This window comes from Akkermansia muciniphila, from assembly GCF_030848305.1.
Classification (GTDB): domain Bacteria; phylum Verrucomicrobiota; class Verrucomicrobiia; order Verrucomicrobiales; family Akkermansiaceae; genus Akkermansia; species Akkermansia muciniphila_A.
Map to the genome: position 1 here is coordinate 979818 of NZ_CP114598.1, position 57671 is coordinate 1037488.

Annotated in this window: 40 protein-coding genes, 2 tRNA genes, 3 rRNA genes and 1 riboswitch (2 of these 46 cut by a window edge); of the genes, 21 read left to right on the forward strand and 24 right to left on the reverse strand. The window is 56.5% G+C overall.

All coding sequences use genetic code 11. From position 1 onward, the window contains the following. A protein-coding gene (locus O4G22_RS04335; protein ID WP_290489323.1) for a LysM peptidoglycan-binding domain-containing protein crosses the window boundary here: on the reverse strand, positions 1-146 show its beginning. It extends 328 nt beyond the left edge of the window; 146 of the gene's 474 nt are visible here — the first part of the coding sequence; it begins with the start codon at positions 144-146; its stop codon lies off the left edge, out of view. Positions 147-216: 70 nt separating this feature from the next. Continuing rightward, positions 217-1032 (reverse strand): TatD family hydrolase, encoded by an 816-nt coding sequence (locus tag O4G22_RS04340; RefSeq protein ID WP_306702256.1) that lies wholly within the window; start codon positions 1030-1032, stop codon positions 217-219. Positions 1033-1155: 123 nt separating this feature from the next. Here O4G22_RS04340 and O4G22_RS04345 point away from each other — a divergent pair, with 123 nt between their 5' ends. Both O4G22_RS04345 and O4G22_RS04350 read left to right on the forward strand, forming a co-directional pair. Beyond that, on the forward strand, positions 1156-2217 hold the full coding sequence (locus tag O4G22_RS04345; RefSeq protein ID WP_179218429.1) for a lipid A deacylase LpxR family protein: 1062 nt from the start codon (positions 1156-1158) through the stop codon (positions 2215-2217). Between the two features lie 136 nt (positions 2218-2353). After that, positions 2354-6148 carry a glycoside hydrolase family 2 TIM barrel-domain containing protein gene (locus tag O4G22_RS04350; RefSeq protein ID WP_306702257.1) on the forward strand — a complete coding sequence of 1265 codons (3795 nt, stop codon included), beginning with the start codon at positions 2354-2356 and terminating at the stop codon, positions 6146-6148. A gap of 188 nt (positions 6149-6336) precedes the next feature. Here O4G22_RS04350 and O4G22_RS04355 read toward each other — a convergent pair whose 3' ends face one another. Next, positions 6337-7023, reverse strand: a complete 687-nt coding sequence (locus O4G22_RS04355) for a PEP-CTERM sorting domain-containing protein (protein WP_306702258.1) — start codon at positions 7021-7023, stop codon at positions 6337-6339. Positions 7024-7029: 6 nt separating this feature from the next. Then, on the reverse strand, positions 7030-8010 hold the full coding sequence (locus O4G22_RS04360) for a hypothetical protein (RefSeq protein ID WP_306702259.1): 981 nt from the start codon (positions 8008-8010) through the stop codon (positions 7030-7032). Between the two features lie 717 nt (positions 8011-8727). On the opposite strand from O4G22_RS04360, the gene clpB reads away from it, so the two are divergent. The 10 genes from clpB to O4G22_RS04410 all read left to right on the forward strand — a co-directional run bounded on the left by clpB (position 8728) and on the right by O4G22_RS04410 (position 21520). Further along, complete coding sequence (clpB, locus tag O4G22_RS04365) at positions 8728-11310, forward strand: ATP-dependent chaperone ClpB (RefSeq protein ID WP_297404496.1); 2583 nt, start codon at positions 8728-8730, stop codon at positions 11308-11310. Between the two features lie 778 nt (positions 11311-12088). Beyond that, positions 12089-13600 (forward strand): 16S ribosomal RNA (locus O4G22_RS04370). 168 nt (positions 13601-13768) lie between these two features. Then, a tRNA-Ala gene (locus O4G22_RS04375) sits at positions 13769-13844 on the forward strand. 24 nt (positions 13845-13868) lie between these two features. Further along, positions 13869-13945, forward strand: a tRNA-Ile gene (locus O4G22_RS04380). A gap of 209 nt (positions 13946-14154) precedes the next feature. Beyond that, positions 14155-16990, forward strand: a 23S ribosomal RNA gene (locus O4G22_RS04385). Between the two features lie 225 nt (positions 16991-17215). Then, positions 17216-17331, forward strand: a 5S ribosomal RNA gene (gene rrf, locus O4G22_RS04390). Together the 16S, 23S and 5S rRNA genes with 2 tRNA genes alongside form the textbook arrangement of a ribosomal RNA operon. 406 nt (positions 17332-17737) lie before the next feature. Then, the gene (locus O4G22_RS04395) at positions 17738-18409 is read left to right on the forward strand and encodes a PEP-CTERM sorting domain-containing protein (protein ID WP_306702261.1); all 672 of its coding nucleotides are present in this window, start codon (positions 17738-17740) and stop codon (positions 18407-18409) included. 330 nt (positions 18410-18739) lie between these two features. Beyond that, positions 18740-20233: a sialate O-acetylesterase gene (locus tag O4G22_RS04400; protein ID WP_306702262.1), complete on the forward strand. Its 1494-nt coding sequence runs from the start codon at positions 18740-18742 to the stop codon at positions 20231-20233. A gap of 254 nt (positions 20234-20487) precedes the next feature. Then, positions 20488-20979: a transcriptional regulator NrdR gene (gene nrdR / locus O4G22_RS04405; RefSeq protein ID WP_012419886.1), complete on the forward strand. Its 492-nt coding sequence runs from the start codon at positions 20488-20490 to the stop codon at positions 20977-20979. Between the two features lie 13 nt (positions 20980-20992). Further along, positions 20993-21520, forward strand: coding sequence for a hypothetical protein (locus tag O4G22_RS04410; RefSeq protein ID WP_094136557.1), 528 nt, complete (start codon positions 20993-20995; stop codon positions 21518-21520). A gap of 281 nt (positions 21521-21801) precedes the next feature. Here the strand turns inward: O4G22_RS04410 and O4G22_RS04415 are convergent, their stop codons facing one another. Both O4G22_RS04415 and argH read right to left on the reverse strand, forming a co-directional pair. Continuing rightward, positions 21802-23481 (reverse strand): SulP family inorganic anion transporter, encoded by a 1680-nt coding sequence (locus O4G22_RS04415; RefSeq protein WP_300771049.1) that lies wholly within the window; start codon positions 23479-23481, stop codon positions 21802-21804. Between the two features lie 136 nt (positions 23482-23617). Beyond that, positions 23618-24985, reverse strand: coding sequence for an argininosuccinate lyase (argH, locus tag O4G22_RS04420; RefSeq protein WP_306702263.1), 1368 nt, complete (start codon positions 24983-24985; stop codon positions 23618-23620). Between argH and O4G22_RS04425 the strand changes: the two genes are divergently transcribed. Together O4G22_RS04425 and O4G22_RS04430 are read left to right on the forward strand one after the other, a co-directional pair. Next, the gene (locus O4G22_RS04425; RefSeq protein ID WP_179218406.1) at positions 24984-25151 is read left to right on the forward strand and encodes a hypothetical protein; all 168 of its coding nucleotides are present in this window, start codon (positions 24984-24986) and stop codon (positions 25149-25151) included. The genes argH and O4G22_RS04425 overlap by 2 nt on opposite strands. Positions 25152-25175: 24 nt before the next feature. Beyond that, on the forward strand, positions 25176-25865 hold the full coding sequence (locus O4G22_RS04430; protein ID WP_306702264.1) for an SWIM zinc finger family protein: 690 nt from the start codon (positions 25176-25178) through the stop codon (positions 25863-25865). On the opposite strand, the gene O4G22_RS04435 is transcribed toward O4G22_RS04430, so the two are convergent. Together O4G22_RS04435 and O4G22_RS04440 are read right to left on the reverse strand one after the other, a co-directional pair. Further along, complete coding sequence (locus O4G22_RS04435) at positions 25866-27365, reverse strand: hypothetical protein (protein ID WP_306702265.1); 1500 nt, start codon at positions 27363-27365, stop codon at positions 25866-25868. It abuts the gene before it with no gap. 232 nt (positions 27366-27597) lie between these two features. Further along, a complete protein-coding gene (locus O4G22_RS04440) occupies positions 27598-28431 on the reverse strand; it encodes a deoxyribonuclease IV (RefSeq protein ID WP_290488137.1) in 834 nt (277 codons plus the stop codon). 272 nt (positions 28432-28703) lie between these two features. Here O4G22_RS04440 and O4G22_RS04445 point away from each other — a divergent pair, with 272 nt between their 5' ends. Beyond that, positions 28704-29768 (forward strand): 3'-5' exoribonuclease YhaM family protein, encoded by a 1065-nt coding sequence (locus O4G22_RS04445; protein WP_306702266.1) that lies wholly within the window; start codon positions 28704-28706, stop codon positions 29766-29768. Between the two features lie 114 nt (positions 29769-29882). After that, positions 29883-31892 carry a ComEC/Rec2 family competence protein gene (locus O4G22_RS04450; protein WP_306702267.1) on the forward strand — a complete coding sequence of 670 codons (2010 nt, stop codon included), beginning with the start codon at positions 29883-29885 and terminating at the stop codon, positions 31890-31892. Here the strand turns inward: O4G22_RS04450 and miaB are convergent. From miaB to O4G22_RS04465, 3 genes are read right to left on the reverse strand one after another with little or no spacing between them, the layout of a single operon-like run. Then, positions 31855-33231: a tRNA (N6-isopentenyl adenosine(37)-C2)-methylthiotransferase MiaB gene (miaB, locus tag O4G22_RS04455; protein WP_306702268.1), complete on the reverse strand. Its 1377-nt coding sequence runs from the start codon at positions 33229-33231 to the stop codon at positions 31855-31857. The two genes, O4G22_RS04450 and miaB, sit on opposite strands and share 38 nt — an antisense overlap. An 8-nt stretch (positions 33232-33239) precedes the next feature. Continuing rightward, positions 33240-34463, reverse strand: a complete 1224-nt coding sequence (locus tag O4G22_RS04460) for a class I SAM-dependent RNA methyltransferase (protein ID WP_306702269.1) — start codon at positions 34461-34463, stop codon at positions 33240-33242. A 15-nt stretch (positions 34464-34478) separates the two neighbouring features. Further along, positions 34479-34802, reverse strand: a complete 324-nt coding sequence (locus O4G22_RS04465) for a hypothetical protein (RefSeq protein WP_094136547.1) — start codon at positions 34800-34802, stop codon at positions 34479-34481. A gap of 144 nt (positions 34803-34946) precedes the next feature. Here O4G22_RS04465 and O4G22_RS04470 point away from each other — a divergent pair, with 144 nt between their 5' ends. Beyond that, positions 34947-35519, forward strand: coding sequence for a thioredoxin family protein (locus O4G22_RS04470; protein ID WP_290488143.1), 573 nt, complete (start codon positions 34947-34949; stop codon positions 35517-35519). A gap of 169 nt (positions 35520-35688) precedes the next feature. Here O4G22_RS04470 and O4G22_RS04475 read toward each other — a convergent pair whose 3' ends face one another. Continuing rightward, complete coding sequence (locus tag O4G22_RS04475; RefSeq protein ID WP_306702270.1) at positions 35689-37158, reverse strand: hypothetical protein; 1470 nt, start codon at positions 37156-37158, stop codon at positions 35689-35691. A 154-nt stretch (positions 37159-37312) separates the two neighbouring features. On the opposite strand from O4G22_RS04475, the gene O4G22_RS04480 reads away from it, so the two are divergent. Then, on the forward strand, positions 37313-37585 hold the full coding sequence (locus O4G22_RS04480; RefSeq protein ID WP_306702271.1) for an HU family DNA-binding protein: 273 nt from the start codon (positions 37313-37315) through the stop codon (positions 37583-37585). 129 nt (positions 37586-37714) lie between these two features. Further along, positions 37715-39865, forward strand: a complete 2151-nt coding sequence (locus O4G22_RS04485) for an alpha-galactosidase (protein WP_306702272.1) — start codon at positions 37715-37717, stop codon at positions 39863-39865. A 323-nt stretch (positions 39866-40188) separates the two neighbouring features. Here the strand turns inward: O4G22_RS04485 and O4G22_RS04490 are convergent, their stop codons facing one another. From O4G22_RS04490 to O4G22_RS04530, 9 genes are all read right to left on the reverse strand, one after another. Next, positions 40189-41802 (reverse strand): aspartate:alanine exchanger family transporter, encoded by a 1614-nt coding sequence (locus O4G22_RS04490; protein ID WP_290488147.1) that lies wholly within the window; start codon positions 41800-41802, stop codon positions 40189-40191. 113 nt (positions 41803-41915) lie between these two features. Beyond that, entirely contained in the window at positions 41916-42395 is a 480-nt protein-coding gene (locus O4G22_RS04495) for a response regulator (RefSeq protein ID WP_094136538.1), read from the reverse strand. After that, positions 42382-43824, reverse strand: a complete 1443-nt coding sequence (locus tag O4G22_RS04500; RefSeq protein ID WP_297405457.1) for an ATP-binding protein — start codon at positions 43822-43824, stop codon at positions 42382-42384. The genes O4G22_RS04495 and O4G22_RS04500 overlap by 14 nt, the downstream gene beginning before the upstream one ends. 67 nt (positions 43825-43891) lie before the next feature. Then, positions 43892-45631: an SLC13 family permease gene (locus O4G22_RS04505; RefSeq protein ID WP_297668499.1), complete on the reverse strand. Its 1740-nt coding sequence runs from the start codon at positions 45629-45631 to the stop codon at positions 43892-43894. Between the two features lie 77 nt (positions 45632-45708). Next, a complete protein-coding gene (locus O4G22_RS04510) occupies positions 45709-46461 on the reverse strand; it encodes an anaerobic ribonucleoside-triphosphate reductase activating protein (RefSeq protein WP_306702273.1) in 753 nt (250 codons plus the stop codon). Between the two features lie 26 nt (positions 46462-46487). Further along, positions 46488-46682 carry an anaerobic ribonucleoside-triphosphate reductase gene (gene nrdD / locus O4G22_RS04515; RefSeq protein ID WP_012419909.1) on the reverse strand — a complete coding sequence of 65 codons (195 nt, stop codon included), beginning with the start codon at positions 46680-46682 and terminating at the stop codon, positions 46488-46490. Positions 46683-46737: 55 nt separating this feature from the next. Continuing rightward, a complete protein-coding gene (locus tag O4G22_RS04520) occupies positions 46738-48834 on the reverse strand; it encodes a ribonucleoside triphosphate reductase (RefSeq protein WP_297668501.1) in 2097 nt (698 codons plus the stop codon). Positions 48835-48989: 155 nt separating this feature from the next. Continuing rightward, a riboswitch (cobalamin riboswitch) is annotated at positions 48990-49174 on the reverse strand. Between the two features lie 339 nt (positions 49175-49513). Beyond that, a complete protein-coding gene (locus tag O4G22_RS04525; protein WP_306702274.1) occupies positions 49514-51238 on the reverse strand; it encodes a phosphoethanolamine transferase in 1725 nt (574 codons plus the stop codon). A 224-nt stretch (positions 51239-51462) separates the two neighbouring features. After that, a complete protein-coding gene (locus O4G22_RS04530) occupies positions 51463-52011 on the reverse strand; it encodes a rubrerythrin family protein (protein WP_290488150.1) in 549 nt (182 codons plus the stop codon). A gap of 201 nt (positions 52012-52212) precedes the next feature. Here O4G22_RS04530 and O4G22_RS04535 point away from each other — a divergent pair, with 201 nt between their 5' ends. Then, on the forward strand, positions 52213-52716 hold the full coding sequence (locus tag O4G22_RS04535; RefSeq protein WP_306713951.1) for a hypothetical protein: 504 nt from the start codon (positions 52213-52215) through the stop codon (positions 52714-52716). A gap of 226 nt (positions 52717-52942) precedes the next feature. Here the strand turns inward: O4G22_RS04535 and O4G22_RS04540 are convergent, their stop codons facing one another. Together O4G22_RS04540 and O4G22_RS04545 are read right to left on the reverse strand one after the other, a co-directional pair. Beyond that, positions 52943-54070, reverse strand: a complete 1128-nt coding sequence (locus tag O4G22_RS04540) for a M42 family metallopeptidase (protein WP_290488152.1) — start codon at positions 54068-54070, stop codon at positions 52943-52945. A gap of 90 nt (positions 54071-54160) precedes the next feature. Next, positions 54161-55717, reverse strand: a complete 1557-nt coding sequence (locus O4G22_RS04545; RefSeq protein ID WP_306702276.1) for a beta-N-acetylhexosaminidase — start codon at positions 55715-55717, stop codon at positions 54161-54163. 222 nt (positions 55718-55939) lie between these two features. Between O4G22_RS04545 and O4G22_RS04550 the strand changes: the two genes are divergently transcribed. After that, positions 55940-57130: an MFS transporter gene (locus O4G22_RS04550; protein ID WP_306702277.1), complete on the forward strand. Its 1191-nt coding sequence runs from the start codon at positions 55940-55942 to the stop codon at positions 57128-57130. 8 nt (positions 57131-57138) lie between these two features. On the opposite strand, the gene O4G22_RS04555 is transcribed toward O4G22_RS04550, so the two are convergent. Then, positions 57139-57671: the end of an alkaline phosphatase gene (locus tag O4G22_RS04555; protein WP_306702278.1), read on the reverse strand. It continues 613 nt past the right edge of the window; 533 of the gene's 1146 nt are visible here — the last part of the coding sequence; the start codon falls outside the window, past its right edge; the stop codon is at positions 57139-57141.

Consider the following 57671-nt stretch of genomic DNA (forward strand, 5'->3'; position numbering starts at 1 on the left):
TCAGAGCTTTCCGCGATCCACGGCGGGATTTCGCCGCTGGCCGGTTCTGCGGTGTCATAGCCGGCCGTGGAGGAATTCTGGGTGGAGCAGGAAGAGAAGGGTAATACCAGCGCAACAGCGCAGGTTAAAATAAATGGCGTTTTCATGTGTGCCCTGTTCATACTAATTTATGATTTCGGATTCAAGGCGGCAGCGCGGATTGTCGGGATTTTTTTTTCAGACCTTGCCCAGATTATAAAAGGTTTCCGCATTTCGGGTCGTCACATGGGCCAGGTCTTCCAGGTTCATGCCTCTGGCAGCGGCGATGAACCGGGCTGTATGAATGAGATGGGCGGGTTCATTCATGCGGCCCCGGAGGGGTTCCGGACTGAGGTAGGGGGAATCCGTTTCCAGCATGATACGGTTTTCCGGGCACCAGCTTGCGGTTTCCGCCACTGCGGAGGCGTTTTTAAAAGTAGCCACTCCGGTGAAGGAGACCATGCCGTCCAGTTCGTCAAAGATTCGCGTGGCCTGAGCGGCATTTCCGATGAAGCAATGAAAGACGGGACGCACGCGGCCCGCGTAGTTCCGGGCAATCGCCAGGGCGTCCTCAAAGCTCGCGGAGCCTTTCCGGTCCCGCGTATGCAGGACGATATTGAGGCCCAGGCGCGCCGCCAGGTCAAAATGCTGTTCCAGCATATTCTGCTGAAGGCGGCGGAAATTTTCCTGCTCCCAGCCCGGGGGGGGGACATGGAAATAGTCCAGCCCCGTTTCCCCAATGGCGGCCAGGGGAATGTCCTGCGCTATCTGGAAAAGACGGTCCGTCCAGCCTTCCGGCGCTTCATGGGCATCATCCGGATGGATGCCCAGCGCGCAGAAGACTACGCCCGGGAACTGGCGTGCCCATGCTATATTCATCTCCCAATCATTCGGCCGTGCCCCCAGCGTAATCATGCGGTCAGTGTTTGCCTGGAGGGCATGCTGAACGTAGGTTTCCCTGCGGGACTGGTCGAATTGGGAGGAGGCCAGATGGCAATGCGTGTCAATGATCATGGCATAGAAACCCCGGAAGGGCAGGGGAAGTTTGTGGATATTTGCCGGCTTTGAAAAGAGCAAACGCAGAGCATGCCTGATTTTTCCTTGCCACACGGAAGTGAAACGCACAAACTGCCCTGCATGAAATGTACGGCTTTGTGCATGTGCGCCGCCCTGTTGCCGGTGGCTTCCCTTCAGGCAGGAACCCAGCAGATGGAAGCTCCGCAGGAGGGCCCCGTTATCAGTTTTCATCTGGAAAACGATATGTTCGTGGGAGATGATGACAATTATACCAACGGCGTCCGGTTTGCCTGGATGTCCGGCACCACATCCCGAAGCCAGACTTTTTCCGGCATGCTGGGGACGGTTCTGGGGGGTACGAATGCTTCAGGTTCCTGGCGCCGGTTCATGGGAATGGACGGTTCTCCCAATTTGCGCCAGCAGTGGGGACTTGACTTGACTCAGCTTATGTATACTCCGGAGCAGAAAGCCACCTATCCCCTGTACAACCAGCATCCCTATGTGGGAAGCCTGACGTTGGGGCTTACTTCTCTGGTTAAGAATGAAGACAGGGCCAATTCCCTGGAATTGCAGCTGGGTACCACGGGCACGAATTCCCTGGCGAAAGGCTCCCAGCATTTTATTCATAAACTGTGGGGTATGGAGCAATGGCCCGGCTGGGCCAACCAGCTCCCCGGAGAGATGACCGCCAATTTGTTTTTCAAGCGTTATTACCGCCTGCGCGGACTGGAAAAGCGCTACGGCTCTGGTTTTGAAACGGACGCTCTGGCTTACTGGCACGCAGACGCCGGCACAGTAATGGTGCAAGCGGGGGGCGGCATGTCTTTCCGCTTCGGCTATAATCTGGGCAATACTTCTCCGGAGAACAGCATTCGCGGCGCGACCAGCGCCGCGCCTCCCTTCGTTTACAACAGGACGTCCGTTTCCAACTGGGGGTACTACGGTTATCTTCACGCCGCCGTGCGGGCCGTGGCCCATGACCTGTATCTGGATGGCACGGTGTTTCGTTCCTCCCCCAAGTATGTGAACAAGTATCCTGTGGTGGGAGAATGGGGCTATGGCTTCGGCCTCCGGTACAAGCGCTCAGAGTTGCTTTTCGGCCTGCATTACATGACCAAGGAGTACACCCAGCAGGAATCCATGCAGTGTGTGGGCGTTCTCCAGCTCCGGCATACTTTTTAACGGCTGCGTTTGCAGGCCGCGCATAAACGTGACAGCAGCTTGCAAAGGGCAAGTTTGCTGTTAGAATTAGAATTGCGGATTCGTATGTAACTGGACAATCCGTTTGTGCATATCAACTCCGACACATATTGATTTCATGAGAACGACCAGATCCTGGCTTTTATCCTGTACCGCGCTGGCGGTAGGTTCCGTCATGTGCGGCCTGGGAGCACCGGGCGATTCCGCCACCACGCCAGCCCCTACAGGGCTGGAATGGGAACAGGAACAGAACCTGCATTTGAATAAGGAAGCGCCAACCGCCTTCTTCGCGTCTTTCAGCGATTTGCAGTCCGCCTTGAAAGTGCTGCCGGAAAACAGCAAATGGCGCAGGTCCCTGAACGGTCAGTGGAAGTTTCACTGGGCGAAAAATCCCCAGAGCCGCCCGGCCGATTTCTACAAGCCGGATTACGACGTAAAGGACTGGAAGGAGATTAAGGTGCCTTCCTCCTGGCAGACGCAGGGTTACGGCACCCCCATTTATTCCAATCAGCCGTATCCCTTTGAACGCTCCTGGCCTTATGTAATGAAGGAGCCTTCCAACAAGAATTACACGTCCTACAAGGAACGGAACCCCGTAGGTTCCTACCGCCGCACCTTTGAAGTGCCTGCGGATTGGGACGGTAGGGAAGTGTACATGCAGTTTGACGGCGTGGATTCTTTCTTCTACCTCTGGATCAACGGGCAGTATGTAGGTTTTTCCAAAGATTCCCGAAATCCGGCCCGTTTTGATATCAGCCCCTACCTTAAGAAGGGGGAAAACGTGGTGGCCGCAGAAGTGTACCGCCATTCCGACGGAGCATATCTGGAATGCCAGGACATGTTCCGCCTGTCCGGCCTTTTCCGCAATGTTTCCATTTTCGCGCTGCCCAAAGTTCACATCCGCGACTTTTTCGCGCAGACTAATCCGGTGGACCAAAGGGATTGGGCCCTGAATATTGACCATGCCAAACCGGGCACCGTGAACGGTGATTGGCGCCTTCAGGTGGATGTGGATGTACGCAATCTGTTTCCGGCAACGGAAAAACTGGACGGCTGCACGGTTTCCATGGCCCTGTATGACGCTGCCGGCAAGCTGGTGGAACCTGTCAAGCCCAAGGACGCGCCATATGACGGCGTATTGGAAAAGCGCTTGCGTCTTACCGGCATGAAGGATTTTAAAACCTCCCTGCTTGGCATTTATTCCAAACCCAGGCTATGGTCCGCGGAAGATCCCAACCTGTACACCCTGGTACTGACGTTGAAGCGTGACGGGAAAACGGAAGAAATGGTTTCCGCCCGCGTGGGTTTCCGCAATGTGGTGATTAAGGACAGCGTGTTCCTGGTGAACGGCCAGCCGGTGAAGGTAAAAGGCGTGAACCGCCATGAAAGCCATCCGGAAACAGGGCATTACGTGACTCCGGAGCAGATGGAGGAAGAAGTGCGGATGATGAAACGCGCCAATATCAACCATGTGCGCTGTTCCCATTATCCCGCGGATCCTTATTTCTATTACCTCTGCGACAAGTACGGCATTTACGTGCAGGATGAGGCCAACATCGAGTCCCACGGCTATTACTATGGCAAGGAGTCCATTTCCCATCCCATTGAGTGGATGCCGGCCCACGTGGACCGCATCATGGCGATGGTGGAGCGCAATAAGAACCATCCCTGCGTGATTATGTGGTCCCTGGGGAATGAAGCCGGCCCCGGCCAGAACTTCCGCACTGCGGAAAAGATGGTGAAAGCCAGGGACATGTCCCGCCCCACCCATTACGAACGCAATAATGACATTGTGGATCTGGGGTCCAACCAGTACCCGTCTGTGGACTGGACGCGTTCCATGGCGGGCAACAAGGATTTCCCCAAGCCTTACTATATTTCCGAGTACGCGCACAACATGATGAACGCCATGGGCAACCTGGCGGATTACTGGGAGGCCATTGAGTCTTCCGACCGCATTATGGGCGGCGCTATCTGGGATTGGGTGGACCAGGGCTTGTACAAGACCCTGCCGAATGGAGAAAAGATGCTCTGCTACGGCGGCGATTTCAACGATCATCCCAACAGCGGCCAGTTCGTGTTCAACGGCACCATCCTGTCGGACCGCACGCCGGAACCGGGTTATTTTGAAGTCAAGCATGTCTATCAGAATATTTCCACATCTCTGACGGACGACGGCAGGATTTCCATCTTCAACAAGAATTTCTTTACGGATCTTTCTCCCTATGACATTACCTGGACCCTGACGGAGAACGGAAATGTGGTGGCTGAAGGCAAGCTGGATACGCCTCCGGCCGGACCCAGAGAAAAGATCGTGGTTCCCATTCCGGACATTCCCCAGTTGAAAAACCGGAAACCGGGGGCGGAGTATGCCCTGCGTATAGGCTACAAGCTGAAGAAGGACAAGGAATGGGCCAAAAAGGGGTACGAATTGGCCTTTGACCAGCTTCAGCTTCCCGTACAGGGAGATCTGCCTTTGTTCAAGGCCCCTGCGGGCAAAGTCAGCCTCAGCGCGGACAAACATACCGTTTCCGGCAGGGATTTCTCCGTTCAGTTTGACGCGGCCACCGGAGAACTGGCCCAGTTCACGATGGACGGCAAGCCTCTGTTCAAAACGCCCATGGCGGTGAACGCCCTGCGCGCCGCCTCCAGCAATGAGCCGGGCGTCATGGCCAAGAGCATGGCTAACGGCCTCCGTGAACTGAAGCATGAACTGCTCAGTTACGAAGCCATTGATAACGGCGACAGCGTCACCGTCAAGCAATCCGTCAAGGTGAGCGGCAAACAGGCTGAAAACATCAGCGGCTACGGCGATACCAAGACCACCATCACGGCCAGGAAGCAACCCCTGAACGATACGAACACCCATTTCATCAATAATCTGGAATGGACTATTTACGCTGATGGAACGGTCGTCTGCCAGTCCGTGCTGCTTCCGCGCGGCAATCCCCTGGAGCTGCTGCGCCTGGGATACGAGCTCCAGTTGCCGGCGAATATGGACAACGTAGCCTACTACGGCCGCGGGCCGGAAGAAAACTACGCGGACCGCAAGAGCGGCATGCCTTTGGGCGTGTATAAAACGACGGCCTGGGATTCTTTCTTCCCGTACGGCAGACCGCAGGATTGCGGCAACCATGAGGATACCCGCTGGGTGGCCGTTACGGACGACAAGGGGCGGGGCCTGCTTTTCGGTTCCGTGGGCGCGCCGTTCGCTTTCTCCGCTCTTCCGTATACTACTACGGATTTGATTCAGGCAAACCACCCCGTGGAACTGCCGAAGACGACGGATAAGACCGTGCTGGTTCTTTCTTCCGCCACGCGCGGTCTGGGGGGAGCTTCCTGCGGTCCCGGCCCCATGGGCAGGGACATCATCAAGGCGAACAAGCCTTACCCGATGTCCTTCTTTATGCGGCCCATTACCGCCAAGTCCTACAAAGGTGAAATCCGCGTGCCTGCGGCCCGGCTGGATATGACCATGCTGGCCCGCACGGACAAGTACACGGTTAAAAGCGTAACCAGCCAGGAGCAGGGCGAAGCGGACGCCGAATTCGCCATTGACGGTGATCCCGGCACTTTCTGGCACTCTGAATACAATAAAACCGTGACCAAGCATCCGCATGTGCTGGCCGTGGACCTGGGTAAGGAGCGGGAATTCTCCGGAATTACTTATCTTCCCCGCCAGGATGGCAACAACAATGGCCGCGTGAAAGATTATTCCGTGGAAGTGAGCGCGGACGGAGAGAAATGGCAGCCTGCCGCCAAGGGTTCCTTCCCCGACAGTGCGGACCTCCAGGAAGTGAAATTCCAGGCCCCCGTCAAGGCGCGTTATTTCCGTTTCTCCGCCCTCAGTGAGACGCAGGGGCGGGATTACGCCGCCGTAGCGGAACTGGATATCATTCCCGTTAAGAAATAACTCCCGCGGTTTTCACTGCGTGAACAGACGCCCCGCCGCTTTTTCAAAGCGCGCGGGGCGTTTTATTGCCGGGCACTATGGGTATTCTGGCGGGAAATGCAGAGGGAAATGGAGTACGAATAGTTGACGGCACAAAAAACCTCTGTACAGAAAATACCCGTACAGAGGTTTGACGAAAGAGGAAACTTTTATTTCCGTTTACGGCGTACCATCAGGGCTGCCAAGCCCAGCAAGCTCATGGTGGTTGTTGCGGGTTCCGGAATCAAAAGCTGGATGGTATTGTTTTCCAGATTGATATTTCCCAGGATGCATTCCGTATAGTAGTCAAGATCGTTTATGAGAGCCTGCTCCTTGGTCGTAAGCCACAGATCGAACGGCTCGTTGCCGGATATCTTTATATTATCATAATTAAGCAGACTGTCGCTGGATGCGTTTTTAAAGACAAAAAAAGCTGTTTCTCCATCCTGTCCCGTCACCATTAAATAAACGGGGGATGTCGGGGTATAAGAAGAATAATCTCCAGACAAATTAAAGCTGCCGTCAGTGACGCTGCCATTTTGCTCTTCAGGTATATTTGTCAGCGTGCTGGTGAAATTGTTCTGCATGCTCATCAGATCACTGTATTTCAGTTGATCCTGTGCATACGAATTACCTTGTAAGTTCCATTGCCGGCTGGTCACATCATAACTCCAAGTATTTCTGTTGAAGGCGCCTAAAACAGCATTGCCTGCATTCAGCGGATTTCCGAGGGAATTGGTTAGGGAATACGCGGAGGGATCATCATTGCTGATATTGAAACTGTCCGCCAGGGCAATCCCTCCAGAAAAGAGAGCGCAGGCGGTAAAAGCATTGGTGAAAAGGGAGCGATAGAACATGGCTGGTTATTTATTGGTTTGATGTTTGCTGGACACCGTGATGTAGGAAGGTGTCTTGGAAGATTCATAGTAGATGGAAAAGACTCCATGGAAAGGGACGTTGGAAACATCCTCTCCATTGTCTTGGCGTTTCCAGGAACCGTTGTTGTTGACGACCTTGACCATGGCATTCTTGCCATCTGCGGGAATGTTGATGACGGCGTCATCAGGCAATTGCAGAGCTGTTTCAGCCAGGGTCTGGGAAAGGGGCAGGCGGGTGTGAAGAAGGGAATTGAATGTGGAAACGACCAGCTTCTGGTTCTTCAGGGATACTTCCCCAACGACCACAGCTGTAACATCGGAACCGGCCTTGCGCGTAATAGTCAGGGGTTCATGGCTGAACACCGGCATGCCGCCGATATTTTCCGTAGATCCCCTCCTTCTCCATTCGCTTCCGGAGTAATAAGCGGCAAGCTTGGTGGTTGCAGAATTAAAGATGTTAACGGTGTCCGCAGACATGGCGGAGCCGCTTTTCAGGCCAAACTGGTTGTCCACGCCAAGAATATCATCCAGAGTGCGCGTTTTGCGCAGAGCGTATGAATCGGGGGGAGTTCCCTTTCTTACCAGGTCGGAAAGAAGGCGGTCATCCACTTTAATGGAATGTTCCGTCCAGCAAGATCCCGGTTTTTTCCATCCATCCCGGTTTAAGGGAAGAGCCATGACTTCATTGCCGAAGTGAAGAACCAGCACATAGGCGGAGTTTTCATTCATCAGGTCGTTGAAATTGACGTCCGGATCCGTGATGGTGACTTTATTGCCGGAAATGGCAATGTTGTCTTCTTGGAGGGTGTGCTGTACCAAGGCTTCCGGATGCACTCCTAAACCCAGATAACCCGTTGCTTTGGCGTACAGGGGTATTTGGATATAGCCGCAGGGCGTACTGTAAGCCGTTTCCGCATGCAGGGAGGCGCTTGCTGCCGAAAGCAGCACGCATGTGCAAAGAGACACTGGCAGACAGTGTGCCGGATTGATAAACATTAACCCATTAAAAAGAAAGGAAATCGTTTGTCAATTAGGAAAGGAAGGAACATTTCCGTTCTTCATTTGTTAAACTTTTTCCCGGACAGAGGAAGCCTCCGGTGTGTCCGGGGATACGCCCGGGATTTAAAACATTAGGGAGGATGGTCGCCGTTTTTTTCAATTCCCCCGGAACAGAAGCGGGGGAAACGTAATCAACGTGATGACCTTGAACGCAGCGCTGGATACATTGTTCCCGATGAGTGGGATGTAATTGACCGTCCCGGTCCGGAGAATATCCTGGCGGAAAAATCGTCCGGCATTAGCCGGTGCCTTGGTTCCGCGTCTTTCTCCGGTTATCGGGGCGGTTTTCACACTGGATTTTTGTCGGTTTGGTTTAATCAGTTGAAAGACAGGGACAGCGGATCGGCAGTCGTGCAATATCCTCTCTTTGGTTTTTTAGACTGATATGAAGTTTCTTCAATCCTGAATGAGATTATTTGCAAATAATCTTCCCTTAGCGGCATGAACATATCGGCACCCTCACCGCTTTCCGTCAGCTCAAGGCGGACTTTCCAATAATTCGTTGAGCGTACAGGTGATATTGCGGGGGATCCGAAGGAGTAAAAAATTTTTAGATAACAGGAAAAATCCTATTTTTCCATTCAACGGTTGGAGTTATTCTTATGTCTAAAATACCAACATACCATGCTTAACAATCTAACAACAAAATTTCAGGAAGCGCTGATGCAGGCGCAGCAAACTGCAGGCCGGCTTGGAAAACCGGAAATTTCCTCTCTGGACGTTCTGGTGGCGTTACTGGAGCAGGAAGGCGGAATTCTTTCCCCTATTCTCCGCAAAGCCTCTTGCGATCCGGGGCTGCTTCTCCAGGCAGCCCAAAGGGAGGTTTCCCACGAACCTACTCAAAGCGGCGCTACCACGCAGCCGCAGATGGGGCGTGACCTGGCTACCGTCATGCAGGCTGCGGAAGAGGAACGCAAAAAGCTCAAAGACGACTACCTCAGCGTGGAACACTTCATGCTTGGGGCGTTGGACACGCAAAACAAAGTGCACCAGTTGACGGACACCTTTGGCCTGACCAAGGATAACTATCTGGCCGCCATGAAGGAAGTGCGCGGCAACCAGCGCGTGACGGACGACAACCCGGAAGGCAAATACCAGACACTGGAAAAATATGGGACGGACCTGACGGCCCGCGCCCGTGCCGGTAAAATTGACCCCGTCATCGGCCGCGATACGGAAATCCGCCGCGTTTTGCAGATTCTTTCCCGCAGGACGAAAAACAATCCCGTCCTGATCGGGGAGCCCGGCGTTGGCAAAACCGCCATTGCGGAAGGTCTGGCGCGGCGCATTGTCAACGGCGACGTGCCGGAAAGCATGCGCAACAAGCGCATTGTATCCCTCAACATCGGATCCATGCTTGCCGGAGCCAAATATCGCGGTGAATTTGAAGAACGCTTGAAATCCTTCCTTAAGGAAGTAACGGATTCCAACGGTGAAATCATTCTGTTTATCGATGAACTGCACACCATTGTAGGCGCGGGCGCCAGTGAAGGGGCGGTGGATGCCTCCAACCTGCTCAAGCCCGCCCTGGCCCGCGGGGAACTGCGGACCATCGGCGCGACGACACTGGACGAATACCGCAAATACATTGAAAAAGATGCGGCTCTGGAGCGCCGGTTTCAGCCCGTCATGGTCTCCGAACCCAGCGTGGAAGATACCATCGCCATTCTGCGCGGCTTGAAAGAACGCTATGAAGTCCACCATGGAGTGCGTATTACGGACGCTGCCATCGTAGCGGCGGCCACCCTTTCCGACCGTTATATTTCCGACCGTTTTCTGCCTGACAAGGCAGTAGACCTGGTGGATGAAGCGGCAGCCCGCCTCAAAATTGAGCTGGACTCCATGCCCACGGAAATTGACCAGATTGAACGTGAGGCCATGCAGCTTGAAATGGAGCGGCAGGCGCTGGCGAAGGAAGAAGACGCCGACAGCAAGGCCCGTTTGGAAAAAATCACCAAGGACCTGGCCGACTTGAAGGAAAAATCCGGTTCCATGATTGCCAAATGGAAAAGCGAAAAAGAAGTGCTGGACGCCGTCCGCAGGGAACAGGAAAAAATAGAAACCCTCAAACTGGAAAGCGAAAGGGCCAAACGTATGGGTGACCTGACCCGCGCGTCGGAAATCACCTATGGCGAACTTCCGGAAGCCCAGCGCGCCCTGACGGAAGGCAAGGAAAAGCTCAGCAAAATGCAGAAGGAAGATGGGGGGCTGCTGAAGGAGGAAGTCACGGAAGGAGACATTGCCAAAGTGGTTGCCACCTGGACCGGCATTCCCGCCGCCCGTCTGCAGGAAGGGGAGCGTGTCAAGCTGGTGCACATGGAAGAGCGTCTGGGCGCCCGCGTAATCGGGCAGAAACAGGCCGTTAAGGCCGTATCCGACGCCGTGAGACGCGCCCGCGCCGGGTTGCAGGATGAAAACAGGCCCATCGGCTCTTTCCTGTTCCTGGGACCCACCGGCGTGGGCAAGACGGAACTTAGCAAGGCGCTGGCGGAATTCCTCTTTGACAGTGAAAACGCCATCGTCCGCATTGACATGTCCGAATACATGGAAAAACATTCCGTCGCGCGCCTCATCGGGGCGCCTCCCGGATACGTGGGGTATGAAGAAGGCGGTCAGCTCTCTGAAGCCGTGCGCCGTCGTCCGTACTGCGTGGTTCTCTTCGATGAAATTGAAAAGGCTCACCCGGACGTCTTCAACGTATTGCTCCAGGTGCTGGACGACGGCCGCATTACGGACGGCCAGGGGCGTACGGTTGACTTCCGCAACACGGTCATCATCATGACCTCCAACATCGGCAGCCAGTATATCCTCAATGAGGCCAATGCGGAACAGCGGGAAGCCAAGGCTCTGGAAGCGTTGCGCGGCCACTTCCGTCCGGAATTCCTGAACCGCATTGATGAAATCATCATCTTTGACCGGCTCACGGCGCAGGAACTCAAGGGTATTGTGGACATTCAGCTTCAGCGTGTCCGCAGGCGTCTGGAAGCCAAGGGCCTGTTTTTGCGCATGACTCCGGAAGCTACGGCTCTGGTGGCGGATCACGGTTTTGATCCTGTGTATGGAGCCCGTCCTCTCAAACGAGCCATTCAGCATGATCTTCTGGACCCGCTCAGCCTCAAGCTTCTGGAAGGAGACTTCCCGGAAGGAACGGAAATCGTGGTGAGGGAAAAAGACGGCAAACTGGACTTCACCAAGGAGAAAAAATAACTGAAAAGCATACTTGCCGGTATATTGCCGGGAGCGGACAGGGGCGCGGCATTAGCTGCGCCCCTGTTTATTGTTCGAATGGGAGGGGAGCAGGTTTTGGTGAGAGTAGTGACGCTATGGAGAGGGAATACAGCGTGCTTGGAAAACCAGCCTTCCTTGCAGAGGGGCGGAAGGGGGCTGAATTCCCCTTGGGAGGCGGGGAAGTGGGATGGGGAAAAAGGGAAGCGTTCAAAAAAAAGACGCGACAGGATGGGGGATTATGACAAAACGTCATCTCATTGATTATATGTGTGTTAATGTCTGTGTGGATAGGGGTGGCCTGAATGAGGCGCGGGAAAAAATGAAAAAACATCTCGAAAAAATTGACAAAAAGGGGGAAGTTGATAAAGTTCTCGGCACGCCAACACGGCGACGGGATGAAAAGCCCGGCGGCAGACGGACTCGGAAGAGTAACGGAAGCGGCTGGAGCCGGCCACCCGGAGAGCTCCCTGGAAGCAGGGGCGATAAGAAGATTTCAAGGGAATGACTACCGAAAACCGCCGAGGGTTTTCCGAGGGCGCCGAGAGGTGCCGGAGGAGGAAAAAGCCCGAAGGAGCGACCTGGCTCTGAGAGGGGTGGTTTGGTAGAAGCGAGGGGAAAGAAAAAAGGTCGTGACGCGCGCCGTGCAAGGCAGAGCGAAGAGGCCTTCAAGAGACACAACTTGAAGGAAGAGCCGGCTGAAGCATGGCGCAAATGAAATCGCAAGATTCCATTTGGTCCAGCAATTTCAAAAATTAATTTGATGGAGAGTTTGATTCTGGCTCAGAACGAACGCTGGCGGCGTGGATAAGACATGCAAGTCGAACGAGAGAATTGCTAGCTTGCTAATAATTCTCTAGTGGCGCACGGGTGAGTAACACGTGAGTAACCTGCCTCCGAGAGTGGGATAGCCCTGGGAAACTGGGATTAATACCGCATAGAATCGCAAGATTAAAGCAGCAATGCGCTTGGGGATGGGCTCGCGGCCTATTAGTTAGTTGGTGAGGTAACGGCTCACCAAGGCGATGACGGGTAGCCGGTCTGAGAGGATGTCCGGCCACACTGGAACTGAGACACGGTCCAGACACCTACGGGTGGCAGCAGTCGAGAATCATTCACAATGGGGGAAACCCTGATGGTGCGACGCCGCGTGGGGGAATGAAGGTCTTCGGATTGTAAACCCCTGTCATGTGGGAGCAAATTAAAAAGATAGTACCACAAGAGGAAGAGACGGCTAACTCTGTGCCAGCAGCCGCGGTAATACAGAGGTCTCAAGCGTTGTTCGGAATCACTGGGCGTAAAGCGTGCGTAGGCTGTTTCGTAAGTCGTGTGTGAAAGGCGCGGGCTCAACCCGCGGACGGCACATGATACTGCGAGACTAGAGTAATGGAGGGGGAACCGGAATTCTCGGTGTAGCAGTGAAATGCGTAGATATCGAGAGGAACACTCGTGGCGAAGGCGGGTTCCTGGACATTAACTGACGCTGAGGCACGAAGGCCAGGGGAGCGAAAGGGATTAGATACCCCTGTAGTCCTGGCAGTAAACGGTGCACGCTTGGTGTGCGGGGAATCGACCCCCTGCGTGCCGGAGCTAACGCGTTAAGCGTGCCGCCTGGGGAGTACGGTCGCAAGATTAAAACTCAAAGAAATTGACGGGGACCCGCACAAGCGGTGGAGTATGTGGCTTAATTCGATGCAACGCGAAGAACCTTACCTGGGCTTGACATGTAATGAACAACATGTGAAAGCATGCGACTCTTCGGAGGCGTTACACAGGTGCTGCATGGCCGTCGTCAGCTCGTGTCGTGAGATGTTTGGTTAAGTCCAGCAACGAGCGCAACCCCTGTTGCCAGTTACCAGCACGTGAAGGTGGGGACTCTGGCGAGACTGCCCAGATCAACTGGGAGGAAGGTGGGGACGACGTCAGGTCAGTATGGCCCTTATGCCCAGGGCTGCACACGTACTACAATGCCCAGTACAGAGGGGGCCGAAGCCGCGAGGCGGAGGAAATCCTAAAAACTGGGCCCAGTTCGGACTGTAGGCTGCAACCCGCCTACACGAAGCCGGAATCGCTAGTAATGGCGCATCAGCTACGGCGCCGTGAATACGTTCCCGGGTCTTGTACACACCGCCCGTCACATCATGGAAGCCGGTCGCACCCGAAGTATCTGAAGCCAACCGCAAGGAGGCAGGGTCCTAAGGTGAGACTGGTAACTGGGATGAAGTCGTAACAAGGTAGCCGTAGGGGAACCTGCGGCTGGATCACCTCCTTTCTATGGAGTAAGCGCACACAAGTGCGCAGGTCGGATCTCTTCCCGAGGGAAGAGAAAGCGGAACCCGCGAGGGCCCGCAACGAACCAAAGATGTGTAAACAGCCGGTCGCCTGGAGCAAAACCGGGCACGACGTGCGTGACGACCTTTTTTCACCGAGAACCGCAACTGGGGGTATAGCTCAGTTGGTAGAGCGCCAGCTTTGCAAGCTGGATGTCCGGGGTTCGAGTCCCCGTGCCTCCACCAGTTTCGGAAAAGAGACCCAAAGCCGGGCCTGTAGCTCAGTTGGTTAGAGCACGCGCTTGATAAGCGCGGGGTCACAGGTTCAAGTCCTGTCAGGCCCACCAGCAAAATCGATTATTGAGGGAAAGCGAAAATTGACATCTGCGTGGCAAAGAAAACGGTTGCTGAGAAGCAATCGCTTTCCAACAAAGTGGGTAGTTGAACAACAACAACTACAAAACACAAAAACATGCATACCAAGCAATGAGACAATACAGTAAGTCACGAAAGGGCTTTGTGGTATTGTGGAAGTGGTAACAAGCTTTTGCAATATGATGAAGTAAGTAAGGGCGTACGGTGAATGCCTTGGTGCCAACAGGCGAAGAAGGACGCGGCAAGCTGCGAAAAGCCTCGGGAAGCTGCAAGCAAGCGATGATCCGGGGATATCCGAATGGGGTAACCTGATCGAGGCAATACTCGATCGTTCATACCTGAATACATAGGGTATGAAACGCGAAACCCGCTGAAGTGAAACATCTCAGTAAGCGGAGGAAAAGAAAGAGAAATCGATTCCGTAAGTAGTGGCGAGCGAAAGCGGATGGAGCCCAAACCGAAGGTATTCCTTCGGGGTTGTAGGACCACGACCTATTCGACCATACTGGATAGTAGAACAGCCTGGAAAGGCTGGCCGTAGAAGGTGAAAGCCCTGTAGACGAAATCCAGAGTGGGAATTAGTGGTATCCTGAGTAATACATCACACGTGGAACGATGTATGAAACCGCGCGGACCACCGCGCAAGGCTAAATACTAGTTGGCGACCGATAGTGAACAAGTACCGCGAGGGAAAGGTGAAAAGAACCGCTGTGAGCGGAGTGAAATAGAACCTGAAACCGTATGTCTACAAAGTGTCAGAGCAGAGCAATCTGCGATGGCGTGCCTTTTGTTTAATGAGTCTGCGAGTCAGTGTTTGTGGCAAGACTAAGGGCTTCCGGCCCGGAGTCGCAGCGAAAGCAAGTCCGAACAGGGCGCAATAAGTCGCAGGTACTGGACCCGAAGCGGAGGTGACCTACCCTTGGCCAGGTTGAAGCATGGGTAAAACCATGTGGAGGACCGAACAGGTGAACGTTGAAAAGTTCTCTGATGAGCTGAGGGTAGGAGTGAAAGGCTAATCAAACCCCGTGATAGCTGGTTCTCTTCGAAATGCATTTAGGTGCAGCGTCACGTGCTGATGCGCGGGGGTAGAGCACTGACAAGGCTAGGGGGCACACCCGCTTACCAAACCTTATCAAACTCCGAATACCGTGCAATGGAACGTGGCAGTGAGACAGTGGGGGATAAGCTTCATTGTCGAGAGGGAAACAACCCAGACCAGCAGCTAAGGTGCCTAAATAACGCTCAGTGGAAAGGATGTGGGATTACACAGACAGTGAGGATGTTGGCTTAGAAGCAGCCACCATTTAAAAAATGCGTAATAGCTTACTCATCGAGTGATCCTGCGCCGAAAATGATTGGCGATCAAGCGTTATACCGAAGCTCTGGACTTTGCCGCAAGGCAGAGTGGTAGAAGAGCGTTGCATGCGCGTCGAAGGGTGATGGCGACTGACCCTGGAGCACATGCAAGTGAGTATGCAGACATGAGTAACGTTAAGCCGGGTGAAATCCCCGGCCGCCGTAAACCCGAGGTTTCCAGGGCAACGTGTTTCGTCCCTGGGTTAGCCGGGACCTAAGCCGAGGCCGAGAGGCGTAGGCGATGGACATCAGGTTAATAATCCTGAGCTCGCGACCCTTAAACTGGGGGGACGCATGAGAAAAGATGACTAGGTTATTGAATTCCGAGTTGAGTCTACGGACTCAGCGCATCATTGGATCGAGTGCCAAGAAAAGCCCCAGCGTATGCTAAGCGACCCGTACCGCAAACCGACACAGGTGGGTGGGTAGAATATACCAAGGCGTAAGAGTGAAACCTGGTTAAGGAACTCGGCAAATTAGCCCCGTAACTTCGGAAGAAGGGGTGCCTGCAGCGATGCAGGCCGCAGAGAAATGGCCCAACCGACTGTTTATCAAAAACACAGCACTCTGCAAAGACGCAAGTCGAAGTATAGGGTGTGACACGTGACCAATGCCGAAAGATTAAGGCAAGGGGTTAGCCGCAAGGCGAAGCTCTGAACCCAAGTCCCGGTGAATGTCGGCCGTAACTATAACGGTCCTAAGGTAGCGAAATTCCTTGTCGGGTAAGTTCCGACCTGCACGAATCGTGAAACGAGTTGGGCACTGTCTCAACCAGGCGCTCAGTGAAATTGTAGTGGCGGTGAAGATGCCGCCTACCCGCAGAAGGACGGAAAGACCCTATAGACCTTAACTGTAAGCTGTCATTGTTTCTTCGGTTTTAATGCTCAGAGTAAGTGGGAGACGCTGAAGACGCCCTTTAGGGGGCGTCCGAGTCATCAATGAGACACCACCCTTTGAAACTGGAGGATCTAACCCTGAGCCGTGAATCCGGCCAGAGGACCGTGTCAGCCGGTCAGTTTTACTGGGGCGGTATCCTCCCAAAGAGTAACGGAGGAGCGCGAAGGTGGGCTCAGCCCGGTTGGCAACCGGGTGTCGAGTGCATGGGCATAAGCCCGCCTAACTGTGAGACCAACAAGTCGAGCAGATGCGAAAGCAGGCCCAAGTGATCCGGCGGTAGAAAGTGGAATTGCCGTCGCTCAACGGATAAAAGGTACCTTAGGGATAACAGGCTGATCACGCCCAAGAGTTCATATCGACGGCGTGGTTTGGCACCTCGATGTCGGCTCGTCGCATCCTGGGGCTGGAGAAGGTCCCAAGGGTCCGGCTGTTCGCCGGTTAAAGCGGCACGCGAGCTGGGTTCAGAACGTCGCGAGACAGTTCGGTCCTCTATCCTCTGTGGGCGTTGGAAAATTGAGGGGTTCAGACCTTAGTACGAGAGGACCGGGTCTGACGCACCACTGGTGCATCGGTTGTACTGTCAAGTGCATGGCCGAGTAGCTAAGTGCGGACGGGATAAGCGCTGAAAGCATCTAAGCGCCAAGCCCTTCCCAAGATGAGTTTTCCCTACAGGTTCGTGGAAGACCACCACGTTGATAGGTCGCAGGTGTAAGTGCAGCAATGTATTGAGCCAAGCGATACTAATTACCAATTGACTTCATCATATTACATCACTCCCCGTCGTGAATGAACACTTGCTCTTGTCTCATTCTCCTATGCATGATCTCAACCACCAGCCACGCAGATGTCAGTTTACGCTGAATGCCCCCTTCCCAAAAATCTTCTTAGACTCATACTAACCCATTAAAAAAATCCCACACTCGAAAGCCCCAATGCTGGGCTCCCGGGCAGGCAGGATGAAGATCGATGAAAGTCCCTTCCCCCTGAAGCCCGGTGGCCAGAGCGCAGTGGTCCCACCCGGTCCCGTTCCGAACCCGGAAGTGAAACGCTGCCGCGCCAATGGTAGTCGGACGATAGGTCCCGCAAGAGTAGGTCGCCGCCGGGATTTTTTCCCATCAGGCCCCGCCAGTCTCCAGACTCGCGGGGCCTGTTCGCTTCTTGCTCTCTCTTAATCCTCTCTATCTTTTTTACTGCCAAATTTTCCTCTCTTTGCCTCTTTTCGGTAGGGACTCATGAGGTCGGTTTTTGAATCCGGTTGTTTCTGTTCACAGGATGCAATAGGTAGCGTATAAGAGTTTTCTATTATTCTTTAAGTGCGTTTCACTTCGCAGAAGAACTTCTATTTTCTCTGTCTGAAACTGTTAATATTTCTCTCTTTCAAAAAATTAGCTCGACAGCGGATTCAAAAACCGCTATTCGTCATGCGTCATGACTAGAGTGTTTTTTCTATTCTTGGAACTATAGCTGCTGCCGGAGTTGCGTTAGGCGACACTACCCTTACTTATGATGCATTGTTGCAATCTTCGGATGGATGGGAGTTGTCTGTAGGGAGAAGTGGCCGCAATACGATTCAAATAGCTAATGGAACAGCTTCCTGCCCTTCCTCTAACTGGGGACAGGCCGCTGCCGTCACCACGCTGAGTGAAGGTATCCTGCTGGCAAATGAACAGGATACATTTACATTTTCTTTTGATATTACCACTAATGGAACTACAAATGCTGCCGCCATGGTGTCGTTTGTAGGTTCGGAAACGGCTGTCTGCCTGGGAACGAGCGCCTATAACGGAACAATTGGTTATGGCACGTCAGACAATGTTTCCGCCAGGGCTTACTCTTTCCAAGGCGCATGGGATGCAAACGGCAGTTTTGTATCACCTTCGAGCTCTTTAACCACGATAGGTTCTAATGAAACCGTTACCATTTCCGGAGGCATCTCCTGGAAAGATGGCCAGTTTGTGCTGGATTTGTCAGCAAATGGTGGAACGGGAAGTATAGAGTTGGGTGATAGCGTCTCCATTGATAAAGTGCTTCTCCAATTGGACGGTCCCAACTCTTCTGCCGTGCCTTCTATTTCCAATCTTTCCATGTCTGCGTATCTGGTCCCGGAACCGGCGACGGCTTCCCTGAGCCTGCTGGGCTTGGCGGGACTGGCCATGCGGAGGCGCAGAAGGCAGGAAGCCTGATCCGATAGAGGCGGGAAAAGGGAGCGAGAATGCTACCCATGTGCCTCTGCACCATGATCATTCAGAATATTATTTGACGAACCCTTGGAAGAAAATGATTCTTCCGGGGGTTCTTTTTCTTAATGATTCCTCGGAAACCTTGAATGGGACTTTTAAGATTACTGGTCTTTTCCCTCATCTCTTTATTCATTCTCCTACGGGTGATAGTTGACGGTTGAAAAAGAAAATTCCCGCAGCTATAGTCGCCCTTGGGCAAATGTAACTCAAATGATTCGTTTTCTATCCTTTTTATTCCTTCTGTGCTTTTCTTCTGTATGTTCTGCAAAAGAATTGAAGATTTTTTTGCTGACGGGCCAATCCAATTCCCTGGGAGCGGTGAAGGGCAGTCCTGCCGCTCTGGAGTTGTTAAAAAAGTATGAGCCGAAGGAAACACTGTACTGGCATGAAAATTTTGGGCAAAGGGAAGGCGTGTTTCCCGGCGCTTCCACATCCTGGGAACAGGTAAGGCCTGCTATGCCGCGTTATAACGGCAATTTATGCATGGGGCCGGAATACGGGTTTGCTTTTACTCTGGAGAAGAATGGTTGGTTTAAGGACGCGGACGTTGCGGTCGTAAAAGCTTCCCGGGACGGCGGCGACAATTCCCATTGGCGGAAAAACGGCCAGGCTTACAGAACGCTGGTGCAGGCCGTCAAAAATGCCTGTGCGGGTGTGGACAGGTCCAAGTATTCCAAAGTGGAGTTTGCCGGACTTTTGTATTTGCAGGGGGAAAGCAATGGCGGCGCTTCCGTTCCGGAGAGCGCCTCCCGTTTTCTGGAGCTTCTGGGCAATCTGGCGGCAGATCTGAAACCGTATGGGGATACGTCCGCGCTGGCCGCGCAGAAAGCCGTTGTTGGAGAAAATGCCAATTGGGCCGGAAAGAATGAGTCTGATCCGGAAACGGGCAACCTTACCGGAGGCCTGGAAGGGCGCGACACGGAAGTTCAGGGAAAGACAACCCGGCAGGTGATGAAGGATCTGGCAGAATCCCGCCCATCCCTGGGCTATGCTCCTACCCGCGATCTTCCCAAGCTGACCGCGGGGGATCAGATGGGAGTGCATTACAACGGCCAGTCCCAGATTTGCATAGGAGCCCGTTTTGCTTATGAAGCCGCCCGGTTGGCCGGGAAGGATGCCGGCTCCGTACGCAGCGGCCGTTATGATCTTCCTCTGAGTTCTCCGGACGCGTGGATGAACCGGAAAATGCCGGGGAAGAACGTGTGCGTGTGGAACGTGGCTTCTTCCGTAAAACCCAGTCTGGTGTCGGGAGTGGTGAAATTGTTTGGAATTCGTGTGGAAGATCCGGCCGTCAATACCGTTATTGTCCGGAGCAAGGGAGGGTCCGGAGACCGTTTGGTAATCGGCCCGGGAGGTATTCGTCTGGCGGAAGGAAAAAATTTGCAGTTGAGGGCAAATGTACAACTGGCGGGCCGGCAGTCCTGGAATATTCCGGGCGGTTCTGCCGTGGAGATTAAGCCCTCGCTGGTTCAGGAAAAAACCATGCCTGTCCGTTTGTCCGGCCAGGCGGAGGTGCATGTGGCCCGCGCGGAAGGCGGCGGAGAAACGGCGGAAGCGGCCCGCGTCGTATTGGAACAGGTGCTGCCTTCTGCCCTGAAATGTTCCTGGACATTGTCCGGAAAGGTGGAAATGACTCTGAAGGGTATGGAAGGGAAGGCCGTGAATTTGGGCAAAATCCTCGTCAAGCAGGGCGCTGTACTGAATCTGAATGGCTCCAGACCTGTTGCGGGCAGTGTCGTTAATCAGGGCGGCACGGTGAATCCGTAATTGCGTGCCGGACTTTTTCCAGCGGAGGACGGAGTAAAAAATGCGTTTTTTCTCCGGAGGGTTTGTGTGGGCTTTTTTCTTATTCACAGGGGAGGTTCGGCCGGGAATCCGAGCAGGGGCGTAAACGGCGGCATTTTTGCCCCGGTTTATTCACATGCAATTCTGGTTGGGGAATATTGATCATTAAGTCTACTGTACTATATTTGGCGTACTTTTTCCTTTATGGATGCGTTATGTGGTAGTATGGTCGCGCCATGAGATGCGTTCAGTGCGGTCATTTGGAAGATAAAGTCATTGATTCCCGTATGTCTAAAGACGGGACGACCATCCGCCGCCGCCGCGTCTGCCTGAGGTGCGATTACCGTTATACGACCTATGAGCAGATTGAACGCACGGAGTTGCGCGTAGTCAAAAGGGATAATCTGAGAGAAGCCCTGAATCGTGAAAAGATTTTACGCGGCCTGGTAAAAGCGTGTGAAAAAAGGCCCGTCAGCATGGACCGCCTGGACCGCGCCGTGGAAGAGATCATTTCCGAATTGCACCGTGACCATTTACGCGAAGTTCCTTCCAGCGAAATAGGCAAGAAGGTGATTGAAAAATTGTACGCCATTGATCCCGTGGCGTACATCCGCTATGTGTCCGTGTACCGCCAGTTTTCCAATGTGGAGGAATTTATTCAGGAGATCACGCAGATGCGCCACCAGACGCTCATAGATCCCCTGCAGCGCAAGCTTCCCATTCTTTGAAGTTCCCTGTTCCATGATTGGCTTCCGAAACAACAGACCGCTGCTCAAGCTTGGTGATTGCCTGATTACCGAGTACGGGGAGCAATGGCTGGCGGATGCCCTGGAGCATGCCGCCCGGCGCGCCGGGACAACCCTGCCGTTCAAGGAAGATCTGCTGGCCTCCGTGCGCTATTATCTGGAGCATGAGTGCGATTTGTCCGTCATGAAGGTGTCTGAGCTGTATGCGCGCCTGCGCCGCATGCTCACGGAAGTGGGCCTGGAGCACCTTGCAAGGGAGCTTAGGGAGGAGACGCCGCCCATGACGGTCTGCGTTGCGGAGATTGCCCGCAGCGTGCCGTTCTGGTTGTTTTTCGCCTGCGAGCTGAAAAAGCAGGTGGAGGAATTGCGGGGGCACGGCATTACCAGGTATTGCTTCACAGGCAGGAAGGAATGCGTGATGGCTCTCCGGGGAAGGAAGCGCTGGGACCGTTCCTGCCAGTCTCTGCTGGAAGACCTGGACTTTCTTCTTTCCCGCTATGAGGAGCAGGCGGCGGATTGTTAACGGGACTTATCCGGTCCGTATTGAAGTATTCAGCCGCGCAGCTCAGCAGGTTCCGCTTTCCCGGCTGATGGAGCCGGTTCGGAGCGCTGCGCGTTTCCGCTTTTCATGAGCATGTGAGGCCATTCCACTTTTCTGGAATGGCCCCAATAGGAGTTAACAGGCCGTATTGCGCCGCCGCCTGATCCCGGAGATGAACCGGATGAGGGAATGCAGGAGGCTTTCCCCCATTTTTCCCCAAGATTGTTATTTCTGGCGGTTTGCAACAGGGGCAACCTCACCCGTTACAGGTGTTTGGGCGCGGGGCCGTCAATGATTTTGCGGGCCCGGTTCAGGGCGGCGTCAATATTCTCGCAGATATTATAGCGTTTCAGCTCCCGGTAAAAGGGCGCGTGGCGGATGACGTCCAGAGGCTGGGGCTGCACGCCGCAGACCAGCAGGGTGGAGCCGTGCTCCCGGCACTGGTGGCAAAAGTCGGAAAGGACGTTCAGGCCGGTGGCGTCCAGAGCGGGAACCAGGCGCATGCGCAGGATAACCACCTTGGTATCGTGCTCCAGCGTTTCCAGTACCTGGTCTTTGAATTGCTCCACGGCGCCGAAGAAGAAGGGGCCTTTCACGTCGAAAACTTCCACGCCTTCCGGGATGTCCAGCTTGGAAGCGGAACGGCCTCCGTCATCTTCCTCATCATTTTCCAGCAGTTCGTTTTTGATGGCGGAAACATCGCTGATTTGGGCCATGCGGCCCATGAAGAGCAGGGCGGCCAGCACCACGCCCACTTCCACGGCTACGACGAGGTCCACAAAGACGGTCAGCAGGAAGGTGATCACCAGCACCGCCGCATCCTGCCTGGGCCCTTTCAGCAGACGGCTGAACGTGTGTATTTCACTCATGTTGTAGCACACTACCGTCAGGATGCCCGCCAGGACAGCCAGGGGAATCTGCTGGGCATAGTGGGCGAAGGCCATCAGAATGGCCAGGAGGGTCAGCGCGTGAATCATGCCGGAAACCGGGCTTTTAGCCCCGGCTTTGATGTTGGTGGCGGTGCGGGCAATCGCTCCGGTGGCCGGAATGCCGCCGAACAGGGCGGAGCCGATGTTGCCGATGCCTTGTGCAATCAGCTCCATGTTGGGCTTGTGGCGTCCTCCGGTCATGCCGTCCGCCACGGAGGCGCTTAACAGAGATTCGATGGCCGCCAGCAGCGCGATGGTGAAAGCAGGGGCCGTCAGCGCCCCCAGAGTGCTCCAGTCAATGCTGGGCAGGGAGGGCAGGGGAAGCGTGTTCGGGAGGCTGCCGAAGGCTTGCCCGATGGTTGTCACAGGTAACGAAAACGCCACGGAAACGGCCGTCATGCCCAGCATGCCCACCAGCATGGCCGGTATTCTGGGCCAGAAACGGCGGCTCAGCATGGTAATGATTACGGTGCCGGCGGCCAGCCCCAGCGCGGCCCAGTTGATGGTGTGGAAATAATGGAAGTAACACGCCCATTTTTCAATGAACTCTCCGGGAATTTTTTCCGTGATGGTGAGACCGAAGATGTCTTTAATTTGCGTGGAAAAGATTACCACGGCGATGCCGGAGGTGAACCCTGTGGTGACAGGGAAGGGAATAAAGCGGATGAGCGCCCCCATGCGGCAGAACCCAAAGATGATGAGGAAGAGGCCCGCCATCAATGTGCAGACCAGCAGGCCGGATGCGTGGTATTGCTCCAGGACGCCCATGATGATGATCACGAAGGCGCCGGTGGGGCCGCCTATTTGATATTTGCTTCCGCTGAACAGGGAAATGAGGAACCCGGCCACAATGGCGGTGATGAGACCCTGGGTTGGGGAAAGCCCGCATGCGATGGCAAAGGCCATGGCCAGCGGGATGGCTACTACACCGACGGTCAGCCCCGCAAAAAGGTCCGCCAGAAAGGTTTGTTTGGTATAAGTTTTGAGAGAGGAAAGAAGAGCAGGTTTGAACATGGCTGCCGGGATGGTTGGCCGGCTGCGGTGGATGCCGCCGCCAGCGGGGTTGAAGCGTCCCCTTCCTGCACCCGGAAGCGCGCCGCGGAGACGGACGGCAGGTTCTCTTTGTTCCCGTCCGCCTCCGCAGGCGGCGTTACTTGGAAAGGATGCCTTCCCAGTAGGCGATGCGGCGGCGGGTGTTGTCGGAATTGGGAGCCCCCGGGTTGGTACGCTGGGCGAAGGCTTTTGTCAATTCAAATACGTCGCGCGCGTCTGTTCCGTATGCATCTGAAATGGAAGCGAACTGTTCATCGCTCAGCTTGTTGAGCGGCGTGCCCGTGGAGATGCTCATGGCGACTGCCTTCCCGACCAGCTCATGGGCCTTCCGGAAGGGGACGCCGCGGCGTACCAGATAATCCGCCAGGTCCGTGGCCAGCAGCATGGGATCGGACGCCGCTTCCCGGGCCCGGGCCGTGTTCACCGTCATGGCGGCTATCATTTCCGCATTGACGTCCAGAGCCAGCTTGACCGTGTCAATGGAATCGAACAGGGGTTCCTTGTCTTCCTGAAGGTCGCGATTGTAAGTCAGGGGAAGCCCTTTGACGGCCACCATGACGGCGGTGAGGTTGCCGTACAGCCGCCCCGTCTTTCCGCGGGTGAGTTCCGCGACGTCCGGATTTTTCTTCTGGGGCATCAGGGAGGAACCCGTCGTATGGGCGTCGGACAAGGAAGCGAAGCCGAATTCCGCCGTGCACCACAGGATGACGTCCTCGCTCATGCGGGAGAGATGGGCTCCGACCACGGCCAGGTCAAAAAGGATTTCCATGATGTAATCCCGGTCGGCAATCGCATCCATGGAGTTTTCTGTAACGGCGTCGAACCCCAGTTCCACGGCAATTCCGTGGCGGTCCAGGCAGATGGTGGAGCCTGCGATGGCTCCGGAACCGAGCGGGGAGATGTTCAGGCGCCTGCGGCAGTCCTTGAGGCGGTCCGCATCCCGGTCCAGCATTTCCACGTAAGCCAGCAGGTGATGGCCCATGGTGACGGGCTGGGCGCGTTGCAGGTGAGTATAGCCCGGCATCATGGCATCCGCGTATTCCTTCGCCTTCATGACCAGGGCCCGCTGCAGATGGCGCACTTTTCCAAGGATTTCATCAATTTCCGCCCGGCAGTAAAGCCGCGTGTCCGTAGCCACCTGGTCATTGCGGGAGCGTGCGGTATGCAGCTTGGCGCCCGGAGCGCCGATGCGCCGGGTGAGTTCGCTTTCAATGTTCATGTGCACGTCCTCCAGTTCCCGGCTCCACAAGAAATTGCCTGCTTCAATGTCTTTCAGGATGTCTTTCAGGCCGGATTCAATGGCGTTGAATTCTTCCTGCGAAAGCAGGCCTGCCTTGAGCTGGGCCCGCGCATGGGCGATGGATCCGGCAATGTCCTGGCGGAACAGTCTCCAGTCGTAGGAGACGGATTCGCCGTAGCGTTGAACCAGATCAGCGGTTGGTTTAGAAAATCTGCCTTTCCACATGACCCCCATGTTGTGCCCCAGGAGCTTCCGTTTTGAAAGCCTGAAATGGGTAATAGAAGCAGATTCCGTAGAGCTGGGAAAGATCCGCATGCCTGAAAAACTGGAGTGGAGCCGGGAAAAGAGAAACGGCGCATGGCTGTTTTTTCCCTGTGGTGGACGGGAGTGAATATGTTATTATAGTGCCGTGTGTATGGATGACGAAATGCCTCTGAAGCGGGCGGATTTGCGGAAACGCGCGGAGAAAAAAGCCGCGGAGCTGGCCGCGAAAGGGGTGGAATTGCATCCCGTAACGGCTTCCGGGCGCACTCTGGCGAAAAGTTTCTGGGGGAAAGAATGGATGAAGAGCCTGTCCGCGTGCGAGGTGTACGGGATGCGGCTGGCCCCCGGCAGAACCTACCTGCGCTATGGCTGTGTTCTGGATCTTAAAACGCTCCCCGGCCGCATTGACGCGCTGGTGATGGGTGAACATTTGTATGAGGTTCACATCCAGGCCTGCCCCCCGGATGAAGAGGCGCTTACCCGGCTGCGCGCACGGTGCGCCGGACAGATCGGTTCCTGGATTGATCTGTTGAAAGGGAATTTGTCTTCCGAGCTGCTGGAAATCCTGTGTGCGCCGGAAGGCGGCCTGTTCCCCGCGCCGGAAGAGTGGCGTTTTTCCTGTTCCTGTCCGGATTGGGCGGATTTGTGCAAGCATGCGGCCGCAGCCCTGTACGCTTTCGGCGTGATGCTGGATAAGCAGCCGGAATTGCTGTTTACCCTGCGCGGAATGGACGCCTCCGTTTTGATTCCGAAGGCTCCGGAACCCGTTCCCGGAGGAGAGGACGCACTGGATATGGATGCCGGTTCCCTTTCGGATATATTCGGCATCAGTCTGGACTGATTATTGCCGCCGTGATTGCGGCGTTATTCCGGTTTTGAATAGCCAGGAGGGAAGGGGGTGGCCGTCCTTTTTCATGAACTGGCGGCGCATGGGAGTTTCCGGGCAGCCGGGCATGTCGCCGGACGTCTGCCAATGTTTCTGCATGAGGTCTGCCCGGGTGGAGAATGTTCCCGCTTTTTCCATGGTGCATTGCAGGTTCGGGAGGGCGGAAAAGCCCAGATAGAGAATCAGGAGGGTCCGATATTTCACGCTTCCCCGGCGGAGGGCCCGGAGAAAGAGCAGGGAAAGGAAGGGATAGAGGACGGCCGGAGCTTTAAAGAGAAGTTCATTGTTCATGATGCCCGTGCGGAAAAAGAGGCTGCCTGCCATCATGCCCAGCGTGATGTAGTACAACGGGTTTTTCCGGCATTTGGGGTAGAGGAGCGCCCCCGGCAGCAGAATTCCCAGGGCCAGGGCCAGCAGGAAGCTGGCGTATTTGACGGAACCGGGATGGAGCAGAAGCCGTTGCTGTCCGTAGTGGTAAATTTCCGCATAGTTTGCGTCAAACAGGCAGGAGAACTCTCCTCCCCCGTCCAAATGGGAGTAAAAGACGGCCATGACGGCCGTGCACAGGGCGGCGAGCCAGAAAACCGGCTGGCTCAGAAGGGAACGGAGACGGGAAAGCGGTTGCCGTGCCGGCGGGTAGCGGAACAGGGTTTCATACGCCATATACGGAAGGAGCAGAAGAGCGCCCAGCGGGGAGGACGGCAGCAGAAACGCCCCTGCGAGATAGTATCCGGAGGGAGACAGGGAGCGCGTCAGGACGAATACGGCGCACAATAGCGCCGGAACAGCATGGTTGAATGTGTTGAAGAGCTGGACGGGCATGCCGATCAACAGGACCATCTGGGCATTGTATTCCGTAAACAGGAAGGAGAGGGGAATTCCCAGGCAGTCCGGCGCCGCTGCCGGAGAGCCGAGGCAGAGGAGGATCAGCGCCCAGCGGGCCGTCTTCCGTATTCCCCAGCGGACGGCTGCCGCCAGCAGCGCCAGTTCCAGTCCAAGGAAGGTCCACAGGGCCAGCAGCCAGGGAGCCCATGAGGCCGGGCAGAAAGAAGCCGCCAGCGCCGGAGGCAGCCAATGGCCCAGGTAGTAGATGAAATGATGTCCGTCCTCCGTGACGAGGGGCCAGGAATTTGCTGCAAGGCGTTCATAAACGGCATTGCGGATGATAAAATCCGCGTGTTGCTGGCAGTGGCCCGTGAATCCGCACAACAGCACCAGCATCAGGCAGAAGAAGGAGAGAAGACCCAGCACGGCCAATCCGCGCCCGCTTAACGGAAGCCTTTGCGCCGGAAGATGCCGAGCGCAGGCGTACAGCCCGTATGCCAGTGCGGCGCAAAGCGGCGCGGAAAAGACCGGATGCACCCATCCCTGCAGAAAAAGGAGTAGGGGCAGCGCCAGGTACAACAGTCCCGCGCATAGCGGAAGGCGTGCGGGCAGGAAGAAGCGGGCAGACATGGCGCGGAACGGGAAACTGGTCGGCAGGGAGGAATCCAAAAGGCCAGCATGGCATATTTTGTTCCAAAGAAAAGGATGCAGTTACCTCCGGAGAATGAAAAAGCCCCGCGCCGCTTCGCGGCGGCCGGGGGTTGACGTTGCTTGATACCGGTTCCGGCAAAAGGGTCGGAACAGGCCGAATCCGTTGTCGTAGAATGGAGTTCAATCAGTACGAGAACACCTTGGCGGAGGGTCAGTTGAGGTAATGTTCCTTCAGCCACGTTATTTCTTCGCCGTGCCCGGCGTCGTCCCTGGGCGTTTCCAGGAAAAAGGGCAATTCCCGCAGAACGGGATGGTTGATGATGTTGATGAAGGCCTGTTCTCCCAGGGAACCCTTGCCGATGGTTTCATGGCGGTCCTTAAAGGAGGAGAAGGGCGTCATGCTGTCGTTCAGGTGGATGGCGCGCAGGCGTTCCAGGCCCAGCACGGCGTCGAAGTGTTCCAGTACGGAATCCAGTCTGTTGACGATATCATATCCGGCGGAATAAACATGGCAGGTATCCAGGCATACGCCCAGCTTGTCCTTCAGGTCTACCCGCTCCATAATGGCGGCCAGTTCTTCAAAGGTCCGGCCGACTTCGCTTCCCTTGCCGGACATGGTTTCCAGCAGAACAATGGTCGTTTGTTCCGGAGAAAGCACGCCGTTTAATTGGTCCGCCACCAGTTCAATGCCTTTTTCCGCTCCCTGACCTACATGGCAGCCGGGATGGAAGTTATAAAGATTTCCCGGCAGATGTTCCATGAGTTCCAGATCCTCTTTCAGTACCTGGGCCGCAAAACGGGCGACTCCGGAGTCTGCGGAACAGGGGTTCAGCGTGTAGGGGGCGTGTGCCAGCAGCGTTCCGAATCCGTTGTTCCGAGCTAATTCCAGAAAACGGGCAATATCCTGTTCGTCAATAGCTTTGGCTTTGCTCCCCCGCGGATTGCGGGTGAAGAACTGAAAAGTATTGGCGCCGATGGAGAGGGCAACCCGGCCCATGGCTTCATAACCTTTTGCGGAGGAGAGGTGGCATCCGATGTATGGCATGGCGGTAGGTTCGGAATGGAAAGGAAGTTTAGCAATGCCGCGGAGAGGAAGAGAGACTAAAAGGTCTGCATGACTTGATGGGAAAGAATAAGACCGGCAGGAACGTACGGGGAGTTAAAACGATAGTGATTATGGGTCATGGATGTAACCGGTTGATTACGGCATCCGTATTGCCTTGCCGAGCTGGACGCATTGGGAAAATAAGCGGTTTCCTTTTTTTATTATCGTAGTCCTCCCGCGTTTTCTTGACGGATGGAGGGAAGAGGGGCAAGATGGCACGCATGGAACAAGTCAGCCTCATGGAGTTGGGCAAGCTGGCCGCGGAAGGCCAGGTTGAAGCGGAAGTTTTTGCCCAGATCGCCCAGTGCGCGCAGAAGATGACCAAGGGCAACAAGCCGTATTTGGATGTGTCTTTTGCCGATGCGGAAGGGACCATGGGATTGAAGGTGTGGGAGGATAAACCCTGGTTCCGGACGCTCGCTCCGCTGCCCCTCCGCAGTTTCGTGAGCCTGCGCGGCCAATGGGCCAAGGGTGGGTTCGGCATGGAGGTTTCCGATCTGGACGTGCGGTTGCTGGACGAACAGGAGAAGGAAAGCTTTCTGGCCGGTTCCGGAACCTTGAAGAAAAAACAGGAGGCTGATCTGAAGGAAATCTGCATGTTCATCAAGGGCATGAATGATCCGCGCATACGCGCCCTGTGCATTGAATTCATTGAGCAGTTCGGGGAACGCCTCCAGCGCGCCGCCGCCGCCCGCACCTATCATCACGCCCGCCGCGGCGGGCTGGTGGAGCATGTGGCGGGGATGATGCGCACGGCTTCTGCCGTCTGTCAGGCGAATCCGGGGCTGAACCGTGACCTTCTGCTGGCCGGGTGCCTGTTCCACGACTGCGGGAAGTTGTGGGAAAACTGCTACCCGAAGGAGGATTTTACGATGCCCTATTCGGAGGCCGGGGAACTGCTGGGCCATATTCCGCTGGGCATTGAACTGGTCAACAATTTGTGGAAGCGCATCATGTCCCTTCCGGAGGCGGATTCCTGGAAGACGCTGGACCCTCCTTTACCGGACGTGCGCATGCACCTGCTGCACCTGATTGCTTCCCATCACGGGGAACTTGCCTTTGGCTCCCCCGTGTTCCCCAAAACGCCGGAGGCGGTGGCCCTGCATTACATCGACAATCTGGACGCCAAGCTGGAAATGTTCCGCGGGGCTTATGAGACGAGCGAGGCCCTGGCTCCCAGAGTGCTCCAGCGCAAGGCCCCCCTGCCTGCCAACGTTGTTCTCCCGCTGCCTTCCGTTCTCCCTCTGGAGCCGGATGGCGAAGACGCTCTGCCGTAAGGTTCCCCCTGCATGGAAGAGGTTCGGCGTGTTCTTCGTCCGCGGCCGGAGCGGATGACGGCATCTGCTCCCTTGCTGATTCCGGCTTTATCCCTGCTGTGCGCTTGCGCGGCCATGGGTGTTTCCCTTTGGTTCTGGCTTCCATGTTTCTGTCTGGCGGCGCTGCCGTGTTTTTTACACGCGCCCTCCATGGGGTTGCTTGCCGCTGCCCTGGCGATGTGGGCCGCCATTTATCTTTTCGCGTATGAACGGGAATACGCAGGCGTTCCCGTGGAAGCGGGGAGAGCCATGGTGATGGAAGGCTCCGTTGAGGCTGTTTCCGGAAAATCCGTATTGTTTCGTCCGGATGGTTCCCGGTGGCTGTACGCGGTTTCCTCCCGTGACGGGGCCTGCCCTCTGGAGGCAGGGGAACATTACCGGATTAAAGGAGAGGCGTATCCGCTTCAGGCGCCGTGCGGTCCCGGCATCTTTGACCGGGAGCGGTGGGGTTACCTGCACGGCATCATCGCCGGAATCCGGCTGGATGAGTACTGCCGGAACGGCCCCGGAGACTGGCGCAGCCGTTTCCGGGCTTTTTCCCTGTGGCTCCGGGAAAGGGCCGCCTCCCTGCTCAGGGAAGGCGCGCCTCCGGATGATGAGGCCCGGCAGGTGATGGTTTCCGCCGTGCTTGGGGACAAGACGGACGCGAGGCCGGAAACGATGGCGAAGTTTCTGGAAAGCGGTTGCATGCATGTATTCGCCGTCAGCGGTATGCATGTGGGCGTGGCCGCCATGCTGGTTCTGGGTATGCTGAGGCTCCTGCATGTGCGTCCCCGTGCGGCCCGGCTGTCCTGCATCCTGTTGCTGGCGGCGTACGTGTTCGTGACCGGGATGTCCGCTTCCGCCCTGCGGGCGTTCATCATGGCGTCAGTCTGGCTTCTAGCGTTCGTGCTGCGCAGAAAGGGGCATCCGGCCAATATTCTGGCACTCGCTTTCATCCTTCTCTGCTTGATGAATCCGCTCCAGGTTTTCCAGCCGGGGTTCCAGCTTTCTTTCTGCGTTTTTGCCGTCATTGCCTGCCTGGCGGGATGGCTCAGCCGGGAAAAGCCCCTGTGGTCGCCGGACCCGTTCATTCCTCCCCGGATTTACCATGCGCGGGAAAGATTCCTGGTGCGGCTGGAAAAAGCATGCCGCGGCGTTCTGATTGTCTCCGTGGGGGCGTGGCTGGCCTCCATTCCCCTGACGGCATGGCACTTCGGAACCTGGAACCTGTATGCTCCTTTGACTAATTTGTGCCTGAGCGTGCTTGTCTTTCCCCTGATGGGCGTTTCCCTGTCCGGGCTGATGTTCGCGTGGTGCCCGTGGATGCTGCATGTTTGCAATACGGCCGCTTCCTGGTTGGCGTCCGCCATGCTGGCCGTAGCCGGGGGAGTGGCTTCCCTGCCGTACAGTTATCTTTCTTCCGCACCGCCTTCCGGGGAAAATGAAGCTGTGATCGTTCCCTTGCAGAAGGACGCCTGGTCCGCAGTCATTTCCAATCCCGCATTGGTTGTGGGAAGCGGGACGGAAGATGCGGTGCGGTACACCCTCCTTCCCGTACTGAAGGCGCGCAGTATCCGGCCCTGCGGCATGCTGTGCTGCGGAAATGGCAAGGCGGAACGGGCTGGGGAGAAAGAACTGGAGAAGGAATATCCCGGAATCCGAAACTGGGGCGCGGAGTTCGGGGAATGTACCGTCCGGCAATGGAGGTTACGGCCGGGCAATGAACTTGTGCTGGAAGATTTTCCTGTACCGCTGCGTACGGGAATCCGTCAGGACCGGAGCCGGGTGTTGTCATGGGAATGCCGCGGGCGGCGGTTCCTGATGATAGGGAATGCCGGGTTTTCCTCCCTGGCGCGCGCGGAGGAAACACCGCGGGCGGATGTATTGCTCATCGGGCATCATCCGCGCGATCCGGTGGACAGCGCTGCGTGGATCAGGGCCACAGGCGCCCGCGCAGTCATTTTCGCGACGGAGCATGAATGCCCCGTGCCGGAGGGAACAGCCGTGTACCGTCTCCGGGAAACCGGAACCCTCTATCTGCGGATGGAGGAAAAGGGCGTGCAAATCATCCCCTGGAGGGGCATGGAACTCCGTACAGAGTAAATCCCGTGCTTTCCTCAATGCGGATGGGAAGGAGTTCTCCCGCCAGGTCAGGGGCGGCATCCACCATGACGGGCTTGTTCTGGGAGGTCCGGCCGGAGAGGCGCGCCGCATTCGTTTTGGACGGCCCTTCCAGAAGAACTTCCTGCACGGTGCCTACCAGATCCCGGTTTTTCCGGATGGCTATTTCATTGACTACGGCCAGAAGGTCCTGGTTGCGCGCTTCCTTCACTTCCTCCGGAATCTGATTCTCCATAACGGCGGCGGGCGTGCCGCGGCGCGGGGAATAGCGGAAAATGAACGCGTTGTCAAACTGGACCTGTTCTACGGCCTGCCTGGTCAGCAGGTAATCCTCCTCCGTTTCTCCCGGGAAGCCCACGATGATATCCGTGGTGATGGACAAATCCGGGCGTGCCTGTTTCATCCGGGAGCAAAGGTCCAGATAGGTTTCATTCCTGTACGGCCTGCGCATCATTTTCAGAATGCGGTCGCTGCCGCTCTGCATCGGGAAATGAATATGGCTGCACAACTTGGGAAGATAGGTGAACGCCTGCACCAGATCCTGCCGGAAACCGATGGGATGCGGGGAGACGAAGCGGATGCGCCGGATGCCTTCCACTTCATGCACGGCTTCCAGCAGCTGGACGAAGCCGCCCTTGCCGTCTGCCGTTTCCATCTGCCTGCCGTACCGGTTGACGATCTGGCCCAGCAGCGTGACTTCCTTCACGCCGGCGTCCGCCAGCATCTTCACCTCATCCACCACGTCCCGGATGGGGCGGCTGCGTTCTGCGCCGCGGGTGTAGGGAACGATGCAGTAGGCGCACTTCATTTCGCACCCCTGCATGATGGAGACATACGCCGTGGAGCGCGCGCCGGGATTCAGGTGGTCCCGGATGCAGTTCTGGGAGTCCGCCTCTTCCGCCACATCGCACACATGCGTGCCGGAAAAGGCGGATTGCAACTCATCCATGCGGCGTTCCTGGCGCGCGCGCAGAATGCCGTCCACATGTTCAAACACGCGGTGGTATTTCTGGGTGCCGACCACGAGATCCAGCCGCGGCAGTTCCTTGAACAGTTCCTCTTTTTTACTTTGGGCCATGCAGCCCATCATGCCGTACACTACATGCGGACGGTGCCGCTGCTGCTTGGCCAGAAGCCCCATTTTCCCCAGCGCCTTTTGTTCCGCCTGCTCCCGGATGGAACAGGAATTGAACAGGATGACGTCCGCCTCATCCTCGCGGTCCGTCATGGTGTAGCCCTTCTGCACGAACATGCGGGCCACCTGCTCGGAGTCCCGTTCGTTCATCTGGCAGCCGTAAGTTTTGATGTAAAGCTTGGGCATGGAAAAAATCAGGTATTTTTTTTCAGGGTGACCACGCATTCCAGATGCTTGGTCTGGGGGAACAGGTCAAAGGGCTGGACGGCGGTGACGGCGTACTCGGCTTTGTCGAATTCTGCCAGGTCCCGTATCTGGGTGGCTGGGTTGCAGGAAACGTAAACGACTTTTCCAGGGCCAAAGGCGAACAACTGGGTCAGGAATTCCATGCTGCACCCTTTCCGGGGCGGGTCGATCACCACAGCGGTTTTTTCCGCGGGGAAATCCACCCGGGCAAAAATGGCCCCGGCGTCCGCCGCCAGGAATTCCGCGTGTTCAATTCCGTTGCTGCGCGCGTTGCTGCGCGCCCAGTCCGCAGAAGTCTCACTGACTTCCACGCCCAGCACTTTTTTAAATTTCTTCGCCAGGCTCAGGGCGAACAGGCCGGAACCGCAGTAAGCGTCCACCAGGAATTCCTCCCCGTCCATACTCGCCTGTTGAGCCACGTAATCCGTAAAAAGCGGAAGAATGAAAGGATTATTCTGAAAAAAGTCCCCCGCCAGAAAATGAAACTCCAAATTGCCCACCCGTTCGCACGCCACGGCGTTGTTATTGGTGATGACGGTTCCTTCCGAGGCCCGGAGCAGGATGGTGGCTCCCCGCTTGAACCGGGCTGCGGCCTGGTAAACGCTTTTGCGTGCCAGGGGCAGGGCTTCATTGATGCACTCCATGGCAATCGGGCATTGCGGCACGTCCACCACATCCCTTCTGGAGCCTGCTTTCAGAAAACCGATGGCCGGCTTGCCTCCTTCCTTCGGCTTGTCAAAGTGGGGCGTAATCTTGGAGCGGTAATAGTATTGGCGGGGAGAAGCTATGGCCGGATTGACGGGCAGTTCCAGCCCTGCCTGCAAGCGGAGCAGATCCGCTACCTGCCGGGTTTTCCAGAGAAGCTGGCGGTCATAGGAGAGATGCTGGTACTGGCATCCTCCGCAGGTTCCGAACAGGCGGCATTCCGGTTCCACGCGGTCCGGGCTGGGGTTAATTATTTCCACCAGATCGGCGGAGGAATAGTTTTTGTCATTACGCCAGACGCGGGCTTTGACACGGTCTCCCGGCAGGGCGAAGGGGACGAAAACCACCCATCCGTCCACGCGGCCGATACCGTCTCCCGCATTGGAAAGGGCGTCAATATCCAGTTCAAGCTCCTGGTGGTAGGAAAAAGGTTCGGGGTGGAAGCCTTTGGGAATGGTCGCAGTCATGGTGGTGGGAAAAGATTATGGGGCGGAAGGGGTAATCAGCTTGCCGTCCAGATCATACAACAGGGTTTCCGGCAGCCGGGGGGTGCGCAGTCCGGGACGGAAATCGCCCGGCAAGACAGCCGGCCCCGGAGCGGACTCTTCATTCTCATCCTCTGGAAGAATGTCCTGTTGCGCCGGAGCGGGCGCCCAGGGAGCGGGATGGTCCGCCGGGGCGGTTTGTTCCGGCTGAACGGCTGGAACTGGGGCGGGGTCCTGAGGCGCCGTTTCCTTGTTGGAGGTGCAGGAAGAGGTCCAGGCCAGCCCGGCAATCAGACAGGAGCGGATCAGGAGCTTTCTCATGGCGCGGATTCTTACAGCTTCATTCGGACTTGGCAAGTGAATAGCCCTGCTATGGTTCATGTAAGGGGCATTTCTTTTTTCCTGGAACCCGGAGAACGCTTGCTGTTTGACTATCCCCGGATAGTATTTATAGTAGGAACACGTATGAGGTCTTTCCTTTTTTTATGTTGTTCCGCAGCGGTTTTAGGACTGTTCGCCCCCCAGGCCGGCGTAGCTCAACAGCGTCCTCCAATCTTCGGTTTTGCCAATAAAAACAGGATACCTGAAGTCAATAAATCGGGCAGCCCCATTTTTGATAAACTCCGCAATGGAGCTATTAAGAAAAAGTTGCCGCTGGTGATTTACCTGACCGGTTCTTCATGGTGCTCTCATTGCAATATTTTTACCCGGGAATACATCAAAACAGCGAATTTCAAAAATGCCGCCGGGAAGAAATTTATATTTTGGCTGGTGGACACCAAACAGGTGCCGGGAAATTCCCCGGGGACATTTAATTTCAAAATGGTTCCGGAAGAAGCCGCAAAAATCGTGGGATGTGCGGATTCCCCCCGTGCGCCGTATGTGGTTCTTGGCCCTCCCGCCGTGTTTATCATTGACCCTGTTTCCGGAGAATTGATCAAGAGCCTGTTCACCAAAAGTGAAGTGGACAAGTATGGGAAACCTCTTGCCGGAATTATTGAAGAAGCCTGGAAGGAGTTTTCCCGCAAGGCCAAATAGGAAACGGAATATATGGGGGGATTCCCGGTTGTCCATGACCCAGCCGGTATGAAGAAGAACGACTTTAAAAGTTCTTTTGTTTTATAGGAAGCTAAAAAATCCGTCCGGCTTTTCTCCAGTCTTTTTGGCAGAAGGTGTTGTACGAAATCCTTTTCCGGGGCAGGTTCCGTTAAAAACGGTAAATGCAGCGCAGCCACGGCTGGGGAGTGCCGGAATAGTAGGGATACCACCGGTGTCCGGGGTGGTGCATAGTGCGGCCCCATTCATCCTGACGGCGCGCCTGGGGCGCATAGAAAAGCTGTTTCCATTCCCGGCTGGCGAAGGAAGAAGGCTCTGTTTCCGAAGCCGGAGGCGCCAGAACCGCCTGGAGGGCGCTGGAAGAACAGCAATAATAGGGAATGTTGAACCGGGGCCCCATTCCAAACGCCAGCAGAAGCCATATCCAGACGCGGAGACCGGGATGCCGCGTCCAGGAGGAAGCCAGAAAGGCAAGCAGGCAGGCCATGACCGGAACGCTTCCTTTGCAAAGCAGGTCATTGACGTCTCCGTTCACGTAAAAGAAAGGCAGAATCAGGCCGGTTGCCAGCGTACAGATGAAGAGGGGATTCTTGCGGAAATCCCGCCAGCAGAACAGAGCATACAGCAGGAATGAGGTCGCCATAAGCAGGAAATCCCCCGGACGCGTATAAAAAGGCCGCATGCCCATGTGGGAGGATGGCGCGTTTACCGCCCCATAATAAAGAAGAAAACACGCTCCCAGCAGAACGGCGGCTGAAAAGGAGGGGTGGAGCAGGACATCCCGGAGAGGGAGGACGCCTTTCCATTGGCGGCGCCACTGGCAGGCCGCCAGGGGCAGCCCTCCAAGGGCCGCGAGGGGGGAATAAAAGGCCGTGGCTGCGAACAGAAGAGGCATCCAGTATAGGGGCATGCGTCCTGAAGCCAGGAAGATAAAAAAAAGCAGAACAGGAATGGATGCGTTTGCGCTGCACATGATTTGTTCCGCCGTGCCGAAGTAATGCAGACGAAACAGATCCAGCCCCAGCCAGCACTGGAAATTCAGCAGAGAGCCGAATGCCGCCATCAGCAGGGCGAGCAGCAGGGAGCGGCGTCCGGAGAAAACGCAGAGCCACAGCCAGGAAAGGAACAGGCCCCAGGTTCCCCATAGAACGACAAGCACGCGCGCGGCGTCCAGCCCCGCCAGTTTTCCCGCCAGGGCTGGGACCAGCCAGAACCCCGTGTTGTAAATCAGCACGTTCCCGTCCGGAAAGATGACGGGCCACGGGCTGGCGACCAATTCACGCAGACAGGCATTTCTGACGATATGGTCAGGGTGCTGGTTGACCCACTCCCCCCAGCCGGAAAATATCATCAGGGCGGCAAACGCCGCCAGGACGAAAAATGAAGAGCGGGTGAACAGGGGGAAGGCGGGAAGGGAATTCTTTTTCTGCGGTTCCTTGCGTTTTCGGGGCGCCAGTCCCGCCGCCGTCAGGAGCGTGAGAGGGAGAGCGGCGTACCAGTGCATCCACCCGGCCAGGAACACCAGGACAGGCAGCAGAAGCCAGGCGCAGGTGTGCCATTTCAGCGCAGTTGCGTTGAACGCTTGTTCCGGGCACGGGGCATCAGCGGCTGGGGGAGGCATCTCCCCGGAACCTTAATGGGGCCGGTCCGCGGGGGCAAGGAGGAAACTCGCAGACCGGAATGGAAGGGGGCGTTTGTACGGGTATAGTGGCAGGAATGAGCGCGCGCCGTTGCCTCTTTACCGGAGAAACGGGGCAGGTCATGCTGGGCGGCCTATGAATAAAACACAATTTATCAGGGAGCTCCAGCGTGAGCTGGGGAAGGACGTTACTTCCCGGCAGGCGGAACACGCGTTGAACGCGGTGTTGGATACGATTGCGCGGTCGGTCCGGAGGCGGTCGCTGGTGAAATTCCGGGGTTTTGGCACTTTCCGCGTCAAGCGCCGCTGTGCCCGCATCGTACGCCATCCGGAAAACGGCGGCAGGCTGCTGGTGCATGAATCGAAAACCATGAAATTCCGTCCCTCTTCCCTTCTTTGGAAAGAGTAGGGAAGCCGTTCGGCAGCTCCTGTCATTTTGCCATTGACTTCCCCGTCCGCGGAGGCCCTTAATGTGGATAAGGCAGGAGCGTTTTTGCCTGCCTGAATAAGTAACTGCCCCCTTCCGTGTTTGCCGATCATGATTCCGGATTCCGTTCATCTGCTGACCCGTTCCTCCCAGATGACCCTGTGCAAAGATGAACAGGGCCGTGTGCGCCGCGCCTATTACGGCCCGAGGCTGCATCAGCCGGAGGATGCCCTGGAAAACGCCGCGGATGCTCCTCTCCTGTATTCCTCCTTGGCGGATTCCGTAACAGGGCTTCCCAATGCGTCCGGCGAGTACTGCATTTGCGTGACCCAGGCGGACGGGGCCCTTTCCCTGAGCCTGGAATGCCAGGGTTGGGAAGTGCTGGAACTGGATGACGACCGGGAAGAAGCCGTCTTTTACGGGGAGGACCCTTCCTACCCTGTTCGGGTGGAAGTTCACGTGCGCTCCCACAGGGAATCGGACACCTTTTTGCAGTGGGCGGTTGTTCGGAACGAAGGGAAAGAAGGCATCCGCCTGCACCGCGTTGCGTCCGCACAGCTGGGGCTGCGCGCAGAACGGTACTTCGTCACCAGCTTCCGCGGCACCTGGGGCGGCGAGTCCCTGATGAGTGAGGAAGAAGTGGCCCGGGGGCATGAACTTGCCCTGGTATCCGGAACCGGCACCCGCACCGCCCAGGAGGGAAGCCCCGGATTTATCATTTCTCTGGACGGTCCGGCGCAGGAGGATTCCGGGGAAGTGATTCTGGGGGCGCTGGCATGGCCCGGCAATTACCGGATATGGTTCCGGCACAGCCCGTATCATTACCTTTTTGCCGGGGCGGGGCTGGATGTGGCTCCCGCGTCCTATCTGCTGAACGGCGGCGGCGTGTTTGAAACGCCGCCCCTCATTCTGGCGCACAGTAAAGACGGCAAGGGAGAGGCCTCCCGGCGCATTCACCGCTGGGCGCGCCGCTATGGCTTGCGCGGCGGAGGAACAGAGAGGCCAACCTTGCTGAATTCCTGGGAGGGGGTGTATTTTACCTTCACGGAAAAAGTGCTGCACGGCATGATGAAACGTGCGGCTGACTTGGGCATAGAGCTTTTTGTGCTGGATGACGGCTGGTTCGGCAACCGGTTCCCCCGCAATGACGCCCGCGCGGGATTGGGGGACTGGCAGGTGAACCGCGCTAAATTGCCCCATGGGCTGGAAGGCCTTATCCGCCATGCGGAAGAACTGGGGATACGCTTCGGCATCTGGGTGGAGCCGGAAATGGTGAACCCTCATTCGGAACTTTATCAGGATCATCCGGAGTGGGTCATCGGTCTCCCAAACCGGGAAAACAGACAGGAACGCAGCCAGTATTTGCTGGATTTGAGCAATCCTCATGTATGCAGGTACATTCTTGACGCCATGCGGAAGCTGCTTGGAGAACATCCGGGCATTTCCTACGTTAAATGGGATTGCAACCGCAAAATTTCCGATCCCGGCTCCCCCTGGCTGGACGCCTGCCGCCAGGGGAATCTGCCCATTGACTATGTGCGGGGCTATGAACACGTTCTTGATACGCTGGCGGCGGAATTCCCGGATGTGACATTCCAGGCCTGTTCTTCCGGCGGAGGCCGCGCCGACTATGGAACCATGCGGAGGCATCATGAATTCTGGACGTCCGACAATACGGACGCTTATGAACGCGTGTTCATGCAGTGGGGCATAGGCCACCTGTTCCCGGCTCTTTCCATGGCCGCCCATGTGACAGCCTCCCCCAACCACCAGACGGGCCGCTCCACGCCGCTCAAATTCCGGTTTGACGTGGCCATGTCCGGACGGCTTGGCTTTGAACTCCAGCCGTGCGACATGACGGAGGAGGACATGGCCTTTGCCAAACGTGCTCTGGCGGAATACAAGCGCATCCGTCCCGTAGTCCAGTTCGGGGACTTGTACCGCCTATCGTCCCCGTATGAAAGCCGGGTGGCCTCCCTGATGTATGTATGCGGAAAACGGGCGGTTGTTTTCGCCTGGCTGATGGACAAATGGCTGGCGGATTCCCCGCCGCCCCTGCGCCTGAAAGGCCTGATTCCTGCCGTCAGATATCTGGTGCGGGAAATCAACATGAATGAGGACGGCTCTCTCACGAACGTTCACGAACAGGTGCTGGGCGGCGATTTTCTGATGGACGCCGGCATCCGTATCCGCTGGAAAAAGGCCTTCCAGTCCGTCTGCCTGGAGGTGGCGGAAATGAATCCTGATACGCCGGCTTCATGATCAAAAAGCCGCAGACCTCCCATCTGCAGCCTCATGTTCTTTTTCCCATGGCGAGAACCGGCGTCTGGCTCGGGTTTCATAACCGCTTTATTAATGTTGTGAGTTACGCGGCCGATTTGTCATTCTGATGCCGCTTTCCCATAATGGGTAGATGATAGTAAACGGAACGCCCGTGACGGAATGCGCAATTCCTTTCCGATTTTTCAGCTGAAGCAAGTATTTGGGCAGTTGCGTTCAAGGAAAACTTTAACATAAGGGCGGCAATAAAGAGAATGATTGCCGCCCTTATTCTTTATTAAGTCTCTGTGGATTTGCTGACGGGTCTAGATGCCCACCACGCCGCCGATGGTCTGGATGATGACCTTGGCGACGATAGTCATCAGGATAAGGGCCACAGGATAGGCGGTAGCGTAGCTGACTACGGGGGCCTGGGAGTCCGTCTTGCTGGCAATGGCTCCCAGGGCCGGGGTGGAGGTCATGCCGCCGCAGATGCCGCCCAGGCATTCCAGAATGTTCATCTTGAAGACCTTCATGCCCACGAAGTAGCCGGCGAACATACCGGAGCAGGTGACGATGACGCCCATGATGAAGACGGCGGCGCCGTGGGTGGCTACCGTATCCACCAGATCCGCTCCGCCCTTGATGCCGGCGTCAGCCAGGAAGAAAACCAGCCCCAAATCCTGCAAAAGAAGGCGGGTGGGACGAGGGATGTAGCCGACGATGGGGCCCAGACGTCCGAAGTGGCCGAGCAGCAGAGCGACGATGAGAGGGCCTCCCGCAATGCCCAGGGAAATGCCCGCGCCGTTGCCGAGGCTGAAGTTGACCAGGCCCAGAATGATGCCCAGGGAGAGGCCGAAGCCCAGGGAGAGCAGGTCCGTCTGGTTCATGTCCTGGCTGCGGTGGCCGATTTTGTCCCCGTATTTGGTAAGGTTTTCCGGGGAACCGACCACAGTCAGCACGTCGTTGCGTTCCAACGTGGTTTCCCCCGTGGGGACGAAGGTGAAGCCCAGGCGGGAAATGCGGGAGATAATGACGCCGTCCGTACGCAGGGTTTTCAGGTCGCGGAGCTTGTGCCCGGCATAGTTCTTGTTTGTCAGAATCAGTTTGCGGCGCTCCTTCTGGGAGTCCATGGGGTAGGGATTGTCGCATACCTCCCCCAGGAAGGCGATGTCGTGGCGCATGGTGTCGCTGTTGCCCACAATGAGGACTTCCGTTCCTTCCCGGAACGTGTCTTCCGGCGTCAGGGGCATCAGCCTGTCGTTGCGAACCACGCGGGTGACCATGCAGTGCAGGCCGTCCAGCAGCTTGCAGTCCGCAATGTTCTGGCCTATCAGGTTGGGCTGTGTGACGCGGACAAGGCGGGAAATGATGCTGACCTCCTGTCTGGAATGCATGGCTTTGGCCTCCTTGTTGAGGTCAAAATGCAGCAGGCGCGGCAGAAGCTGGACGAAAAGGACTACGCCCACCACTCCGAACGGATAGGCGATGCCGTAACCGATGCTGACGCCGCTGCCGGAGGCTCCCGGCAGGCTTTCCGTGGCGGCCGCCAGCGCCGGGGTGCTGGTGCATGCGCCGGCAAAGATGCCGGAAGATATTCCCGCGGGAATGTTGAACCAGATGCCGAAGAGGCAGGTGAATAAAGCTGATACTCCCACAATCACCGCAGACATGATGGCCAGCTTGCTGCCCTGCTTGGCAATGGCGGAGAAGAAGCGGTTGCCCGCGCTGAGGCCCACGCAGTATACAAAGAGAGCCAGGCCCAGCTGCCCTACGCCGTCGGGAATGGCCAGGCGGTAGTGGCCGGCGGCCAGCGCCACGAAAAGAACGCCGGAAAGACCCAGGTTCAGTCCGTATATTTTAATGCTGCCGAGAGCGATGCCAAAAAAGATGATTCCAAAGAGAACCAGGGTGTTATGTTGGAGCAGAATATCAAACATGAAGGCGGTTAGCGGTTTTGTTCCCTTCCTTGGCGCAGGGCAGGGGAATGCCCTGCGCGGATGGGGATGCGTGCTTTGAAAAAGCGGATGGGCGGCGTATTTCTTCCGGCCCTTCAATTTCTCCGCAGGTAATCCAGCAGAGTGGCCTGGTCCAGGCAGGACATATAGGGCGTATGGTCGATGCCCTTGTCCATGATAAACCTGGTCAGCAGTTTGCGGGCGGTCGTAAGGAGAACGGCGGGATCCCAGGGCTTTTCCAGATAGTTGTCAATGTGCGCGTCATTGACGGCCTGGATGGTGTCCGCGTGGGTGGCCTGGCCAGTCAGCAGGATTTTGCGCGTCCCGGCAAAACGGTCGTCTTTGGCGATGCCTCCAAGCAATTCTACTCCTGAACCTCCCGGCATGACGTGGTCGGAGATAATCAGTCCCGTCAGTTCTCCATCCTGATCGAATTCTTCCAACAGTTCGCGGCATTCGGATGCGGATTCCACCCCTTCCAGGCGGAAGCAGGAATTCAGCGGACGAAGGTCGCGCAAAACGCTGTCCAGGACTTCCGGCTGGTCGTCCACGCAAATGATGTTAATTTTTTCCATAATTGTTGATGGTTGGTATGATTATCGTAAAAACGGTATGGCCCGGAACGCTCTCCAGGCGGATGCGGCCGCCGTAGCTGTCCACAATGCGCCGGACGATGGTGAGCCCCAGCCCCAGGCCGAAGGAAAGCCCTTTCTTTTTGGTAGTGAAGTTGGGACGGAAAATTTTTTCATGCAGGTCCTTTGGAACGCCGGGGCCGTTGTCCGTGACGGAGACCAGAATTTCGCGGGTGGTATGGGATGTCTGGTCCTTGCTGCTGATTTTTTCCACCCGGCATTCTACATGGATGGAAGGGTTGGGGGTATTTTCTATTTTCAGCGCGTCGCAGGCGTTCTGAAGCAGGTTGATCCAAATTTGAACGAGCTCCGTCATATCCGCGAAGATACCGGGCACGGAGTCTCTGGGAGGCAGGACCATTTCAAAATCAACGCCGCGCAGACTGGACTTGACCAGCGCAACAGCTTCCGTAAGGGAATCCGTCACGTTCACTCCTTCTTCCCGCCTGGTGTTGCCTCCCCCCAGCAGGCGAACGGAGCGGACAATGGCTGTAGCGTGCCGGACAGCCAGTTTCATGTCATGCAGGTCGTGTCCCAATTCCCAATAAGGGAGGTTTTGTTCCAGCTGGCTGAGGAATGGCTTGTCCAGCAGTTCCGGCTGATTCTGTATGTCCGGAATCAGGGCCAGGGCCTTGGCCACGTCCTGGGAAAGCCCGTAATTTTTTTCAAACTGGCGCGCCAGCCTGCGCTGTTCGGAAGTGGACGCGGAGGAAGACCCTTCCAACCCTTTATTGTACAGGGTGTACCGGAAGGCGTTTTCCTGGCGGAACATGTTGTCCAGAGATTCCAGAACAAAGTCCGTTTTACGGGACAGAACTCCCAGGGAATTGTTGAGCTCATGGGCTATTCCGGCGGATAACTGCCCCAGGGTGGCGGCCATTTCAGAACGGTGGAGCATCCGCAGCGCTTCTTCCTTTTCCGCAGTGCGGTCAAAGACGCGGGTATTGCGCGCCGCCAGTTCATGGACAATGGCGGGAACAAACTGTTCCAGAAGCGTTCCGTAGCGTTCCTCGTCCACGGCGGGGGTGGCGGTGTCGATATAGGCCAGTTCCAAATCAGTTTCCGCAATGAGATCGGAGGAGCTGCGGAACCATCCGGAGAAGAAACTTTGCACTCCCAAATAGTCTCCGGGGCCTGCCCGGAACGCCTTATAGATTTTATGGGACGTGGAAGCTGTTTCCGGGTCTTCTTTAACGACGTGGCGGTAGGAGACCACGCTGCCGGATAAAATCAGGTAAAGCCTTTTGTTCTGTTCCCCCTGGCGGACGACGCTGTTTCCCTTGCTGATGGCAATAATGCGGTCCGGATCGGAAAAATACGCCAGATTGATGCGTTTTAATTTTTTCTGGAATTCCTCCTGTTCAATGATCATATGGCGCTTTTCCCGTTGATGTTGACCATGCCGGGGCATGTGGCCCCGGCGTGGAACATTATCTTATTTAAAAAGCATGGCATTGGGCAAGAATCATCATCATGACATAGGTCAAAATCATGCCCAGGATGCCCAGAATGACGCCGGAAACGGCCATCCCCTTGGAACTGACCAGGCCGGTGGCATAGGCCAGGGCGTTGGGGGGAGTGCTGATGGGAAGGCTCATGCCCAGGGAGGAGGCGAACGCCACGGATACCAGCAGGGCGGTAACGCCGCCCATAGGGGCCAGATTGTCGCCCATGTTGACGCCGACGACCGCGATAATCGGAATGAGCAGGGAGGCCGTAGCCGTATGGCTCATGAAGGTGGCCATGAACAGGCAGATGATTCCCGTGCCCACCATGAGCGGGAAGGGGGACCATTCGGCAAAGGGAATGGAGCCGATTAGGTTTTTTGCCAGTCCGGTGTCTTGCAGGGCCAGCCCCAGGGCAAAGCCGCCGGCTACCAGCCAGAGCACGTCCCAGCCCATTTTCTTCAAGTCTTCCCTGGTGATGGTTTCCGTAATGGCAAAGACGGCGATGGGAATCATGGCGATGGTATTGGAGTCCAGCCCGTGCACTCCCTTGCCCGTTACCCACAGCAGAACGGTAACGGCAAAGGTAACGTAAACGATAATGGCCTTGGGGGTTCTCAGGAATTTACCACCCACCTGCAGTTCCAGTTTCTTTTGGGAGATGGGGAACAGCCACAGCAGGAGAAGCCACGCAATCAGAATCATGACGATGACGAAAGGAATGCCGAACATGAGCCATTTGCCGAAGGAAACGTCCAGCCCCATACCCTGCAGCGCCTTCAGCGCGATTGCGTTGGGGGGCGTGCCGATAGGCGTTCCGATGCCGCCGAGGTTGGCGGCGATGGGGATGGCCAGGGCAAAGGCGGCGCGGCCTTTGTCTTCCGGAGTAAACAGGGACAGCACCGGCGTCAGGATGGCGAGCATCATGGCGGCGGTAGCCGTGTTGCTCATAAACATGGAGAAAAGGGCCGTTACGGACATCAGCCCCAGAAGCACAAATTTGGGATTGGTTCCGAAGGGTTTCAAAAGTACTTTGGCCAGGTTCATGTCCAGCCTGTATTTGGTCGCGGCCGCAGCCAGGAAAAAGCCGCCCAGGAAAAGCATGATGATGGGATCCGCAAAGGTGGCCATTGTGGATTTTTGCTGCATGGTGTTGACAAATTGCAGCCCCTGGATGCGTGAGGTTATTTCCTTGCTGTACAGGCGTCCGGCTGCGGTCTTGAGCTGGGCGGCTATGGATTCCTGCCTGGCGGCTTCTTCCGTTTTTCCTTCACGGGACAGTTCCTGCGCGTTCAGATCTATTTTTTCATAAGCGTCCATGAGCTGAAACCCCAGGGTCATCCTCACTTCTTCCGCGTCCAGCTTGGTTTTCTTATTGAGCCGGGTTTCAACATTTTCCTTCAGTTTGCCGACTATCTCCGGATTGATCCCTTTGCCTATGGCGTCATCCAGAATGGAGGATACCGCCGCCTTGTCATAACGCTCCGGCATCAGGAATGAGAGAGAGCCGTTGGAGACGCACAGCAGGGACAGGGTAATGACCATCACGGAGGTGGTCCAGATAGGGATGGGTTCCAGAATCCAGAAAAGCGCCGCCATGACGAACATGGCGATAACGCGGATTTCAATAGGGCTTAATTGGATTCCCCATGAAGCGAAAGGCAGGAAGAAGACGACTCCTGCGGCGGCCAGGCTGATAGCTGCCTTGAGCAGCTTGTTTTGGGTTTCACTCATGAATAATAGTTGGTGATATGGTTGGCGGGCGGAAGGGTACTCCCGATTTTACAAATAGAAACTTTTATTTGAAAAAATTATGTCAGAGGGGGCGGCTGCTGTTTTCCGGAGTTGGAGCCGGGCGTTTTCTCCGTGATGGGGAAGTTGCGCAACCCTATGGGGATGTGCGTATTTAGCAGGGATAAGTCAATCATCCGTTCAGGAGCGCCGATTTGGCCGAGCGTTTCCTCTGTATTAAAAAAGTTCTGGAGGTAGTAGGTCCCTTTATAGCCGCGCGACGTCAGATCCCCGCTGATCTGGTTGATTTCCTTTTCCCCGAGAAGGCCGGAGTGGATTGTTGTCCGCACCTCAAACGGGAAATTTCTGTTGATCAGATAATCCAGCGTTTGAGTGAAGAAGGGAAATAAGTCCGGACGCCCGGTAATGGAGCCGAACAGTTTTTCCGGCGCTTTGTAATCCAGTGCAATATAGTCGCAAAGCCCTTCTTCCACCAGCGTTTTCACCACGCCGGGCCGGGTGCCGTTAGTGTCTATTTTGACTGCGAAGCCAAGCTGCCGTATATTGCGGCAGATAGGGATAAGGTCGGGACACAGCGTGCACTCGCCGCCGGACAGGACTACTCCGTCCAGAAATCCCACCCGATCTCTGAGAAAATCAAGGTAGTCCGTCCGGTCTCCGGCGGGAGAATCCGTTCCCCTGACCAGAGAGACGTTGTAACAGTACTGACAAAACAAATTACAGCCTCTCAGCCAGAAGATGCAAGCCACCTTATTTGGAAAATCCAGCAAGGTGAGCGGCGTGATGTCTGCTATGCCCCGACCCGTTCCCATCGACTTCGCATATGTTGTTGGGAGAATTATCGCGGCTGTTCCGTTTGGGCGGAACAGGAGCAGGGGCGGCCCGGTTCCACGAAGTGGACGCGGTCATGGAACTCGCCCTGTTTGCCGGCATTGAAAGTTTCCACAGGGCGGTGATAGCCCATGACGCGCGTGTAAACGGTGCAGCGGGTCCGGTCCTGTGCGTACTTGCTTAATATTTCCTGTTTGGTCATTGTCGTATTGATGGTTGGGTTTTGAAAGTCGGGCGTCTATTGGGAAAGAGGATTTTTATTCATGCCTGTGGATATGAAGCAGCTCCTCATCGCAGAAGGGGCAGTATTCGTGCTCCCCGCGCAGGTAGCCGTGCTTCTCGCAAACGGAGAAGAGGGGGGTGACGGTGAGGTACGGCATGCGGAAACGGGTCAGCACTTTGCGGACAATGTCCCGGCAGGCTTCCGGGGAGCTGATGGCTTCGTTCATGTACATGTGGAAGACGGTTCCTCCCGTGTAGCAGCATTGAAGTTCATCCTGAAGCTGGAGCGCCCGGAACAGGTCGCTCGTGTGATCCACGGGAAGCTGGGAACTGTTCGTGTAATAACGCTGCCCCACGGGGCCGGCCTGGATGATGTCGGGATAGCGTTTCTGGTCTTCGCGGGCGAAGCGGTGCGTGGTGCCTTCCGCGGGCGTGGCTTCCAGGTTGTACAGGTTGCCGGTTTCTTCCTGGTATTCCTGCATGCGCAAGCGGATGAATTCCAGAATCTCTTCAGCAAAGACCCTGCCTTCTTCAGAGGTGATGTCCATCGTGTCGTTGGAGAAATTGCGCAGCAGCTCGTTCATGCCGTTGACGCCAATGGTGGAGAAATGGTTGCGGAAGGTGGGCAGGTAGCGTTTGGTGTAGGGATACAGGCCGCGGTCATACATTTCCTGAACGAAGGCCCTTTTCTTTTCCAGGCAGGATTTGGCCAGGTCCAGCAGTTCTCCCAGCCTGGCGAACAGGGCCTCCCGGTTTTGTTTGAACAGGTAGCCCAGCCGGGCCAGGTTGATGGTCACCACGCCGATGGAGCCGGTCATTTCCGCGGAGCCGAAAAGGCCGCCGCCGCGTTTAAGCAGTTCCCGCAGGTCCAGCTGGAGGCGGCAGCACATGGAACGCACGGCATCCGGCTTGTAGGCCCGTTCGTCAGGCACGCGTTCCCCGTGTTCATTGACGGTGTACTGGCTGCCGATGAAGTTCTGGAAGTAGGAGGAACCGATTTTGGCGGCGTTTTCAAACAGGAGAGGCACATTTTCCCCTTCCCAGTCAAAGTCTTCCGTGATGTTGACGGTGGGGATGGGGAAGGTAAAGGGCTGTCCGGTGCTGTCCCCTTCCGTGAGAACTTCGTAAAAGGCCTTGTTGATCAGGTTCATTTCCTTTTGGAAATGCTTGTAGGTCAGCTCCGTCAGCTTGTTGGCGCCGCGTTCCCTCGCCAGGGCGAGCAGGTTCGCGTCTTCTATTCCTTCAAAGAGGTGTTCCCCTCCGCTGAAGGGGGCCTGGTCCCGCAGGTCGCGCGGCACAGTCCAGTCAATCGTGACGTTGGTAAAGGGAGACTGTCCCCAGCGTGAGGGCACGTTCAGGTTATAGACGAAACTGCGGATGTCTTTCTTGATGCGGGGAAAGTCTGTCTGGTCCTTGAAAACGTAGGGCGCCAGGAAGGTGTCAAAGGAGCTGAAGGCCTGGGCGCCGGCCCATTCGCTTTGCAGAATGCCCAGAAAGTTCGCCATCTGGCCCAGGGCTTCCCGGAAGTGGCGGGGCGGCCTGCTGTTCACGCGGCTGCGCACGCCGTTGAATCCTTCATTGAGCAGGTTGCGGAGGCTCCATCCGGCGCAGTATCCAGTCAGGCAATCCAGGTCATGGATGTGGTAATCCCCTTCCCGGTGCGCGGCTCCTTCCCGTGCGGAGTAAACCTGGTCCAGCCAATAGTTGGCGATCACTTTGCCCGCCGTGTTGTTGATGAGCCCCGCATTGGAATACGTGGTATTGGAGTTGGCGGCAATGCGCCAGTCGCTTTGGCCGATATATTCCTCTACCGTCTGCTTGCAGTCCACGTAGGTATTGCCGGAATAAAGGCCGCCAAGCTGTTCGCGCTGCATCTTGTGCAGGAAACGGTAGGTGATGAAGGCCTTGGCCGTGTCAAAATATCCGGAGCGGAACAGGGCGCGTTCAATCATGTCCTGAATCTCTTCCACATGCGCGCTGTCCTGATGGCTCAGCTTGGCTTCCACCTCTTCATAGATGGAACGGTTGTAGGCGGTCCCGGAGCTGTGGAAGGCTTTTCTAATGGCCTCTTCAATCTTATAGCCCTGGTATTGTTCCTTTTTCCCGGAACGTTTGATGATGCTTGTTGCCATGGTGGATGTCTCGCTTGGAAAGGGTGGTGACCGCTCATCCGCGAGCCTGGGCAAAAGCCTGGAAAAACCATAGGCAGGGGCCGGCTGCATGCGCGTATCCCCGGAAAGGGGGCATGCTGGAGACCTGTGCGTATGTTCATCCTGTCCGCGGGATGGGGATACGGCAGCATCAGGTCGTCTTCTGGCTTCCGGTGCGACATGTGATGGGGACTTCCCGGCTGCCTGGGCAGCCAGTGTCCGGTCCATCGTCTACCGGTTACAGCGGCGCGTCCGCGACGGATTTTCACCGTCTTCCGTTACCTGCGCTGGAACGCAATGAACCACAGAAAGAGACATCCCGCAAGAAAAATGTATAAATAATGTGTTAAATAATTATTTACATACTATATATAGCATATGAAGGCAGAAAAATGATTGATAACACAGCTTTCTTTTCCGTCATGGCACCATAGATGCCCCGGCATTCCTTTTCTGGTCCGGGGAGAGCGGGAAAGCCGTGAACGGAGAATCTTTTGAGTGGTATGCGGGGCGGTTTGGGACGAGGCTTCTCCCATTCGGTCCGCTGCCGGCTGGGAAGCGGAGGCGCGCCGTGTGCGGGAGTGCCTCGGCTCTTCATTGCAAGTCCGGGTACGGTGGAAGCCTCCGCCTCCTGTTGTTTCTCGCGTGGCGGCCTCCTTTTTTACGGATGCGGTTGCGGCGGCGCGGGAACGGGCAGCCATTCCGCCAGCGTTTCCGGCTGGAGGGGGGCCGGAGTTTCCCGCGCGTCCGGAGAAGCCAGGTTCAGCTCGTTTCTGACGATTTCCGACCGGATGGAAGCCAGGGAAAGAAGGGTATGGAAGATGTGGTCGTGGGAGACGGCTTTCAGCCGGTTGGCTTTCAGGGCGCGAACCATGTCCGGATAGCGTGAGGCGAAAGCGTCCGAATACCAGATGAACATGGCAGGCCGGTAAACGGGCGGCAGAATATGGCCCTGGAACATTTTTCCTTCCTCGCCCAGCGCTACGCCGTGGTCGGAACAGTAAAAATAAATGGCGGGCCTGTTCTTCAACAGTGCAATCATGCGGTGAATGGAGGCATCCAGGTCCACGATGGAATTATCATAAGCATTGACGGTTTCTTCCAGATGGGCCTTGGGGTCGTCCATATTGCAGGATGCCGGGGTAAAACGTTCCGCCTGTGCGGGGTAGCTGAACGCCATATGGCTTCCGTTATTGTAAATGATGTAGAGCTGCCTGTCGCGGCCGTGGCGTTTCAGGGATTTCTCCATGACCAGGGAGGTGCGTTCCTGCATCATTCCGGGCGTCTGGTGCTGGGGCGGCGTCTGTTCCCGTTCGCGGCAGCTCCGTGTCAGGATGCCCAGGGAATAGTCATGAATGGAATCTCCGCTCAAATCCATGATGCGGACAGTATGGAACCCGTGTTTGTTGAACAGGTCAATGAAGGATGAGTGACCGGGGGCGCGGCGGCGCAGTTCCGCGTCCGTAAACATGCCGATAGCTGAAATTCTGGTCACAATGCCGAAGGAGGTGGCGTGGGGGAAGGAGACGACGTTGGACTCTCTGGAAAGCCGGGGCATCGTATTCCGGTGGTACCCGTTCAGGGGAAGATGGTCCGCCCGGACGCTTTCCCCCATGTGGAAAACCACGGCCAGGTCATCCGGGGCTTCGCAGCGGGAAAGGGGTTCCGCGCTGGACGGCAGATTCCGCAATGTGTTGAAGCGTTCCGCATCCTGGGTGATGTATTCGTCCGCCAGTTTGCACGTCATTGTGAAATCCACGAGAGGCCAGCCTTTTGCTTTGTCGGACGTATAATAAAGATAAAGGGGTTCCGAGCTGTAGGAGGCTGCCGGAATGCTCAGCAGCAGAAGGGCCCCGTACAGGCTCCAAATGCATGTCAGTGCGCCCCATGTGGCTTTTTGGCGCAGGGAACGGCGGCTCCAGTAGATGGCCAGGTAGATAAACCCGGTCAGAAGCAGTGTCCCTGCAATGGATGCGGGGGTACAGAAAGCGCAGGCTTCCCGGAAATTGGTCTCCGCCATGCTGGAAAGCACGGAAAGGTTCAGGGTCAATCCGTACCGCATCTGCATCATGTACAGGCCCGCATTAAACAGGATAATGACCGGAAGAAGGACATAGGCGGTGAAGCGGTATTTCAGGCAGAAAAGAATGGTGCCGCAGAGCAGGGACGCGGAGCAGGCGATGCCCAGGCAGCTCATCAACAGGCTCTGGCCGTCGTTGAGCACATAGGGATTAGCCGCCAGAGCCGCCGCAAGTCCGGCCGCCCAGAGGCATCGCATGCGGCGGGGAATGAACGCGGAGCGCAGAGCCTGGCAGATAACGGTCAACAGGCCGTATGTGGACGGATACCGTTCTGCGGAACCGGCGGATGCATGGGGAGGGATCATCGCAAAGAAGGGATAAAATTCTTCCTGCTTAAAGCGGGGAGATATTATAAGGGTTTCAAAATGAATCGCAAGCAGAATATGGGAGAAGCTTTTCCCGGAGTGGCCCGCCTCCGTAGAAAAGAGAAGTTTTCTTTCATGGACTGCTCTGGAAAAACAGAAAACCGCCCGGAATATTCCGGGCGGTTTTCAGGTGCCGTGGATGGCCTCCGGCATTCAAACGGAGTTTATCCGATGACAAGGAATTTTTCAGCCTTGGCGCCGCAGAGGGGGCACGCGTCCACGCCTTCCAGAGATCTGAAGGTATCTCCGCAAACCAGGCATATCCAGTATTGCCTGGGCAGGGAACTGGTGTCTCCGCTTTCCAGGGCTTTCAGGGCGACGGAATAAAAATCGGCATGTTCTTTTTCCGCTTCCGTGGCCCACGTGAAGGAGCGGACGGCGGCTTTCTGCCCTTCCTCTTCCGCCACAGCGATGAATTCCGGATACATGCTCTCGAATTCATGGGTTTCCCCGGCAATGGCGGCTTTCAGGTTTTCCGCGGTGGTCCCTACATGGATCTGGATATCGATGGGTTCCATGGTTGCCCCCAGCTTTTCCAGAACCTTGTTGTGGTTGGCGGCGTGGACGGATTCCGCCTTGGAGGCGGCTTCAAACAATTTCTGAATAAGGGGCTGCCCTTCCTGGGCGGCTTTGGCGGCATAGGCCGCGTAAGTGGCGGAGGCGGTGCTTTCGCCCGTAATGGCAGCTTTCAGGTTTTCTATGGTTTTAGTCATCGGAATTGAATTTATAATAATTCTAAAAAGATGCAACTGAAAAAATCCTTCGTGGGAGGAAAAAATGCAAATCTTTCTGCGGCATCACGGGAAGCCGTTACACAATGATTCATTGACGCATGCATGGCGAGCCTGTACAACAGAAACGTTATGAAGAGCATTGTAACAATTAGTTCGGCATGTGCCCTGGCATTTGCAGGTATGGCTTTCGCCCAGGATGCCCCGGCTCCGGCGCCCGCGCCGGCCGCTGAAACCCCTGCCGCGCCCGCTGCGCCGGCTGCTGAAGTTTCCAAGGAAGCGAAGGAAGCCGCCGATCAGATGCTGGCGTTGATGAAGGAAATGTCCGCCACGCTCAGCACGGTGAAGGACAAGGCTACTGCAGACGCGGCTGCGGAAAAGATGGCGAAGATTAATGAAAAGGGAGAAGCCCTTTCCAAAAGCGCCCAGAAGGTCCAGGCTGAAATGGATGCCGCCATGCAGGCGCGCCAGGCCGAGCTTCTGCCCATTTTCATGGGCATGATGACCGACATGCAGCGTTTGCAGCAGGCCGACTTTTACGGAAGCCAGGCTCTGAAGGACGCCATGAAGCAGACCGGCGCCGCCGGTCCGGAAGAAGATGTGGAAGTGGAGGAAGAGGTGGAAGTGGAAGCAGTTCCGGCCCCCGCTCCCGCTCAGAAGGAAGCGTCTGCCCCCGCGGCCAAGTAACTTTCTTTTTCAGGATTGTTTCTCCTCCGGCATTGCAGGATGCCGGAGGATTTTTTTATGGCAGGGCCGGCTGAAAAGGCCACGGAAGGTATGACTCAGGCGTCTGCGGTATGACTGGCTGAATGGAGGATTATGCCCGGAACACCTGAAGGCGGTTGGAAACAGGCAGGCCGCCTCCGTTTCCGGGGCGGCCTGCCGGGAGATGATGGATTAATGGCCAGATTTGTTATTTGGCCTTTTTCTTCTTGGCGGCGGCTTTGGTGGCTTTGGCAGGTTTTTCCGCCGGGCATTCGTTGACGGAGTTCCAGGACCAGTCCCATTTGTCCACGTTCATGGCACAGGCGGTCAGGAGCGCTACGGAAGCGTCCAGATCGTCCTTGTGAGCCATTTCAATAACCTGGTGCACATTGCGGGTGGGTACGGAAATAGCCCCGGCAATGGAGCCGCCCGGAACGAATTTCTGCATGGCGCCGGCGTCCGTGCCTCCCGCCGGCAGCATTTCCGTCTGCCATTTAATTTTGTGGGCGTCTGCCATGGCCTTCATGAACTTGACCATGCGGCGGTCCGCAATGACGGAACCGTCATACAGCTTGATGGCGGCGCCTGCGCCCAGGTGGGAAACCTGGTCGTGCGCCGGAGTTCCGGGAATGTCGCAGGCGATGGTGACGTCCAGGGCAATGGAGAAGTCCGGCTGGATGTCCAGCGTGCCGGCCTGCGCGCCCCTCAGGCCCACTTCTTCCTGAACGGTAAAGGCGGCCACGAAGTTGCAGGAAGGCTTTTTCTTGGAAGCTTTGATGGCGCGGAGGGCTTCAATCAGCACGTAGCACCCGGCGCGGTTGTCCAGGGATTTGACGTTCACGCAATCCCCCATTTCCACCAAATCCCGTTCGCGGGTAACGGAGTCGCCCACGGAAACGTATTTTTCCACTTCCTCCTTGCTCATGCCCAGGTCAATGAAGAAATCGGTCACTTCCGGCAGCTTGGTGCGTTCCGCCGGGGACATGACGTGGATGGGTTTCACGCCCATGACGCCGATGAGGTCTTTTTTGCCGTGGACGATGACGCGCTGGGCCGTCAGCGTCTTGGCGTCAAAGCCGCCCAGAGGCAGGAATTTGATAAACCCTTTGTCGTCAATGTGGCGGACCATGAACCCGATTTCATCCATGTGGGCGGCGGCCATCATGGTCTTTTCCGTGTTCTTGCCTTCCACGATGGCAATCACGCTGCCCATGTTGTCCACGCGCACGGCGTCCACCAGCGGGGCCACTTCCTGAATGATGAAATCGCGGATTTTGTCTTCAAACCCCGGAGCGCCCGGAGTCACGCAAACCTGACGAAGCAGTTCCAAATTCATAATGCCGTCAATGTAATGGTTTTCATGAAGGTTGGCTAGCCCATAATGCGGCCTTCGGAAGGAGACGCCGCAGGAGCCCGTCCGCCGCGCTTAACGGCATTCCCGGGTAATGACGGCATCCGGCCGTGCGGGGGCTCCGTTATCCGGCCTTTTGTAGTTGACGTTATGGGCGTCCAGAAAAGGAAGCTGGCGGTCGAGGCGCTTGCGGAAGTCCTTCTCGTTTTTCTGATCCTTGGGGGTCCAGGCTACTTCCGCAAGCGCCAGGGCGCGGGGGAAGACGTGGTATTCCCATTTCGGCAGGTTAGGGATGTATTCCGTCCAGATGTTCGCCTGGCAGCCCAGCACCTGTTTTTCCCGTTCCCGGAGCGTTCCCTGCGGGACGGGGTCCAGCCCGTAAACGCGCTGCCAGGTCAGGTTGTCGTTATTGATGGTTTCATACTCCGGCGCTGAGGGTTTGCCGGGCCCCTGGTCATAGTCAAAGTACAAGTGGCTGTTGGGCGTCATCACCACGTCGTTGCCCTGTTCCAGAGCGTGCCGCGCGCTGTTCGGCATCCAGCTGCGCCAGACCATCATGGTGGCGGTGGGGGAGAGGCCTCCTTCCTGGATTTCATCCCAGCCGATGAGCCTTTTTCCGCGGCTGTTGATCATTTTTTCCACGCGGCGGATGAAGTAGCTCTGGAGTTCGTGCTCGTTGGCCAGGCCGTTGTCCCTCATGACCTGCTGCGCCGCGGGGGACTGCTTCCACTGGTCCTTGGGGGCTTCATCCCCGCCGATGTGGATATAGGGGCTGTCCGGGAACAGGGCGCACACTTCGTCAATGACGTCTTCCAGAAAACGGAAGGTTTTTTCCGTGGGAGCGAAGGTGTAGGGATGCACGCCCCAGGTTTCCTGCACCTTGGGCGCATAGCCCGGAATGTCCGTGTTGCCCAGTTCCGGATACGCGGCAATGGCGGCGGAGGCGTGGCCCGGCATTTCCACCTCCGGAATGACGGTAATGCCGCGGTCTTTGGCGTACCGCACCACTTCCCGGATTTCTTCCGGAGTGTAATGGCCGGAGTAGGGCGCGCCGTCCGCCTTGTTGCGGCTGCCGATGACGGGGGACTGCGCCCGGGCGCCTCCCACGGTGGTCAGCCTGGGGTACTTGGAGACCGGGAGCCTCCATCCCTGGTCGTCCGTCAGGTGCCAGTGCAGGGTGTTGAATTTGTACCTTTCCATCAAATCCAGAATCTTTTTGATGTCCCGCACGGGCATCATGTGGCGGCAGCTGTCCATCATCAGGCCGCGCCATGAGAAGCGGGGCCGGTCCTCCACGTCCAGCCTGGGCAGGGTCGGATCTCCATTCCTGTCGGCAGCGACGCTTTGCACAAGGGATTGAAGGGCATACAAAGCGCCATTCACGGAACCGGAAGCAATGGAGATGGAATCCGGCGTTACGGCAAGGCGGTAGCCTTCCCTGCCCAGGGACGCGTCTTCCGTAAAGATGATGTCCGCTTTGTTTTTAACCAGCACCGTATTGATTCCATTATCGCGGAAAATCCGTTCCGCCTGCCTGGAAAGCGGATTTTCTTCCGGGAGCCTGACGCCGTTTTTCAGGGAAAAGCCGCTTTCTCCGGTTTGGGTGCGCAGGGCGGCGGGCCGGGGAATCATATGGGGCGTTTCGAGAACCGGAGCGGACGGGGCGCCCCAGCAAACAGAAAACAGGCTGACAACCGTGGCAGGAAAAATACACTTGGAAATCATAGCGTACGTAAATACGCGGCATTTTCCGGAAAAATTCCGTTTCGGGGTTATTTTTGCAAATGCAGAGAAAACCGGCATATGAAAATAGCGGTTGTTCCGCCCGGGCGCCTGTGAGAGTATTCCCGCGCTATGAATGAAGCCGCTTCCCCCCGCATCAGGAAGACGATGGTATTTGTGCTGCTGGCGCTTTTTCTGGGCCAGTTCGGAAGCGGTGTGTATGATCTCATTTTCAGCAATTTCCTGCGTGATGCCCAGCATCTTGACGTGGAGATGCGCGGACTGATTGAATTCCCCCGGGAATTGCCCGGCATCCTGTCTCTTTTTGTGGTCAGCCTGCTTTTCATGTTTAATGAGGTCCGCATGGCCGGGGTGGCGTGCCTGCTGATGTTCGGCGGCATGTACGCGCTGGCTTTCTGCGGCGCCGGAACCAGCCTGTGGACTTTGTCTGCGTGGATTTTGACGGTGAGCCTGGGTCAGCATATCCTGATGGGCATGATTGACACCATTGTCATCCATACGGCGAGGCCGGAAAACCGCAGCCTGCGGCTCGGCCAGATGAAGGCTCTGGGAACGGCCGCCGCGCTGCTGGGCGCGCTGTGCGTGTGGATCAAGTGGAAATTCAATCAATCTTTTGCCGTGGACTTTTTCGTCACGGGGGGCGTGTGCCTGCTGGCATCCCTGTTTCTGAGCCGGGTGAAGACGCCCGTCTTCCCGCAACGGCGCGGATGGAGGCAATGTTTCGTCTTCAAGCGCAGATATGCCGTTTATTATGGATTGGAAATTCTGCACGGCATCCGCAAGCAGCTTTATCTGACCTTCGGTTTCTGGCTGATGGTCAGCACGCTGGGCCAGTCTCCCGGATATATCGGAAAAACCCTGCTCATGGCCGGCGTCATCGGGCTGGTCACTCAACCCCTGATCGGCTGGAGCATCAAGCGCTACGGGGAACGGAAGGTGACGATTTTCGACAGCGTGGCGCTGTCCCTCCTGTGCCTGGCATACGCCTTCGCTCCGGAACTGCTGCCCCTGCATTGGGCCGTGGGGGTAGTGACCGCCTGCTTTGTCCTGGACAACCTGCTGTTTGCGCTGGGCATGGCCCGGAGCACCTACGTGGCCCGCATCTGCGAGAAGCCGGAGGACATTACGCCAAGCATTTACACCGGGCTGGCCATCAATCATGTGGTTTCTATCGCTTACGGCGTGCTGGGCGGCGTGATCTGGATGAATACGGGCGGCCCGCAAGCGGTGTTCCTGATAGGCGGTGCGGCTACCGTCGGGGCCGGGCTGGTGGCGCGGCGAATGGACAGGCCGCAGCCTTGACCGGGCGCCTAACGCACGGGTTTGTCCGCACCTTTTTTAAGGGCGTTCATAATCTTGTTGAAGATATCCGTATTTTCATAAATGCCGGTGAAGGCGCCGCTTCCCGCGCCGAAGGCATACACCGGAACAGCCACGCCGTCATGACTGCCGGAACCGAACCGGCCCGTTATTTCCCCCTGTTCCCGGCTGCCGCCCGTGAGAGCGAACGCGCCCGTATTATGGTCCGCCGTGATGACGACCAGGGTGCCGGGGTGTTTGGAGGCCCAGTCAAGCACGGCTCCCGCAGTCCGGTCAAAATCAAGGAGCTCGTCCATCATTTCTTCCAGATTGTTGCTGTGGGCCGCCTTGTCAATGTTGGACCCTTCAATCATCAGGAAAAATCCGTTGGGATTTCGGGAAAGGGTATCCAGGGCTTTCACTGCGGCCTGGCGGAAAACGTCGCCCCGTTTGGAGGGAGGGGGAAGATTACCCGGAGCGGCGACAACCAGCGTTTTTCCGGAAGGCAAGGCTCCGGCTTCTTCCCAGGAGCGGGCGACACGGT

What these genes read in the sequence shown, in the direction of transcription:
- O4G22_RS04425 (WP_179218406.1), top strand. Translation starts at nt 24,984, where the DNA reads ATGACCCCCATGTTGTGCCCCAGGAGCTTCCGTTTTGAAAGCCTGAAA.
- O4G22_RS04430 (WP_306702264.1), top strand. Translation starts at nt 25,176, where the DNA reads ATGGATGACGAAATGCCTCTGAAGCGGGCGGATTTGCGGAAACGCGCG.
- O4G22_RS04505 (WP_297668499.1), bottom strand. Translation starts at nt 45,631, where the DNA reads ATGAGTGAAACCCAAAACAAGCTGCTCAAGGCAGCTATCAGCCTGGCC.
- O4G22_RS04440 (WP_290488137.1), bottom strand. Translation starts at nt 28,431, where the DNA reads ATGCCATACATCGGATGCCACCTCTCCTCCGCAAAAGGTTATGAAGCC.
- argH (WP_306702263.1), bottom strand. Translation starts at nt 24,985, where the DNA reads ATGTGGAAAGGCAGATTTTCTAAACCAACCGCTGATCTGGTTCAACGC.
- O4G22_RS04485 (WP_306702272.1), top strand. Translation starts at nt 37,715, where the DNA reads ATGATTCCGGATTCCGTTCATCTGCTGACCCGTTCCTCCCAGATGACC.
- O4G22_RS04460 (WP_306702269.1), bottom strand. Translation starts at nt 34,463, where the DNA reads ATGACTGCGACCATTCCCAAAGGCTTCCACCCCGAACCTTTTTCCTAC.
- O4G22_RS04415 (WP_300771049.1), bottom strand. Translation starts at nt 23,481, where the DNA reads ATGTTCAAACCTGCTCTTCTTTCCTCTCTCAAAACTTATACCAAACAA.
- O4G22_RS04510 (WP_306702273.1), bottom strand. Translation starts at nt 46,461, where the DNA reads ATGGGAACGGGTCGGGGCATAGCAGACATCACGCCGCTCACCTTGCTG.
- miaB (WP_306702268.1), bottom strand. Translation starts at nt 33,231, where the DNA reads ATGCCCAAGCTTTACATCAAAACTTACGGCTGCCAGATGAACGAACGG.
- O4G22_RS04495 (WP_094136538.1), bottom strand. Translation starts at nt 42,395, where the DNA reads ATGGAAAAAATTAACATCATTTGCGTGGACGACCAGCCGGAAGTCCTG.
- O4G22_RS04475 (WP_306702270.1), bottom strand. Translation starts at nt 37,158, where the DNA reads ATGCCTCCCCCAGCCGCTGATGCCCCGTGCCCGGAACAAGCGTTCAAC.
- O4G22_RS04530 (WP_290488150.1), bottom strand. Translation starts at nt 52,011, where the DNA reads ATGACTAAAACCATAGAAAACCTGAAAGCTGCCATTACGGGCGAAAGC.
- O4G22_RS04500 (WP_297405457.1), bottom strand. Translation starts at nt 43,824, where the DNA reads ATGATCATTGAACAGGAGGAATTCCAGAAAAAATTAAAACGCATCAAT.
- clpB (WP_297404496.1), top strand. Translation starts at nt 8,728, where the DNA reads ATGCTTAACAATCTAACAACAAAATTTCAGGAAGCGCTGATGCAGGCG.
- O4G22_RS04450 (WP_306702267.1), top strand. Translation starts at nt 29,883, where the DNA reads ATGGGTGTTTCCCTTTGGTTCTGGCTTCCATGTTTCTGTCTGGCGGCG.
- O4G22_RS04540 (WP_290488152.1), bottom strand. Translation starts at nt 54,070, where the DNA reads ATGAATTTGGAACTGCTTCGTCAGGTTTGCGTGACTCCGGGCGCTCCG.
- O4G22_RS04435 (WP_306702265.1), bottom strand. Translation starts at nt 27,365, where the DNA reads ATGTCTGCCCGCTTCTTCCTGCCCGCACGCCTTCCGCTATGCGCGGGA.
- O4G22_RS04550 (WP_306702277.1), top strand. Translation starts at nt 55,940, where the DNA reads ATGAATGAAGCCGCTTCCCCCCGCATCAGGAAGACGATGGTATTTGTG.
- O4G22_RS04465 (WP_094136547.1), bottom strand. Translation starts at nt 34,802, where the DNA reads ATGAGAAAGCTCCTGATCCGCTCCTGTCTGATTGCCGGGCTGGCCTGG.
- O4G22_RS04340 (WP_306702256.1), bottom strand. Translation starts at nt 1,032, where the DNA reads ATGATCATTGACACGCATTGCCATCTGGCCTCCTCCCAATTCGACCAG.
- O4G22_RS04545 (WP_306702276.1), bottom strand. Translation starts at nt 55,717, where the DNA reads ATGATTCCCCGGCCCGCCGCCCTGCGCACCCAAACCGGAGAAAGCGGC.
- O4G22_RS04525 (WP_306702274.1), bottom strand. Translation starts at nt 51,238, where the DNA reads ATGATCCCTCCCCATGCATCCGCCGGTTCCGCAGAACGGTATCCGTCC.
- O4G22_RS04520 (WP_297668501.1), bottom strand. Translation starts at nt 48,834, where the DNA reads ATGGCAACAAGCATCATCAAACGTTCCGGGAAAAAGGAACAATACCAG.
- O4G22_RS04490 (WP_290488147.1), bottom strand. Translation starts at nt 41,802, where the DNA reads ATGTTTGATATTCTGCTCCAACATAACACCCTGGTTCTCTTTGGAATC.
- O4G22_RS04470 (WP_290488143.1), top strand. Translation starts at nt 34,947, where the DNA reads ATGAGGTCTTTCCTTTTTTTATGTTGTTCCGCAGCGGTTTTAGGACTG.
- nrdD (WP_012419909.1), bottom strand. Translation starts at nt 46,682, where the DNA reads ATGACCAAACAGGAAATATTAAGCAAGTACGCACAGGACCGGACCCGC.
- O4G22_RS04480 (WP_306702271.1), top strand. Translation starts at nt 37,313, where the DNA reads ATGAATAAAACACAATTTATCAGGGAGCTCCAGCGTGAGCTGGGGAAG.
- O4G22_RS04350 (WP_306702257.1), top strand. Translation starts at nt 2,354, where the DNA reads ATGAGAACGACCAGATCCTGGCTTTTATCCTGTACCGCGCTGGCGGTA.
- nrdR (WP_012419886.1), top strand. Translation starts at nt 20,488, where the DNA reads ATGAGATGCGTTCAGTGCGGTCATTTGGAAGATAAAGTCATTGATTCC.
- O4G22_RS04355 (WP_306702258.1), bottom strand. Translation starts at nt 7,023, where the DNA reads ATGTTCTATCGCTCCCTTTTCACCAATGCTTTTACCGCCTGCGCTCTC.
- O4G22_RS04535 (WP_306713951.1), top strand. Translation starts at nt 52,213, where the DNA reads ATGGCTTTCGCCCAGGATGCCCCGGCTCCGGCGCCCGCGCCGGCCGCT.
- O4G22_RS04410 (WP_094136557.1), top strand. Translation starts at nt 20,993, where the DNA reads ATGATTGGCTTCCGAAACAACAGACCGCTGCTCAAGCTTGGTGATTGC.
- O4G22_RS04345 (WP_179218429.1), top strand. Translation starts at nt 1,156, where the DNA reads ATGAAATGTACGGCTTTGTGCATGTGCGCCGCCCTGTTGCCGGTGGCT.
- O4G22_RS04445 (WP_306702266.1), top strand. Translation starts at nt 28,704, where the DNA reads ATGGCACGCATGGAACAAGTCAGCCTCATGGAGTTGGGCAAGCTGGCC.